The sequence below is a fragment of the Mycobacterium sp. 852002-51971_SCH5477799-a genome, assembly GCF_001667145.1.
GTDB lineage: Bacteria > Actinomycetota > Actinomycetes > Mycobacteriales > Mycobacteriaceae > Mycobacterium.
In genome coordinates, this window is the sequence record NZ_LZIF01000086.1 from 172,262 (window position 1) to 229,932 (window position 57,671).

Annotated in this window: 45 protein-coding genes and 2 pseudogenes (2 of these 47 running past the window's edge); 25 read left to right on the plus strand and 22 right to left on the minus strand. The window is 66.5% G+C overall.

Going from position 1 to position 57,671, the window contains the following annotated elements; all coding sequences use genetic code 11:
• The 4 genes in view from A5753_RS12430 to A5753_RS12445 are tightly spaced (at most 8 nt apart) and all read right to left on the minus strand, a layout consistent with a single transcriptional unit that may run on beyond the window.
• Positions 1–1,421, minus strand: the 5' portion of a protein-coding gene (locus A5753_RS12430; RefSeq protein WP_067127856.1) for an acyl-CoA synthetase. 232 nt of this gene lie to the left of the window's left edge; the window shows 1,421 of its 1,653 coding nt (coding positions 1–1,421); its start codon is at positions 1,419–1,421; the stop codon falls past the left edge of the window.
• Between the two features lie 8 nt (positions 1,422–1,429).
• Positions 1,430–2,050, minus strand: a complete 621-nt coding sequence (locus tag A5753_RS12435; protein ID WP_067127859.1) for a PaaI family thioesterase — start codon at positions 2,048–2,050, stop codon at positions 1,430–1,432.
• Positions 2,047–2,676 (minus strand): cysteine hydrolase, encoded by a 630-nt coding sequence (locus A5753_RS12440; protein WP_067127863.1) that lies wholly within the window; start codon positions 2,674–2,676, stop codon positions 2,047–2,049. Before A5753_RS12440 ends, A5753_RS12435 begins: the two co-directional genes overlap by 4 nt.
• Positions 2,673–3,680: a Rieske 2Fe-2S domain-containing protein gene (locus tag A5753_RS12445; RefSeq protein WP_067127866.1), complete on the minus strand. Its 1,008-nt coding sequence runs from the start codon at positions 3,678–3,680 to the stop codon at positions 2,673–2,675. The genes A5753_RS12440 and A5753_RS12445 overlap by 4 nt, the downstream gene beginning before the upstream one ends.
• Positions 3,681–3,764: 84 nt before the next feature.
• Here A5753_RS12445 and A5753_RS12450 point away from each other — a divergent pair, with 84 nt between their 5' ends.
• The 5 genes and pseudogenes from A5753_RS12450 (at position 3,765) to A5753_RS12470 (ending at position 7,120) form a co-directional block, all read left to right on the plus strand.
• Positions 3,765–4,217: a nuclear transport factor 2 family protein gene (locus A5753_RS12450; RefSeq protein ID WP_067127869.1), complete on the plus strand. Its 453-nt coding sequence runs from the start codon at positions 3,765–3,767 to the stop codon at positions 4,215–4,217.
• A gap of 49 nt (positions 4,218–4,266) precedes the next feature.
• Positions 4,267–4,542, plus strand: a pseudogene (locus tag A5753_RS12455) (cyclohexanone monooxygenase); the annotation flags it as partial.
• 13 nt (positions 4,543–4,555) lie between these two features.
• Complete coding sequence (locus A5753_RS12460) at positions 4,556–5,701, plus strand: alpha/beta hydrolase (protein WP_156656077.1); 1,146 nt, start codon at positions 4,556–4,558, stop codon at positions 5,699–5,701.
• Positions 5,701–6,081 (plus strand): nuclear transport factor 2 family protein, encoded by a 381-nt coding sequence (locus A5753_RS12465; protein ID WP_067127878.1) that lies wholly within the window; start codon positions 5,701–5,703, stop codon positions 6,079–6,081. The genes A5753_RS12460 and A5753_RS12465 overlap by 1 nt, the downstream gene beginning before the upstream one ends.
• Positions 6,078–7,120: pseudogene (locus tag A5753_RS12470) on the plus strand (TIGR03857 family LLM class F420-dependent oxidoreductase). The gene A5753_RS12465 and the pseudogene A5753_RS12470 overlap by 4 nt, the downstream one beginning before the upstream one ends.
• Before the next feature lie 18 nt (positions 7,121–7,138).
• Here the strand turns inward: A5753_RS12470 and A5753_RS12475 are convergent.
• Complete coding sequence (locus A5753_RS12475; protein ID WP_067127880.1) at positions 7,139–8,635, minus strand: acyl-CoA carboxylase subunit beta; 1,497 nt, start codon at positions 8,633–8,635, stop codon at positions 7,139–7,141.
• A 159-nt stretch (positions 8,636–8,794) separates the two neighbouring features.
• Between A5753_RS12475 and A5753_RS12480 the strand changes: the two genes are divergently transcribed.
• Genes A5753_RS12480 through A5753_RS12495 form a run of 4 tightly spaced genes read left to right on the plus strand, consistent with a single transcriptional unit; the run spans position 8,795 to position 12,101 of the window.
• Positions 8,795–10,015 (plus strand): cytochrome P450, encoded by a 1,221-nt coding sequence (locus tag A5753_RS12480; protein ID WP_067127883.1) that lies wholly within the window; start codon positions 8,795–8,797, stop codon positions 10,013–10,015.
• A gap of 47 nt (positions 10,016–10,062) precedes the next feature.
• Entirely contained in the window at positions 10,063–10,884 is an 822-nt protein-coding gene (locus A5753_RS12485; RefSeq protein WP_067128061.1) for an SDR family NAD(P)-dependent oxidoreductase, read from the plus strand.
• Positions 10,885–10,923: 39 nt separating this feature from the next.
• A complete protein-coding gene (locus tag A5753_RS12490) occupies positions 10,924–11,364 on the plus strand; it encodes a VOC family protein (RefSeq protein ID WP_067127886.1) in 441 nt (146 codons plus the stop codon).
• Positions 11,361–12,101 (plus strand): SDR family NAD(P)-dependent oxidoreductase, encoded by a 741-nt coding sequence (locus A5753_RS12495; protein ID WP_067127890.1) that lies wholly within the window; start codon positions 11,361–11,363, stop codon positions 12,099–12,101. Before A5753_RS12490 ends, A5753_RS12495 begins: the two co-directional genes overlap by 4 nt.
• A 2-nt stretch (positions 12,102–12,103) precedes the next feature.
• Here A5753_RS12495 and A5753_RS12500 read toward each other — a convergent pair whose 3' ends face one another.
• Both A5753_RS12500 and A5753_RS12505 read right to left on the minus strand, forming a co-directional pair.
• The gene (locus A5753_RS12500; RefSeq protein ID WP_067127894.1) at positions 12,104–13,261 is read right to left on the minus strand and encodes a Zn-dependent alcohol dehydrogenase; all 1,158 of its coding nucleotides are present in this window, start codon (positions 13,259–13,261) and stop codon (positions 12,104–12,106) included.
• Positions 13,258–14,490: a cytochrome P450 gene (locus A5753_RS12505; protein WP_067127897.1), complete on the minus strand. Its 1,233-nt coding sequence runs from the start codon at positions 14,488–14,490 to the stop codon at positions 13,258–13,260. The genes A5753_RS12500 and A5753_RS12505 overlap by 4 nt, the downstream gene beginning before the upstream one ends.
• Positions 14,491–14,839: 349 nt before the next feature.
• Here A5753_RS12505 and A5753_RS12510 point away from each other — a divergent pair, with 349 nt between their 5' ends.
• The 3 genes from A5753_RS12510 (at position 14,840) to A5753_RS12520 (ending at position 18,397) form a co-directional block, all read left to right on the plus strand.
• Positions 14,840–15,799, plus strand: coding sequence for an alpha/beta hydrolase (locus A5753_RS12510; RefSeq protein ID WP_067127899.1), 960 nt, complete (start codon positions 14,840–14,842; stop codon positions 15,797–15,799).
• A gap of 191 nt (positions 15,800–15,990) precedes the next feature.
• Positions 15,991–17,142, plus strand: a complete 1,152-nt coding sequence (locus A5753_RS12515) for an acyl-CoA dehydrogenase family protein (RefSeq protein WP_067128064.1) — start codon at positions 15,991–15,993, stop codon at positions 17,140–17,142.
• Positions 17,143–17,152: 10 nt separating this feature from the next.
• Positions 17,153–18,397 (plus strand): acyl-CoA dehydrogenase family protein, encoded by a 1,245-nt coding sequence (locus A5753_RS12520; RefSeq protein WP_067127902.1) that lies wholly within the window; start codon positions 17,153–17,155, stop codon positions 18,395–18,397.
• Here the strand turns inward: A5753_RS12520 and A5753_RS12525 are convergent.
• From A5753_RS12525 to A5753_RS12565, 9 genes are all read right to left on the minus strand, one after another.
• Positions 18,394–20,361 carry a SpoIIE family protein phosphatase gene (locus A5753_RS12525; protein ID WP_067127905.1) on the minus strand — a complete coding sequence of 656 codons (1,968 nt, stop codon included), beginning with the start codon at positions 20,359–20,361 and terminating at the stop codon, positions 18,394–18,396. The two genes, A5753_RS12520 and A5753_RS12525, sit on opposite strands and share 4 nt — an antisense overlap.
• A 356-nt stretch (positions 20,362–20,717) precedes the next feature.
• The gene (locus tag A5753_RS12530; protein WP_067127908.1) at positions 20,718–21,923 is read right to left on the minus strand and encodes an amidohydrolase family protein; all 1,206 of its coding nucleotides are present in this window, start codon (positions 21,921–21,923) and stop codon (positions 20,718–20,720) included.
• Positions 21,924–22,021: 98 nt separating this feature from the next.
• Entirely contained in the window at positions 22,022–23,053 is a 1,032-nt protein-coding gene (locus tag A5753_RS12535; protein ID WP_067127911.1) for a hotdog fold thioesterase, read from the minus strand.
• A gap of 124 nt (positions 23,054–23,177) precedes the next feature.
• A complete protein-coding gene (locus tag A5753_RS12540; RefSeq protein WP_067127914.1) occupies positions 23,178–24,698 on the minus strand; it encodes an HNH endonuclease signature motif containing protein in 1,521 nt (506 codons plus the stop codon).
• Positions 24,699–24,737: 39 nt separating this feature from the next.
• The gene (locus A5753_RS12545; protein ID WP_067127917.1) at positions 24,738–26,234 is read right to left on the minus strand and encodes a class I adenylate-forming enzyme family protein; all 1,497 of its coding nucleotides are present in this window, start codon (positions 26,232–26,234) and stop codon (positions 24,738–24,740) included.
• Between the two features lie 70 nt (positions 26,235–26,304).
• On the minus strand, positions 26,305–27,240 hold the full coding sequence (locus A5753_RS12550) for an acyl-CoA dehydrogenase family protein (RefSeq protein ID WP_067127920.1): 936 nt from the start codon (positions 27,238–27,240) through the stop codon (positions 26,305–26,307).
• On the minus strand, positions 27,237–28,394 hold the full coding sequence (locus tag A5753_RS12555) for an acyl-CoA dehydrogenase family protein (protein WP_197694673.1): 1,158 nt from the start codon (positions 28,392–28,394) through the stop codon (positions 27,237–27,239). Before A5753_RS12555 ends, A5753_RS12550 begins: the two co-directional genes overlap by 4 nt.
• Complete coding sequence (locus A5753_RS12560) at positions 28,391–29,497, minus strand: acyl-CoA dehydrogenase family protein (protein ID WP_067127923.1); 1,107 nt, start codon at positions 29,495–29,497, stop codon at positions 28,391–28,393. Before A5753_RS12560 ends, A5753_RS12555 begins: the two co-directional genes overlap by 4 nt.
• Complete coding sequence (locus A5753_RS12565; RefSeq protein WP_067127926.1) at positions 29,494–30,564, minus strand: acyl-CoA dehydrogenase family protein; 1,071 nt, start codon at positions 30,562–30,564, stop codon at positions 29,494–29,496. Before A5753_RS12565 ends, A5753_RS12560 begins: the two co-directional genes overlap by 4 nt.
• 76 nt (positions 30,565–30,640) lie before the next feature.
• Here A5753_RS12565 and A5753_RS12570 point away from each other — a divergent pair, with 76 nt between their 5' ends.
• A complete protein-coding gene (locus A5753_RS12570) occupies positions 30,641–31,501 on the plus strand; it encodes an LLM class flavin-dependent oxidoreductase (RefSeq protein ID WP_067127930.1) in 861 nt (286 codons plus the stop codon).
• A gap of 2 nt (positions 31,502–31,503) precedes the next feature.
• Here A5753_RS12570 and A5753_RS12575 read toward each other — a convergent pair whose 3' ends face one another.
• Positions 31,504–32,220: an SDR family oxidoreductase gene (locus A5753_RS12575; protein WP_067127933.1), complete on the minus strand. Its 717-nt coding sequence runs from the start codon at positions 32,218–32,220 to the stop codon at positions 31,504–31,506.
• A gap of 18 nt (positions 32,221–32,238) precedes the next feature.
• On the minus strand, positions 32,239–33,060 hold the full coding sequence (locus tag A5753_RS12580) for a FadR/GntR family transcriptional regulator (RefSeq protein ID WP_067127936.1): 822 nt from the start codon (positions 33,058–33,060) through the stop codon (positions 32,239–32,241).
• A gap of 95 nt (positions 33,061–33,155) precedes the next feature.
• On the opposite strand from A5753_RS12580, the gene A5753_RS12585 reads away from it, so the two are divergent.
• Both A5753_RS12585 and A5753_RS12590 read left to right on the plus strand, forming a co-directional pair.
• Positions 33,156–35,549 carry a CoA transferase gene (locus A5753_RS12585; protein ID WP_067127939.1) on the plus strand — a complete coding sequence of 798 codons (2,394 nt, stop codon included), beginning with the start codon at positions 33,156–33,158 and terminating at the stop codon, positions 35,547–35,549.
• An 18-nt stretch (positions 35,550–35,567) separates the two neighbouring features.
• Positions 35,568–35,759 carry a ferredoxin gene (locus A5753_RS12590; RefSeq protein ID WP_067127944.1) on the plus strand — a complete coding sequence of 64 codons (192 nt, stop codon included), beginning with the start codon at positions 35,568–35,570 and terminating at the stop codon, positions 35,757–35,759.
• A gap of 69 nt (positions 35,760–35,828) precedes the next feature.
• Here the strand turns inward: A5753_RS12590 and A5753_RS12595 are convergent, their stop codons facing one another.
• The gene (locus A5753_RS12595) at positions 35,829–37,127 is read right to left on the minus strand and encodes a cytochrome P450 (RefSeq protein ID WP_369829311.1); all 1,299 of its coding nucleotides are present in this window, start codon (positions 37,125–37,127) and stop codon (positions 35,829–35,831) included.
• Positions 37,128–37,220: 93 nt separating this feature from the next.
• Between A5753_RS12595 and A5753_RS12600 the strand changes: the two genes are divergently transcribed.
• The 6 genes from A5753_RS12600 to A5753_RS12625 all read left to right on the plus strand — a co-directional run bounded on the left by A5753_RS12600 (position 37,221) and on the right by A5753_RS12625 (position 41,977).
• Positions 37,221–38,330 carry an aromatic ring-hydroxylating dioxygenase subunit alpha gene (locus A5753_RS12600; RefSeq protein WP_197694674.1) on the plus strand — a complete coding sequence of 370 codons (1,110 nt, stop codon included), beginning with the start codon at positions 37,221–37,223 and terminating at the stop codon, positions 38,328–38,330.
• An 18-nt stretch (positions 38,331–38,348) separates the two neighbouring features.
• The gene (locus A5753_RS12605) at positions 38,349–39,935 is read left to right on the plus strand and encodes an AMP-binding protein (protein WP_067127953.1); all 1,587 of its coding nucleotides are present in this window, start codon (positions 38,349–38,351) and stop codon (positions 39,933–39,935) included.
• Between the two features lie 91 nt (positions 39,936–40,026).
• On the plus strand, positions 40,027–40,452 hold the full coding sequence (locus tag A5753_RS12610) for a nuclear transport factor 2 family protein (protein ID WP_067127956.1): 426 nt from the start codon (positions 40,027–40,029) through the stop codon (positions 40,450–40,452).
• A gap of 13 nt (positions 40,453–40,465) precedes the next feature.
• Positions 40,466–40,996, plus strand: a complete 531-nt coding sequence (locus A5753_RS12615) for a MaoC family dehydratase N-terminal domain-containing protein (protein WP_067127958.1) — start codon at positions 40,466–40,468, stop codon at positions 40,994–40,996.
• A complete protein-coding gene (locus A5753_RS12620) occupies positions 40,993–41,454 on the plus strand; it encodes a MaoC/PaaZ C-terminal domain-containing protein (RefSeq protein ID WP_067127961.1) in 462 nt (153 codons plus the stop codon). Before A5753_RS12615 ends, A5753_RS12620 begins: the two co-directional genes overlap by 4 nt.
• Positions 41,447–41,977 carry a maleylpyruvate isomerase family mycothiol-dependent enzyme gene (locus A5753_RS12625; RefSeq protein ID WP_067127964.1) on the plus strand — a complete coding sequence of 177 codons (531 nt, stop codon included), beginning with the start codon at positions 41,447–41,449 and terminating at the stop codon, positions 41,975–41,977. Before A5753_RS12620 ends, A5753_RS12625 begins: the two co-directional genes overlap by 8 nt.
• On the opposite strand, the gene A5753_RS12630 is transcribed toward A5753_RS12625, so the two are convergent.
• Positions 41,972–43,438 carry an aldehyde dehydrogenase gene (locus A5753_RS12630; protein ID WP_067127966.1) on the minus strand — a complete coding sequence of 489 codons (1,467 nt, stop codon included), beginning with the start codon at positions 43,436–43,438 and terminating at the stop codon, positions 41,972–41,974. The genes A5753_RS12625 and A5753_RS12630 overlap by 6 nt on opposite strands.
• Positions 43,439–43,521: 83 nt before the next feature.
• Here A5753_RS12630 and A5753_RS12635 point away from each other — a divergent pair, with 83 nt between their 5' ends.
• The gene (locus tag A5753_RS12635) at positions 43,522–44,871 is read left to right on the plus strand and encodes a secreted hydrolase (protein WP_067127969.1); all 1,350 of its coding nucleotides are present in this window, start codon (positions 43,522–43,524) and stop codon (positions 44,869–44,871) included.
• Here the strand turns inward: A5753_RS12635 and A5753_RS12640 are convergent.
• Positions 44,854–46,005, minus strand: coding sequence for an aromatic ring-hydroxylating dioxygenase subunit alpha (locus A5753_RS12640; protein WP_067127971.1), 1,152 nt, complete (start codon positions 46,003–46,005; stop codon positions 44,854–44,856). The genes A5753_RS12635 and A5753_RS12640 overlap by 18 nt on opposite strands.
• Before the next feature lie 45 nt (positions 46,006–46,050).
• Positions 46,051–46,791, minus strand: a complete 741-nt coding sequence (locus A5753_RS12645; protein ID WP_231990066.1) for a transcriptional regulator — start codon at positions 46,789–46,791, stop codon at positions 46,051–46,053.
• A 270-nt stretch (positions 46,792–47,061) separates the two neighbouring features.
• On the opposite strand from A5753_RS12645, the gene A5753_RS12650 reads away from it, so the two are divergent.
• The 3 genes from A5753_RS12650 to A5753_RS12660 all read left to right on the plus strand — a co-directional run.
• Positions 47,062–47,784: a DUF1906 domain-containing protein gene (locus A5753_RS12650; protein WP_067127974.1), complete on the plus strand. Its 723-nt coding sequence runs from the start codon at positions 47,062–47,064 to the stop codon at positions 47,782–47,784.
• Between the two features lie 531 nt (positions 47,785–48,315).
• Positions 48,316–57,573, plus strand: coding sequence for a type I polyketide synthase (locus tag A5753_RS12655; RefSeq protein WP_067127977.1), 9,258 nt, complete (start codon positions 48,316–48,318; stop codon positions 57,571–57,573).
• Positions 57,574–57,601: 28 nt separating this feature from the next.
• Positions 57,602–57,671 carry the 5' portion of a holo-ACP synthase gene (locus tag A5753_RS12660; RefSeq protein ID WP_067127981.1) on the plus strand. 329 nt of this gene lie beyond the right edge of the window, so only the first 70 of its 399 coding nucleotides appear in the window; it begins with the start codon at positions 57,602–57,604; the stop codon falls past the right edge of the window.

Genomic DNA, 57,671 nt, shown 5'->3' on the forward strand with positions numbered 1-57,671 from the left:
GCCACCGCGGGATGCGAGGCGATGGCCGTTTCGACCTCCTCGACGAAGATCTTCTCGCCGCCGGAGTTGATGGTGACCGAGTCCCGGCCCAGCAATTCGATGGAGCCGTCGGTGCCGTGGCGCGCGCGGTCACCGGGGACGGCGTACCGCACGCCGTCGATCACCGGAAATGTCTTGGCCGTCTTGGCCGCATCGCCCTTGTAGCCGAGTGGGACGTAGCCCCGCTGCGCCAGCCAGCCCATCCCGTCGTGGCCCGGTTTTAGGATTGCGGTCAGGTCCTCTGCCGCGACGAAGGTGTCCGGCCCGGCGTTGAACCTGCCGGTCGCCACCGCTCCGGAGGTCGACATGTGGTGCATCTGCGCCCCGGTTTCCGAGGATCCGACGCCGTCGACGACAACGGCGTTCGGCAGCGTTTCGATCAAGCGTTGCTTGACGTACGGGGTCAGCAGCGCACCGCCGTTGGCGACGACCGCCAGCGACGATACGTCGGCGATCCCCTTCTCGATCGCGGCGACCAAGGGGCGCGCCATCGCATCGCCCACCACGGTGACCACCATGACTTTTTCTCGCTCGATGGTGCGCACCACGTCGTCGGCGTCCAGGTGATCGACCACCGTGGGAAAGACGACGGACTGTCCCGTCGTGATCGCGGTCATCACACTCCACTGGGCGGCGCCGTGGATCAGCGGGGGCAGGATCATCAGCTTGGTGCCCGGACCCGACGCGGCGCGTTCGACGATCTCTTCGACGGAACTGGACGGCTCGCCGGTCATCAGATTCCGGCCGCCGAAGGACGTCATGAAAATGTCGTGCTGGCGCCACAACACGCCCTTCGGCATCCCCGTCGTGCCGCCGGTGTACAAGACGTACAGGTCGTCGGCGGAGTGCCGCACCGGCGGCGGCTCCGGAGACATCGACGCCAGGGCGGCCTCGTAATCGACTGCGCCCTCGAGTAATTCGTTGCCCGAGTCGTCGGCGATCTGGATCAGCACGCGCAGCTGTGGCAGATCCGGCAGGATTTCGGCCACCCGCGGTGCGAACGCCGCGTGGTAGAGCAGCGCGGTCGCCCCGGAGTCCGCGAGCAGGTATTGCAGCTCGCTCTTCACGTAGCGGAAGTTGACATTGAACGGGGCAACTCGCGCCTCAAAGCTGCCCAGCAACGCCTCGACGAATTCGTTCCCGTTGTAGGCGTAAAGGCCCAGCAGGTCTTGGCCCACCTCGTGGCCGCTCAGCGCGGAGCGCTCGGTGTGGCAGCCCAACCCCTGCGAATGCAGATACGCGGCCAGCCGGGTAGAGCGTTCGATCGCCTGCGCATAGGTGTAGCGCCGATCGCCCTGGATGATCAGCTCCCGATCGGGGATCGCGGCGGCGACGGCCTTCGCGACCGCCGGCACCGTGAATGTTGTTGTGGTGTCGGACATCGTGCCTCTCACGGCTGGTGGGGGAGCAGGCGGACCATCAGGCCGTTGGCTTCGCTGAGCAAGGTTCCATCGGCGGCTATCATAGTAGCGTCAATGAAAACCTTCCTGCCGTCGACTCGCGTGATGCGACCCTGGGCCGTCAGTGGCTGGTCGATGGGGGTGATGCTGCGGAAGTCGACGTGCAGGTAGGCGGTGCGCGTCGGCCGGATGTCCGCGGTAGTCACGACCATGCCGAACAGCCAGTCGTAGAACAGCGGGATCATGCCGCCGTGCACGGCCCGGTTCCCGCCGATATGGGCGGTGCTGAAATGACCGGCCATCCGCACGCCATCGGGACCGGACTCGGTCACCATCCAGGGCGGCATCAGGGGATGGGCCAAACCGGGCAGGCTCAGCACCCGGCCGGCCACCGCCTCGGTCTCGTGGACCTGGTGGCCGTCCAGCAGCGCGCAGGCGTTCTCCAGGTGCGCGGTTGCGGCGGCCCACAGCGCCGGGTCGGGCTTCGTGGACACCGTCAGGTCCTGCAGACGGCGCAGCGCGGCGACGAACGGGCCCAGTTCCGCGGGTGCGTCCTCGACGGGTCTGACGTCGGGGAATCCGCCTCGAACTTCCGGCGCGGTTTCGGTCATCGCGTTCCTTCGTCCCAGGCCCGGAGCAGATCGTCGGTGCTGGTGATCGTGGCCAGCAGCGACAGGGTGTTGGCGATCATCGCTGCACCATAGTCGGCGGGTACGCCGGCCACCGCGTCGCGGGGGACGACCACCCGGTAGGCGGCGTTGACGGCGTCCATGACGAGGTTGGGAATCGCGATGTTCAGCGAAACGCCGACCACGACAATGGTCGACACCCCGAGATTGCGCAGCACCGCATCCAGGTCGGTGCCGCCCATCGGGCCCACGCCGTGCCACCGGTGCAACACCAAATCCGAAGGCTCCGGCCCTAATTCGGGCAACAACTCCGCGCCGGGCGTGCCGGGCGTGATGTCCACCCGGTTACCGCCGCCCATCGCGAAGATTTTCGCGTTGTGGTTAGAGCCGAGCCCGTCGGGCCGCCGCTGCACCAGGCAGTGCACGACGCGCACCCCGGCCGCCCGGGCCGCGGGCAGCAGCCGCGCGATGTTGGGCAGCGCCTCGCGGCGGGCCTCCTCGGCGAGCATTGCCAGTCCGGCGTCGGGGCCCATCACCGCGCCCTGGCACTCCTGGGTGACGATCGCGGTGTGCCCCGGTGCGGCGAGTCCGGTCGTTCGGTCCGTCATGCGGGGGCGCCCACCGGCGCGACGTCATAGAACTGGGTCGCCCATTTCCTCAGTGCCATATAACCTTTCGCATCGACCTTCGACAGCGCGGGGTGTTCGACGTACTTCTGGTAGCGCCAGATCTGCAGATCGTCGAACACGGTGGACAGGAACTGCTTCTCGATGACCTCGCGCAGTTTGCCGTCGGGAACGTCCGCGGTGTCCCCGGGTGGCCGCGGCCACCAGATCGAGTAGAACAGGTCCGAGCATTCGTCGTCGACCGGCGTACAAGTGAAGATCAGCCGATGATTCTGCGCGCCCTCGAAGACGCTGATCGCTCCGCCGAGGCCGAACAGGTGGCTGTGGAACTGCAAGACCAGGTCTTCGGGGTTGTCGCTCTGCGCGTCGGGCCAGCCCGCGATGAACTGCCATTCCTGGTCGACGATCTTCCAATCCAGCACCCTGGGCGTCACGGTCGCGTGGTGCACGTACTCGAAATGCGCGCTGTCGGGGGCGTTCTCGGCGACGATCTGCGGATGCACCGGTTCGCGCTCCGCGCGCCGCGAGAACTCCGGGTACGCGCGGTAATACGCCGCAGGGTCCGTCTCGAACTGCGGGAACTTGTGAAAGATGTCCGGCATCTCCCATTGCGGCTCCTCGCCGTCCGGGTGGTGCCAGACGAAGACGCAGTCGTACTGCTCCCGCACGGGATACACCCGCAGCCGCAGTCCGCGGTTGGGCCGGTCCGGCTGATAGGGGATGTATCGGTTGGTGCCGTCGGGACCCCAGCGCCAGCCGTGGAACGGGCACTCGACGCAGTCGTCGATCACCTTGCCGCCGTGACCGATGTGCGCGCCGAGGTGCTTGCAGTGTGCTTCCAAGACGTGCAACTCACCCTGCTCGTCCCGGTAGGCCACCAGATCCTCGCCGAAGTAATGCAGCGGCCGGACCTCGCCGTCGGGAAACTCCGGAGACCAGCCGACCATGAACCAGCCGGTGACTTTCCAGGTGAATGGGACTTTCACGGCCAACGCCTCTCGTGATCGTTGATACTAAATCCATTACAGTATAGATTTCAGCAGTCCGGCCGGCACGCGGCAAGGAGTGAAATGACGACAGCGGCTGACGAGCTGGAAGCCATCCGGCAACTGAAGGCGCGCTACTGCCGCTTCCTGGACACCAAAGACCTCGAGTCCTGGCGCGACGTGTTCACCACCGACGTCGTGGTCACCCTCGACATGGCGGTGTCCACCGCCCGTGCCGACCCGCAGACCGCGCCACCGATCGAAGGCGTCGAGAACTTCGCGCCGATGGTGATGGGCGGGCTCGAGGGAGTGACCACCAAACATCACTGTCACACCCCCGAGATCGCGCTCACCTCCGCCACCACCGCGACCGGCATCTGGGCGATGGAGGACCTGCTGATCTTCGGTGACGGCCGCGAGTTGTACGGCGCCGGCCACTACCACGAGACCTACGAGAAGCGCGACGGTGTATGGCGGATCAAGACCCTGCACCTGACCCGAACCATCTTGAAGATGACCGGTGGTGACGATGGCTGAAGCCGATACCTCGTTCGACGTGCTCGCCATCGGGGCCGGATTCTCCGGGCTGGAATGGATCGGTGACTGCATCGCGTATGTGCGCGCCAACGACATCCGCACCATCGAGGCGATGAGCACCGCTCAGCAGGAGTGGATCGACCACGCCACCGCGCTGGTTGCGCCGACGGTGTTGGTTCACCCGTCCTGCAACTCCTGGTACAACGGTGGCAACGTGCCCGGCAAGAAACGGATGTACATGGGTTATACCGGCGGCATACCCGAATACCGGCGCCGCTGCGACGAAATCGCGGCCGGCGGATACACCGGCTTCAAACTGGCTTAGCAAGGTGGGCGACGTGGGGACGGCGATGAGCGGACTGGGCCTGGCTCAAAATGTGGTCCGCGAGCTGGGGATGCTGATGCCCCGCACCGTGGCCGGCCTGCGACAGTCGACCGGCTGGACCCCGTTATCGCCACGCGGTGCGCGTCAGTTCGGCGAGGCGATGCTCGACGAACTGGTGCTGAGCGCGTTTTCGCTGCTGGGCGGGAGTCCCGAGGAGATGCGGTCACTGGATGTGTGCACCGCGGCGGCCGACGAGCTCTCGTCGCTGGGCATTGGCCGGGCGCACGCCGACCCAAAACCGTTGCGGCCAACCTCGATACACAAACGCAGCATCGCTGGTCTGGCGTTCGAACGGATGGCCTTCGAGCACGACCCGACGTTGCCGGCCACGCTGGAGGCCGACGGTCTGGGCGGTCCGGCACGAGCGGTGGTGCGCCTGTGCCGGCACCACGACGGACCCCGCCCATGGCTGGTCTGGGTGCACGGGGCCGGCCAGGGTGGCGACGAAGACCTGCTGTTGACCCGGATTGGACGCATACATCACAAGCTGGGCTTCAACGTCGCGCTGCCGGTGCAGCCCGGCCACGGCTGCCGGCGACGCCAATGGCCGGCCTATCCCGACATGGACCCGCTGGGCAATGTGGCGGGCATGATGCGCGTGGTGTCCGAGGTACGCGCGGTCGTGCGCTGGGTGCAGCCGCAAGCCACCGCCGTTGTGGTGGCGGGGATTTCGATGGGCACTCCGGTGGCTGCGCTGGTTTCCCACCTGGAGAAGCAGATCGACGCGGTCGCCCTCTACACGCCGATCCTGGGGCTCAACGCAATGATCGCGCGGCACCTGCAGCGGTGGGGCGCATCACGCGAGGGATTCCGCGAGTTGCTGGAATCCCCCGTGGTGGCCCAACTGACCTCGGTGATCGATCCCTTGGCGGTCACCCCATCCCCGCCGCCGGATCGTCGGCTGATCGTCGGGGCGTGGCACGACCGGATGGCGATGCGCGAGCCCGTCGATGCGTTGCAAGAACGCTGGGGCGGCCAACTGTACTGGTACGACGGCAGCCACGTCGGGCACATCTTCTCGCGGCGCGTGCAGCGCATCACCGACCAATTCTTGCGCGACGTGGCCGCGCGCCAGGCAGACCACGCGGTGCTCGACTGATGGCGCCCAGCTGGACCGCCCGAACTGTGGTCGAGCTCTACAACCTGGTCGTGTGGAACGAACGCAATATCGACCTGGCCGATGAATTGTTGGCCGACAGCGTAATTCGGCACGAGGTCGGCGGCGCGCGCACGATGACCCACGCCGAAGCGGTGCAGCGGGTAGTGGACATGTGGCAGCTGGCCGATTCGTTGCGCTTCGACCTCAACGTCGTCATCGAGGGCGAGGACGGCGAGCACGTCGCCATCGTCTACGACTCGACGATCACCACCAAGGACGGCACCGAAACCAACATCGCCAGCATCGAAGTGTTCCGCGTCGTCGAAGGCAAGATAACCGAGGTTTGGAACTGCGGCTACCAGCAAGGGGTTTGGAATTGAGTGACCGTGCGCTTGATGAATTGGGCTACTACCTGCTGGCCGGGGCCGGTGGTGAGGGCCCGGCAACGCTGATGGACGAGGCGCGTCGCGGCGAGCAACTGGGCTTCGGCACCGCCTTCATCTCCGAGCGGTGGAACGTCAAAGAGGCGTCGTCTCTGGTCGGGGCGGCATGCGCGGTTACCAACCGGATGCAAATCGCCACCGCGGCAACCAATCACAACACCCGCCATCCCCTGATCACCGGATCCTGGGCGACCACGATGCATCGCCTGTCGGGCGGCCGGTTCACCCTGGGTGTTGGCCGCGGCATCGCCGCGATCTACGGGGCGTTCGGCATCCCGGCGGTGACGACGGCGCAAATGGAGGACTGGGCTCAGGTCATGCGTCGGCTGTGGCACGGCGAGCTGATCTTCAATCACGACGGCCCGATGGGCAAGTACCCCGTCCTGTTCCTCGATCCCGACTTCAGCGAGGACATCCGGCTGGCGCTGGTGGCCTTCGGGCCCAACACGCTCGCGCTCGGCGGACGCGTGTTCGACGACGTCATACTGCACACCTATTTCACCCCGGAGACTCTGCAACGCAGTGTCAAAATCGTGAAGTCGGCAGCGGAGAATGCGGGCCGCGACCCCGACAGCGTGCGGGTGTGGTCGTGCTTCGCCACCGTCGGTGACCACCTGCCCGAAGAACTCCGGCTCAAGAAAACCGTGGCTCGTCTGGCCACCTACCTGCAGGGCTACGGCGATCTGTTGGTCGAGACGAACAACTGGGATCCCGCTGTGCTGCAACGATTCCGGGAAGATTCGGTGGTCACCTCGATCGCCGCGGGATCGATCACAAGGCCACCGCCGAGCAGATCGAGCACATCGCGACGCTGATTCCCGACGAATGGCTGGAGGCGTCGGCCACCGGGTCAGCGCAGCAGTGCGTAGACCGCGTCCGCAAGGAATTCGATTACGGTGCCGATGCGGTGATCATGCACGGTGCCACACCCGACGAGCTCGAGCCGATCGTCGCGGCCTACCGCGCTGCGGATTGACCAGACGCCGCGCGCATCTCACGGCATGATGACGGTCCGGGTCACCGGCTCGGCGGGGGATTGCCTGGCGGACAGGCCGCGCTTCAGCGAGGCGAGCAGGGCATCCCGTGTCTCGCGGGGATCGATGAGTTCGTCGAACCCCATGTGTTCGGCGGACCGATAGGACGCCTGCAACTCGGCCTCTCGCAACTTTGCGGTGACGTCCTCACCGGCGTGCGTCGCCCGGCCCAGAGCGGCCGCGCTCATGGCGCCCATCGTCGCGCCGGGGTAGGCGAAGGTCGCGGACTGGCTGTCGAAACCCAGCAGGGACATGACCATGGAACCGAACCCGTATGCCTTGCGCAGCGTCACGTGCAGCTTCACCGTCGTGGCGGCCGTCTGCGCGGCGAACATCCGCGCCCCGGCGCGCAATACACCGCTGCGCTCGGAGCGGCTGCCGGGCAGCATGCCGGGATTGTCGGCGAGGAAGACGAGGGGCAGGTGAAACGAATCGGCCACCAGGATGAAGTGCGCCGCCTTGTCCGCGGCCGCGGCGTCGATGGAGCCGGCGAGCACCTGAGGTTGATTGGCCACCACCGCGACCGGGTGGCCACCAAGATGGGCCAGCGCGCAGATGATCGCCTTGCCGTACTGCGGCTGGACTTCGAACCAGTCGGGCCGGTCGAAGATCACGTCGAGCACCGCGCGCATGTCGTAGACGCGGCGGTTGTCGCGGGAGACGATGTCGAGCAGCTCCGGCGTCGCTCGCGGCTCGCTGTCCTGGTCCTGCGGCAACGATGTCGGGTACGACCACGCGCTCGGCGGAAAGTAGGACAGGTAGCGCCGGACATCGTCGAGCACTGCTTCGTCGTCCTCGGCGACGTTGTGGATCACGCCGCTGGGCAAAGCGACATCGGGCCCACCGAGGTCCTCCTTCGAAATGTCTTCTCCGGTGGACTCTTTGACGACGGGTGGTCCGGCGGTGAAGATCGCGCCCTGCCTGCTCATGATCCGGAAGTCGCAGACTGGGGCGACCAGCGCGCCGTGTCCGGCCGACGGCCCGAGTACGACGCCAACGGTCGGGACGCGGCCCGAGCACTGCGCCTGGGCCAGGAGGTCGGTGGGGGTGCGGCCGTAGTGCCCGCCGCCGGGGCGGAAGCCCGCGCCCTCGAGCAGCATCACCAGCGGGATCTTGTCGCGCAGCGCCAGTTCGGCGATCCGGTACCGCTTGGAGTTGCCGCCGGGTCCGATGCTGCCCGCCATGGTGGTGAAGTCCTCGGCGCCCAGCATCACCGGTGAGCCGTTGATCTCACCGGACCCGACGATCAGGCCGTCGGCCGCGATCTCACCGCCGACCAGCGTGCCCAGCTCACGAAACGTGCCCGGATCGAGGAGGTACTCGATGCGCGCGCGAGCGTCGAGCTTGCCCTTGTTGTGGTGCTTGTCGAGTCGCTCGGGCCCACCCATCGCCCGCGCGTGCTGACGGCGACGCTCGAGGTCCTCGAGCGTTTCTCCCCAATCCTGGGCTTTCGGCATGCCTATGTCCTACCTCATGGAAGATTCATCGCGCGACCAGATTTGTAGGGTCACATACTGGATTGCTTACTGTAAAGTTACCCGCATGCCCGAAGCCGCGCGCCTAAAGGTCGACGGGGCGTCCCGAATCGAGGAGTCTCAGCAGTGAGCGCAACGACGATGGACGAGGCCGCGAAGCTGTTGGCGGACCCGTTGGCGTACACCGACGAGCGGCGGCTGCATGCGGCGCTGACGCACCTGCGGGTCAACGCTCCGGTGTCCTGGGTGGATGTTCCGAACTACCGGCCGTTCTGGGCGATCACCAAACACGCCGACATCATGGACATCGAACGCGAAAACATGCTCTTCACCAACTGGCCGCGGCCCGTGCTGACCACCGCGGCGGGTGATGAGATGCAGGCCGCCGCCGGGGTACGCACGCTGATCCATCTGGACGACCCCCAACACCGGGTGGTGCGCGCGATCGGCTCCGATTGGTTCCGCCCAAAGGCGATGCGGGCGTTGAAGCTTCGCGTCGACGAACTGGCCAAGAGCTATGTCGACAAGATGATGGCGGCGGGCCCCGAATGTGACTTCGTTCAGGAAGTCGCCGTCAACTACCCGCTCTACGTGATCATGTCGCTGCTCGGGCTGCCGGAAGCCGATTTTCCGCGGATGCTGAAGCTGACCCAAGAGTTGTTCGGCAGCGACGACTCAGAATTCAAACGCGGCACCACGAACGAGGACCAGCTGCCGGCGTTGTTGGACATGTTCGGTTACTTCAACGGTGTGACGGCGTCTCGCCGCGAACATCCGACCGCGGACCTCGCGTCGGCGATCGCGAACGCCCGCGTCGACGGCGAACCCCTCTCGGACATCGACACCGTTTCCTACTACCTGATCGTGGCCACCGCCGGGCACGACACCACCAGCGCGACCATCTCCGGCGGGCTGCAAGCGCTGATCGAGAATCCCGACCAGCACCATCGCCTGCGCGACAACCTGGACCTGATGCCGCTGGCCACCGAGGAGATGATCCGCTGGGTGACCCCGGTCAAGGAATTCATGCGGACCGCCGCCAAGGACACCACCGTGCGTGGAGTGCCCATCGCCGCCGGGGATGCGGTGCTGCTGTCCTATGTCTCGGCCAACCGCGACGAGGACGTCTTCAGCGATCCGTTCCGCTTCGACGTCGGTCGCGACCCCAACAAGCACCTGGCCTTCGGCTACGGTGTGCACTTCTGCATGGGCGCCGCGCTGGCCCGCATGGAGGTCAGCAGCTTCTTCGCCGAGCTGCTGCCGCGGCTGAAATCCATTGAACTCAACGGTGACCCGGAACTGGTCGCCACCACCTTCGTCGGCGGACTCAAACATCTGCCGGTTCGGTACTCGCTGGCTTGAGTGCGGCCGCGCCGGCTGTCGCTACACTCCCCGTGGAGGTCGAGGCAATGGCGCATAGGACGATTGTCATCACCGGTGCCAGCGACGGCATCGGCGCCGCGGCGGCCCGCCGGCTCGGCCACGGCGGCGACAATGTGGTACTGGTCGGACGCTCGGAGAACAAGACCGCGGCCGTGGCCACCGAGCTCGACGCCGACTATTTCGTCGCCGACTTCTCCGACCTGTCTCAGGTGCGGGCCCTTGCGGACAAACTCCGGGCCCAGTATCCGCGCATCGACGTCTTGGGCAACAACGCCGGGGGTGTGTTCTCGAAGCCGCAGCGGACTGCCGACGGCCATGAGATCACTCTTCAGGTCAACTACCTCGCGCCGTTCCTGCTCACCACGCAGCTGCTGGACATTCTGGTCGGTTCCCGCGCCATCATCGTCAACACGTCCAGTTCGTCTCAGCGGCTATTGCGCAGAGTCAAACTCACCGATTTCGACGCCACGGACCGGTGCCGGCCCAGCACCGCCTACGCGTTGGCCAAATTGGCAAACATCCTGTTCACCAAGGAATTACATCGGCGCTTCTCCGCCGACGGTCTTTCGGCTGCGGTGGTCCACCCGGGTTTCGTCAACACCAATATCGGTCAATCGTCCGGCTCTCGGTTCCTGACCACCATGCAACGGACGCCGGTCAGCAGGATGATCCAATCCGCGGATCACGGCGCTGATCAGCTGGTCTGGCTGGCGACGAGCGTGCCCGGAGTCGACTGGGCGCCCGGCGAATATTACGTGAAAGGCAAAGTCGCCAAAGCCAATCGGGCGGCCGCCAATCCCGTCCTCGCGCGCGAATTGTGGGAACACACCATGGCCAAGGTCGTTTAGGAGCTGCCAACTTAAGGCTCGGTACTCGAGAGGACGCCCATGCTAGGAATCCATCACGCCGCGATCTGCACCGCTGACGTCGAACGTTCGATGACGTTCTGGCGCGACGGCCTGGGCTTTACCGAATTGTTCGGCCACACCTTCACCGGAGACTGGCCAGAACTGTTCGGCGCACCGACAAACCAGCTGCAGTCGGTGTTCCTCGGTGATCCACAGACGCCAGATACCGGGATCGTCGAATTGGTTGCTTTCGAGAGCGCCGCTGAAGCGCTACCCGTAGCTGCGGTCCCCCGGCACGGCTTCTTCTTGCTTTCCCTGCAGCGTGATGTGGACGAAACCCTATGCACGCTAGCCGAATTGGGCTTCACCGATGGTGTTCACCGGATCACCGTTGCGACCCCGGCGGGCAAGACCGTGCCGATGGCCGTCATCACCGCACCCGATGGTGTAGTGGTCGAGCTGATCGGGCCCGCGCGATGAGCGCCTCGAGCGCCGTGGTGACCGGTGGCGCCTCCGGCATCGGACGGGAGGTCGCCCGCCGGCTACGTGACGCCGGACACGACGTCGTCGTGTGGGATCTGTCCGGTGGTGACATCGTCTGCGACGTCAGCGATCCCGACGCGGTGTCGGCGGCAATGGAACGAACCGTGCGCGAACACGGCACGCCCACCCGGATAGTCACCTGCGCCGCGATCGGCGCCTCGGGTCTGCTGCTGGAACAACCTCTCGACGAGTGGCGACGGGTGTTATCGACAAACCTGACCGGCACCTGGCTCACCATTCGCGTTGCGGCGCAAGCCATGATCGACGCAGGGGTTGGCGGCTCCATCGTGGCGGTCTCCAGCATCAGCGCCACCGTCGCCGACCGAGACATGGGCGCCTACTGCGTCTCCAAAGCGGGGGTCAACATGCTGGTGAAGGTCGCCGCCGAGGAATGGGGCGGCCACGGCATCCGGGTTAACGCAGTGGGTCCCGGTGTCACTCGCACACCGATGCTGCCGAACCCGGAGGCCCTGCCCGGCTGGGTGGAAGGACTTTCCGAGAGGACGGCACTGGGTGGGCTGGGTGAGGCTTCCGATGTGGCAGCCGCTATCGTCGGTGTCCTCGAATTGCCCTGGGTGACAGGACAAATCGTGCATGCAGACGGCGGCTTGGCGTTGCACAGCCCGATCGACGCGTATGGCCAGTTGCACCGGGTGCGCAACCGCGGGAAGTAAGCTCAGGCGATCCCGAAATCGATAATGCCCCGGACGATGCTGCCGTTGAGCAGATCGTCGTAGGCGTCGTTGACCTCGTCGAGGCGATAACGCTTCGTGATCATCTCGTCGAGCTGGAGCTGGCCGGTCTCGTAGAGCCGGGCCAGCCGGGAGATGTCCGCCTTGGGGTTGCACGAGCCGAATATGGTGCCCGCCAACGTCTTGTTCATCAGGATGAAGTCCTGCAGGTCGATCTTGACCGACCGGGTCAACTGCGAGGTCATGCCGGTGAGCACGCAGGTGCCGCCCTTGCGGGTGAGTTGCACGGCGTCGCGGACGTCCTGTGGGGTGATCAGCGACGGTGAGACCACCACCGCGTCTGCCATCACCCCGTAGGTCAGGCCGCGCACCAGATCCAGCGCCTCGGCGATCGTGGCCGCGCTGTGCGTCGCGCCGAACCGCAACGCCGACTTCTGTTTGAACTCCACCGGGTCGACGGCCACGATCTGCGCGGCGCCGTTGATCCGGGCACCCTGGATCGCGCCGGTGCCGATCCCGCCGACGCCGATCACCACGACGGTATCGCCGGCGCGCATGTTCGACCGGTTGGCGACCGAACCGTAACCGGTTGGGATGGCGCAGGACAGCAGCGCGCTCGACGTCAACGGCAGGTGTTGCTCGATCTTCACCAATGAATTAACCGACACCACAGTGTGTTCGGCGAAGGCCCCGATCTTGGCAATGTGACCCAGTTTGCGGCCGTCGGCGGTGTGGTGGCGGAAGGTGCCATCGGTCGGCATCCCCGGGACCATGGCGCCCATCCCGACGTCGCAAAGGTACTCGATTCCACTGGCGCACCAGCGACATTGGCCGCACACGGCGACGAACGACATCACCACATGGTCTCCGGGGGCGAAGTCGGTGACACCGGGCCCGATCTTCCGCACGACGCCGGAGCCCTCGTGGCCGCCGATCGTTGGAAACATGGTCGGCAGCCCCATCGATCGCATCACCTCATTGGGCGCTGACATGTCGCCTTTGAGGATGTGGTCGTCGGAGTGGCACAGGCCGGCCGCTGCCATCTGAACCAGGACCTCGCCGGTCTTGGGGGGATCGAGCTCGAATTCCTCGACAGACCACGGTCCGCCGACGTCGTGCAGAATCGCTGCGCGGCTTTTCATGCGGCGGGGGTGAACGTGACCGGAAGCTTGTTCGGCGACCGGAAGGTGAGCCCGACGATCTTGGATTCCACTCCGGTTCCGTCATCGGGCACGAATACCAGATTGTCGACGCGGTCCAACAGGCTGTTCAAGATGACCCGCGTTTCAAGCCGGGCCAGGTGCATGCCGAGGCACATGTGGATACCGCCGGCGAAGGCGATGTGGGATTGGCGAGGCCGGCAGATGTCGAACGTGTTGGGATCGGTCCACCGGCTCTCGTCGCGATTGGCCGATCCCATACACATGTCGATCTGCGCCTCGGCCGGAATGGTCTTGCCGCCGATTTCGACCTCCTCAGTCGTGGTGCGCATGACCATGGTCAGTGGCGTTTCGAACCGTAGACCCTCCTCGATCGCCATAGGGATCAATGAGCGATCTCGAGTGACCATCGCCAATTGTTCGGGATGAGTCAGCAGCAGGTACAGCAAATTGCCCGACGAGCGATAGGTGGTCTCGAGGCCGGCCGGCAGCAGCAGCCGCAAGAAGGCGATGATGGCCTCGTCCGTGAGCTTCTCGCCGTCGATCTCGGCGGCCACCAGGTCGCCGATGATGTCATCGGTGAGCTTGCGCCGGCGTTGCTCGACTTGTTTGAGGAAGTAATCGTAGAGCTCGGTGGCGGCATTCAATCCCGCCACGATGTCCGTTGGGATCGAGATCAGGTCGAGGGACAACCGCCGGAAGAACTCCAGGTCCTCCGCGGGCAGACCGAGCAGCGTCGAGATGATGCGCGTGGGAAATTCGAAAGTCAGCGCTTTCACCAGATCGGCATGCCCGTCGTGCTTGATTTCATCGACCAGCTGATCGCAGACCGGTCCGATGACCGACGGCTCCCAGCGTTCCAGCGCGGTCGCCCGGAAAGCCTTGGCCACCAGGTTGCGGTGGTCGTGGTGTTCCCTGCCGCCCATCGCCAGGATGGTGTGTCCCATCACCAACCCGATCGTCTTGTCGTAGGCGGCGGAGGTGAAGATCCGGTCGTCGCGAAAGGCTTGGGATACACCGTCGTAATCGAACAGCACCCACTCGTCGCTGGGTCGCAGCTCTTCCGGCAACTGCGTGTTGTCGTTCAGGGAACCGTGCCACACCGGGTCGGTGTGCCGCATGTGTTGAAAGAACGGGTAGGGACTGGTCTCGCCGGTGTGATCGAGTGTAGGGACAAGGGGCTGCCCGTTCGGGCCAGTGCTGAGCGTCATCAGCGCTCCTCCTGAAACAACCGATAAGGCCGTTCACGCGGACCGGATTGCGAGTGCCCGCGAAATCCACGGCGGGTGTAACCGATGTGAAAATAGCTATCATAGTATAGATAGCAACGAAGCCCAACGCTCTGCAACGGTGGGACCGACGGCGACCGATGTCCGCCGTTGGGAAGTTTCGCCGGAGATGGCCTGTCCTACCGCGACGCCGGCTCGTCGGGCTCGTTTCGCGGCGCCGAGCACCTGGTGGGTCAGCGCTTAAAAGCGCAGGTCTACCTTGAAGGTGGTCTCCGCTTAGCTTCCGGGACCGCCGATGAGCCCGCACGACGAGCCCGGAAAATGAGTTGATATGACACAGACGAACATGACCCGGCCGCATGGCCTCAACCGCATCGATCCGGTGCTACGCGATGCAGCCGTGGAGCTGGGCGCCTTCGAATTCCGCGCCGAGACACTGCCCGCGGAGCGGGAACACGCCAACCTGCTGGCCGCGCAGCGCGCCGCGGCGGCCGATACCACTGGCGTCTCCGTCAATTCGCGATCGATCGCCGGTCCGGACGGTCATCAGCTGGGCCTGCGTTTGTATCGCGGCCGCACCGAATCGTCCGCGCCGCTGGTGCTGTACGCCCATGGCGGCGGATTCGTCACCGGAAGCTTGGAAACCGACCATGCGCACTGCGTGGAGCTGGCCCGTGACGGCAATTGCCTAGTGATTTCGGTCGACTACCGGCTGGCCCCCGAAAATCCGTGCCCGGCGGCACTCGACGATGTCGAGGCGGCCTTTCGTTACGCCGTCGAAAACAGCGCGGAGCTCGACGCCGACGCCAGCCGCGTCGCGGTGATGGGACGCGACGCCGGTGCTGCTCTGGTCGCGGGTCTGACCCAGCGCATGTTCGACCAGGAAGGTCCGGCGATCCTGATGCAGATCCTGCACCAGCCGATGCTCGATTCCGATGCAACGCCGTCGCGCCGCGAATTTCAGCGCACCCCCGGCCTGACCGGCCCGGCCGTGAGCCGGGCGTGGAACCACTATCTGGGCCACGCCAGCGCCAACGGTCAGCACGTCCCCGCGCACCGGGCCAATCTCGAAGGCCTGCCGCCGACGTTCGTCAGCTGCTCCGAGATCGACCCATGCCGCGACGAGGCCATCGACTACGCCAACCGGCTGTTACATGCGTACGTTCACACCGAACTGCACGTGATCGCCGCGACCTTCAACGGCTTCGACTCGATGGTCCCGGATTGGGTTGTTTCCCAGGAGAATCGGGCGCTGCACGCGCAGGCGGTGCGCCGCGTGTTCGCCATGTAGCGCGGCCGTCTCGACATACCTGCTGGTCTCCGCTTTTTACCGATCGAACTCCGGTATCTCTTACCGTAGTGCGCGTTGCTAACATCGGAATCGCCAGCCAACCGAGGACCGATCGGGCGGATGATCAAACACTCAAACCGTTTCCGTTGCAGCTGCAGCGATCGAATGTCAAGAAGGACCCCCTCGGCATCATGACCACCCTCGACTCTCCCGAAAAGATCCTCTTCACCTCAACCACCCAAGCTTTCCTGGAAAAGGAAGCGCCGCTGCGCCGGGTTCGGGAGCTGCACGCCGCGGGTACGTCGTTCGACCCCGCATGGTGGCGGCGCGCCGCGGAACTTGGCTGGACGGGTCTGCTCGTGCCGGAGGAGCGGGGCGGCGGAAGCGTCTCGGACAACGGCTTCGCCGATCTGGCGATGGTCGCCGAGCAACTCGGCAAGACGGTGGCCCCCGGCCCGCTATATCCGGTCAGCACCGTGCTCGCCGGGCTTGTCGAGTGCACAAACTCCGACGAGCACGCCGACACCATCGAGGCGCTCATATCGGGTGAATCGGTCGCGTCGTGGGCGGTCTGCGAGCCGGGCGAGGGCTGGGCGCCGCTGAACCCATCGGTCACGGCCACCGAAACCGACTCCGGTTACCGCATTGACGGGGTCAAGGATCGCGTCGAGGAGGGCGCCCACAGTGCGGCGCTGCTGGTGGTGGCGCGTTGCGGCACCAGCCCCGCCGAGATTCGTCAGTTTCTTGTTCCCGCAGACGCGCCGGGGGTTCGCATCGAGCCCCAGGAGTCGGTCGATCTGGTCAAGCAATACGCCCGGGTGCACTTCGACGGTGTCGGGGTGCCACGTTCGGCGGCCGTCGGTACCGCCGACGAAACCGTCGCACTCGTCGACCGACAAAGCCAGATCGCCCAGGTGCTGCAATGCGCGGAGGTGGTCGGTGCCCTGCAGACGGTGTTCGATCTCACGGTGCGGTGGGCGCTGGACCGACACACTTTTGGCCGCCCACTGGCGTCGTATCAGGCCCTCAAACACAAGTTCGCCGACATGAAGCTCTGGCTGGAAGCCTGTCGCGCCACCACCTCGGCGGCGGTCGCCGACGTGGCCGCCCGTGCGCCGGAAGCGAATCTGTCGGCCAGCATCGCCAAGTCCTACGTGGGCGAGATGGCGGGTCAGATCGTGCAGGCGTGTGTGCAGATGCACGGCGGCATCGGCGTCACGTGGGAACACGACCTGCACCTGTACCTCCGCCGGATCACGCTGTACCGCAGCATGTTTGGGACGCCAGAGGAGCACAATCTGCGTGTATACGAGTTCGAGAAGGCGGGTCGTTCGGCGAAATGATGAGCATCCGATGACGCCAACCGAGTCCGTCGCGGAATTCGCCGCCCGGGCCAGGAAATGGCTGGCGGACAACATGCCCCCCATCGACAGTGAGGCCCCACCCGCCGCGCCGCGCGACGAGGAACGATCGTGGCGCAGGGCCAGGGAATTGCAAAAGCGGTTGTACGACGGCGGATTGGCCGGCATCTGCTTTCCCCGCGAGTACGGCGGCCTTGGGCTGGACTACGAATACCAGAAGGCATTCGACGTCGAATCCCTCAATTACGAGATGCCGTTGATTCTCAACACCCCGACGTTCACGATCTGCTGCGCCACGCTGCTCGACACCGGCAGCGAAGACCAGAAGAAGCAGCACATCGCCGCGGCGCTGCGCGGCGAGGAAGTGCTGGTGCAGTTGCTGAGTGAGCCCAGCGGCGGATCGGACCTCGCGGGCGTGCTCACCCGGGCCGAGCGCCGCGGTGACCGTTGGATCATCAACGGCGCCAAGACATGGAGCACGAGTGCTTTCGCCGCCGATTACGGCCTGTGCCTGGCCCGCACCGACTGGGAGGTGCCCAAGCACGAGGGCCTGACGATGTTCCTGGTCCCCATCGCGCATCCGGGAATCACATTGCGGCACATCACGATGCTGAGCGGTTCGAAAGAATTCTGCGAGGAGTTTCTCGACGGCGTCGACGTCGGAGATGACGCCGTGGTCGGGGAGGTCAACGGTGGATGGGCGGTGGCGTCCCGCCAGCTCTACCACGAACGCCGAGCGGTCGGGCAGGGGTCCGAGTTCGCCAGCGGCAGCGGCAGCGAGGGCGGCAACGCGATTCCGGTTGACTACGTGGCGCTTGCGGAGAAGACCGGGCAAGCCGACAACGAACGCGTGCACGAGATGGCCGGTCGCGCCCTGGTGCACCGCGCCGTGGCCGAGCAACTGATCGGGCACGTGTCTCGCTGCGTCAGAGACGGTGTCTTGCCGCCGGCCGCCGGAACGCTCATCAGGCTGTTCCACTCCGAGACCACGACCACCGACGTCGACACGGCGCTGGCAATCGCGGGAAGTGCCGCAGTGGTGGGGGAGCAGGGCGCCGGACTCGAAACGGGCCTGCGGTATCTGTCCCGGCAGACCGTCGCCATCGGCGGCGGCACAACGGAGATGGCGCGCAACGTCATCGGCGAGCGGGTGCTGGGTTTCCCCCGGGAGTACGCCGCCGACCGCGGGGTGCCGTTCAACCAGGTGCGCCACGGCGAGCGAGCCGACCGACCCTAACCCTCGGCGACGAGGTTCTCGGCGAGGCCGCTGACCACCGGGAGCTGCACGAGCGACAAGACGTGGTGCGCCGGGCTTCCCGGCGGGGCCACCAGCACGTACTCACCGCCCTGTCGGCGCGCTCGCTCGCGAGCAGCTGCCAGCGCGCTGACACCCGCCGATCCGAGGTGGGTGACGCCGGTGAGATCGATTGTCAACGGCGCGACGCCGGAGCGGCTTTCGACTGCGATCTGACGGTCCAGGGTGGACGCGGTGGTGGAGTCGACATCGCCGGTGACCACGATGCGCCCCGGTTCGCTGACCTCGGAGGCGAATTCCGCGTTGCCCGACCGCCGACCGGTCGCCCGGGCGACCGCTGAATTCGTGACGAAATTCGCCGGCCGTGAGAGTCGGTGCGTCACTGTGGCGGTCGTGCCATCGGCTCCACGACTGACGTGCGCCTCCGACACCAGGGCCTCGGCCATGGCCAGGCCGCGGCCACGGCCCGTCTCGCCCTCGCGGTGATCCTTCCACCGCCCATGGTCGGTCACCGAAGCGTGCAGGTTGCCATCCCCGGACAGCGTTGCCTCGACGACGACGCCGTCGGGAACCTCTGTGCCATAACCGTGCTCGACCGCGTTCTCGACGAATTCCGAAATCGCGTGCACCACATCCGAGATGTCGTCGGTATCGGCGCCGATCTCCGACAGCCACTGCCTCAGGCGGGACCGCACGGTACGCGCGGTGCGGATGGTCGCGTCCAGCGTCAGGTGCAGCGGTGCGGGCGGTGTGCGGCGTTGCGCCGCGAGAAGAGTCACGTCGTCGCTGTAGCCCGTCGAACGCAGCAGCAATTCCAATGTCTCCGAGCAGATTCGGTCGATCGGCCGTACCGATGACTCGATGACGAAGCCGCGCTGTCCGCCGACGATATCCGCGGTCAGCTCGGCGAATTCGGCGGTGCTGGCGACCAACGGCCGCCCCGGCCTTTCGATCAGGCCGTCGGTGTACAGCAGGATCGAGTCACCCACGTCAAGGAATTCGGTGCGCACCGGAAAGCCGGTGTCGCTACCGAGGGGGCCCGCGCCGGAGGGCTCGAGATAGCGGGCGGTTGCGTCCGCCGTCACGAGTAACGGCGGCGGGTGTCCAGCGGTGCAGTAGCGGAATTCGCCGGTGCCGAAGTCGAGTGAGCCGACGCAGATCGTGGCGGTGTTCGAGCCCGGGACGTGCTTGCGGAATCGGTCGACCGCCTCGAGCGCCTCGGCGATCGGGTATCCCGCGACGACCTGCATCCGCAGCGCGGTCCGCAGCTGCGACATCGCCGCCGCCGCTTCGACGCCGTGGCCGACGACGTCCCCGACGACAAGCGCCAGCCGGTCGCCGAGGGGTATCGCATCGAACCAGTCGCCGCCGGCCGCGGTGTCCTCGGCGGCAACGAGATACTGCGCCGTCACGTCCGCGCCGGGAATGATGGGCACCGACGGCGCCAGTAGCGCCTGCTGCATGACGGTGGCGGAATCGCGGACGTTGCGATACCGCTCGGAGATCTCCTCAAGGCGTGCTTCGGCGGCGATCCGGGCCTGCACCCGACTCGTTACGTCCACGAAGGCCAGCTGTACGCCCTCTATCGAGCCGTCCGCCGCGCGTCGCGGTGTGACGATGAAGTCGAAGAAGTGCTCCTGCGCGCGGCCTGCGCCTTCAAAGTCGGCCTGCACCCGCCATTCCGTGCCCGACTGTGGTTCGCCCGTGTGATACACCCGGTCGAACATTTGAAATATCCGTTGGCTCTCCAGCTCGGGATAAACCTCGCGCGCGAGTAGTCCAATTGGGTCTATTGGCGGGCTGAGTGCGCGGTAAGCCGCATTGACCGCGACAAATCGGTGGTCGGGCCCCTCGAGTCCAACCAGCAGCGCGGGAACATTCTCGAAGACGCGGCGGACGTCGTCTGCCGCACCAACGGTTCTGTCCCAGTCGTTTTCGGCCACCATCTGGCCGTTCCTCCTAGCGGCCTGCAGGCGGCCCGCGAAGCCGGGGCCGCGTCGAAACCGGGTCAAAGGGCTGACCTGTTTGCAATTGTTCAGATTAGCAATCGTTGTTGCATGTGCGTTGCATCGGTTTGATGCCGGTCGCGTTGGCTTCGGCAGAATTGGGCGACGAGTGAATGACGGCTGCGACAATCACCACCCGCTGAACCACGGAGCCGCCCGGTCGGGGGCGAATGGGGACGGGGGCCTCGCTGCCACGGCCGATCTCGTGGCGCGAGGCAGCCACCGATCTAATTACTCCGAATTACCCTTGAAATATCCGCAGCCGCAACGCCTTTCGGATCGCGCGGCGGCATCGGTCAGGCTGAGACCCGTTTCTTGGCCGGCGCCGACACCTTCATGAGCTTCATCAGGTTGCCGCCCATGATCTTGGCGATGTCGGATTCGGAGAAGTCGCTGAGTTCGTCGACGAAGGAGATGGGGTCTTTGAGGCCTTCCGGGTGCGGCCAGTCGGAGCCGAACATCACCCGGTCGGTACCGACCATGTTGACGATCTCGGTGAACCGGTCCTCCCAGAACGGAGTGATGTACACGCACCGCTTGAACGCCTCGATCGGGTCCTCGCTGAACGACTGTGGCATCTTCTTGTAGACGCCCTTGAGGCCCTTGAAGAGGTCCGGCACCCAGTCGGCGCCGTTTTCAATCGACAGGATTCGCAGCTCCGGGTTGCGCGACAGCGCTCCGTGGCACACCAGCGCACCCATCGCGTCCAGGATCGGGCGGTGGCCCATCGCGAAGCTGCGGAACGCGGTTGGCTTGAACGGCAGGAACTCGTCACCGGGCTCCCACACGTTCGCGAATTCGGAGTAGCCACTGTCCGAAGCGTGCATCGACACCGGGATCTCGGCCTCGATGCAGGCCTGCCAGAACGGGTCGAACTCCTCGAGCCCGAACGATCGGCTGCCGCGGAAGCCGGGCACCGGTGCGGGGCGGACCAGCACGGTGCGCGCGCCGCGCTCGAGGCACCACTGGAGTTCTTCCAGCGCGCGGTCGACGATTGGCAGGGTGATCACCGGGGTGGCGAAGATGCGGTCCTTGTAGTTGAACGTCCACTGCTCGTGCATCCACTCGTTGAGCGCGTGGATGACGTCGTGCGTCATCTCCGGGTCGTCCTTCATCCGCTCCTCGACCAGGCTGGCCAGGGTGGGGAACATCAGCGCGTAGTCGATGCCGAGTTCGTCCATCACTTCGAGGCGCGCGCCCGGCTCACGGAAGGCGGGGATGGCCTTCATCGGCTCGCCGAGGATCTCGCGGTAAGTCTTGCCCTGCGCGCCGTTGCGGAAATAGTCCTCCTGGGCGCCCGGCTTGGCGACCTTTTCGAAGGTCGGGTTGGGGATGTATTCGCTGATATGGCCGCGCACAACGATTTTGGTGCGACCGCGGACCTGCACATAGTCGATGACGTTTTTGCGCTTGTCCGGAAGGTACTTGGTGAGCGCTTCCTGCGGCTCGTACATGTGGTTGTCGGCGTCGAACACGGGGAAGGAAAGTTCGCGCGAGGGCATGGCGATCTCCTCGTAAATGTCTTGGATTCTCTATCGCTGGTAATGACGTTACCACTTCTGCGCAATTAGGTATACCGAGTCGGCGGTCTCCCGGAAGCTCAGGCGTCCGGCCAGCTTGGGAGCTTTGGTGTGGTCCCCTCGATGACAGCGAAGTTGACGGTCGCCGTCGCCAGTAGATCGTCGTCGCCGTCGCCATAAATGTCGACTTGCATGACCATCGCCCGCCGGCCGGAACGCAACATCCGGGGCACAGCGAACGCCACGCCCTGCCGTACCGGCCGCAGATAGCGAATGAACAGATCCGCGGTGGTCATCGTGGTACCCGGTTGCAGATAATCCAGCCCGAATTGACCGCCCGCCACATCCACGAGCGTGGCGATCAGCCCGCCCTGCAGCGCGCCGGACGTGTTGACGACCGCAGGACTCACCGGCATGGTCATGGCGAATTCGCCGTTGCGGGTGCTGGGGCGCATGCCGATTTGGCTGAACAGCTCGGCCAACGAGGGCGTCGCCGATTGTTCGTCGGTGTCGCGGATGCCCAGGGCGCGGCTGCAGAAGTCGTAGAGTTGCCCGACATCGACCGGTGTCCCGTTCAATTCCGAACCGAGCCAATGCAATCGCTGTGCACCCATCATCGTCTGCATGACGATGGCGGCCGCCGCGCCGACGTCCAAACCCGGGTTGAAGACCCCCTCGGCGATGCCCTGCCCGACGATGTCGCGAATCAGGCCGTGCAGTGGCGAGAGAACCCGGGCGTATTCGCGTGGCCGGGTCTCGGCCAGGTGCTGGTTGTAGAGAGTCAACGCGCGATTGAGGCTGTCCTGGGTGCTCGATTCCGGTTGCTGGCTGAGTCGGTCGATCAGCAATTTGAGCGCCGAGGTGCTGTCCAGGCCGGTGGTTTCAGCGCGCCAGGTCTGCACAGATTGGGCGATTGTTCGATCGAAGAGGGCCAGCAGCAGTTCGTCCTTGCTGCTGAAGTGTTGGTAAAAGGCTCGCAGCGACGTCTTGGAGCGCGCGACCACTTCTTGCACGGTGAAGTCGGTGCGTCCCGTTTCACCCAGTATCGCGACGGCTGTTTTGATGAAGCGGTCGCCGCGGGTGATCTCCACCTGGTCTTTGGTGTCGGCCATGAGCGGATGGTCCCCTTCCATAGCGCGCAGGTGGCGCTATGAGAATGAGGTTACCGCGCTTGGCGGCCGCGCGAGCCGGCGCTTAGCCCTTCGCGCAGAAGTAGGGGCTGCCCAATGATCTGCGTCAGAATGGCGGCGGATCATCGTCGCCGTCGCCCGGTGGGGCGGGGCCGGGCGAAGCAGCCTGATATGCGGATTGGCGGGCCTGAAGCGCGGCGCGGTTATGCCGGCGTTCGCCGGCAATGTACTTCGCGCGGTTCTCGGCGCGGGTGCGCCGCCGCTGCGGCATCATCGCGGCACGATCGGTGAGCCGGTCGGGCTGGCGAGGCCGGGGTGTCTCACCGGTTGGCGTGCACAAGGACGGAAACAGGAGCGCACTGCCCGGGGTGGTCACGTAAGTGTGCCCCGAGGGGGAGCGCCAGATCACCGTGCCGTCGGGCAGCTGCTGATCGTGCCAACCCCAGAAGGTCTTGATCAAATGATGTTGTCGGCAAAGACATTTGAGATTGGAGGCGTGCGTCGCGCCGCCTTGAGAGTGCGGGATCGTGTGGTCGAGGTCCGCTTCGGCCGCGGGACGGTCGCACCCGGGGAAGCGGCACGTCAAATCGCGGCAGCGCACGAAATCGGCCAGCGCCCGCGATGGGACGTACCCGCGCTCCGGCGGTGCGTCGCCGGGATGCTTTACAGGCAAGAGCGTTGCTGAGCCGACAAGCTCAGCCATCAACTCCGGCGGGATAAGCACGTCGGTGCCGATCATCGAACCGGAGTCTGGTTTGGCGCCGTCAGCGGTGCACTGGTTGGCGACCACATGGATAACAACGGGGCTCGGCACCGGTGTTGCGCCGGCCGGGCACGTTGGTCGCCCGCAGCGGCACTGCAGCCTTTCGGCTCCCGCCGCCAAGGCCCCCATGGCGTCGGCGCGACGCTGCTTCAGGGTGCGCGGATCAGCCTCGCATACGGTGGCAGCCAACGCATTCAACCGTGCGTCCACTGCGTGAGCATCGGTGGCGACCAGCCTTCCGTATACCTCCGCCAACCCGTCGCCGCCGTCCCAGATCGAGAATTCGCGATCCGCTTGTTGTTCGCGGCGACGGCGGACCGCGTCGCGATCGGCCCGGGCCACGATCCGGTCCACCGCCGCTGCCAGGCGTCCGCGCGTCATCGTCGGCCATCGTTGCACTCGCAGCGCGAGCGCGGCGTCGACCGTGGCAAGCACGTCGGGATCGTCGATCAAGTCGGTGCGGAACACGATGGTCTGGAAGGTCGAATAGCTGATGTCACCGGAAACCAACGCGGAGCCCACTTTTGGTAGCCGATTTCGCATGGCGCGCGAATAGTTCAGTAAACTCGACGCCAGCGCCTGGCTTATTCTCAGTGCCGCCGCGATCTCTGCGGAGATGGAATCCCAGGTGTCGGTCGCCCAGGTCTCGCGCTCCCCGTATTGGCGCAGCCGCAACATGTCGAGTTCGCCGATTGCCGCCAGGCGCTCACCGGCCGCCTGGTTCTCCGCACGGGAGGACGAACAGATCCGTTCCAGCAAGGCAGCTGACTCAGGCGTAACGGCCGGAGACAGCCGTTCGACCATGGCGTCAAACCGGGCGATCACCTCCGGCTTCGATCGGCCGCCGGCAATTGCTTCGAACATGCATTCGACTATAAGACGCCGGTCCGACAAGTCGTCGCTTCAACCGCCCCGGGCCGCGATCATCGCCGAGCGATTGACCTTGGTCGCCGCGGTGCGGGGGATGGCGTCGACGAACTCGACGGTCTTTGGGGCTTTGTAGGGGGCCAGCCGGCTCTTCGCGTACTCGATCACCTGCTGTTCGGTGAGCTGCGCGCCCTCCGCGATTTGAATCACCGCGTGCACTCGGCGCCCCCACTGCCGGTCAGCGAGTCCGATGACCACCACGTCGGCGATCCCGGAGTGACCCGCGAGCGCGGATTCGACCTCCGCCGGAAAGACGTTGGCGCCGCCGGTGACGATCATGTCGACGCGGCGGTCGACGATATAGAGGAAGCCGTCCTCGTCGAGGTGGCCGATATCGCCGGCGGAGCGGAAGCCGTCCTCGGTCGACGGCAGCGGTGCCGCGCCCCCCAGGTAGCGGGATCCCGCACTCATCGGCGCCCGCAAGTACACGTCGCCGTCCTCGCCGGGACCCAGCGGTCGTTTGTCCGCGCCTAGGATCCGGATGTCGGTGTCCCGGAAGCCGCGGCCGACGCTGCCCGGGTGGGTGAGCCACTCGTCGCCGCGCAACGCGGTGAGTCCGAGGTTCTCGGTCATGCCATACGCCGAGACGATCTGCTCTGGGCTCAGGAGTTCGAACCAGGTGTGCATCAACGACGGCGGCATCACCGCGGCGCCTTGCAGGATGAAGACCACGCTGGACAGGTCTCGCTGCCGGACGTCCGGCCGGGCCGCGATGCGGGCCAGCATGGTGGGCGTGGCGGTGAAGTTCGTGACCCGAAACCGTTCGATCACATCCAACACCAGTGCGGCGTCGAACTTTTCGAGTATGACAAGGTGGTCGCCGGCGAGTAGGAAGAAGAAGGTGGCAAAGCCGTTGGTGTGATACATGGGAGCGGGCACCATGATGGTCTGCGGCTGCGCCACCGGCGTCCAGTTCGACAGAAACGGCTCGCCGTGCTGAGGCGTCCACAGCGAAGGCGCCAAGCTGAGAATCACTTTGGGTACGCCGGTCGAACCGCTGCTGCAGATGCCGTTGACGTGCGGGGAAACGGCGGTGGGCAGCGGGCTCGCGGACTCGCCGGCAGCGCGAGTTTCCAAGTCCCACCGAGATTTTTCGTCGACCACGACCGCGGGGTCGATCACCTCGCGCACCCGGCCTCGCTCCCACTCTGGAAGATCCCAGTGCATCGGGACGGGGACCGCGCCGACCTTCCAGCACCCCAGCGTCGCCAGCACCAGATGCAGCGAGTTCGGAATGGCCAGTGCCACCAGGGAACCCGTTTGCGCGCCCAGCCCGGCCAGCGCCCGGCCCCACTGGTTGGCGCGGGCATCGAGTTCACCGAAAGTCAGCGCCTCCGCGGTGCCATCGAGCGCGACAATGGTGACGCCGAAATCGTCGCGGCGTTGTTGCGCGAGCTCGCGCAGTTTGGTCGCGAATGGTATTCCCTCGTCGAACGGATTGGGCGTCACCTCGGCCGCGGGGGCGGGGCTCATTTGCGCCGCTCCTCATCGCTTCGTCCCCGGCAAGCGGGAGGTGCCCCCACTGCATCGTCACCGGCGCGGGTCACGCCGATACCGGCCCGCTGAACAATGTCTCGAATGACCCGTCCGACACGCAGGGGATCAGGCGCAAGGCGAGATCCTCTGTGCCCAGGGGCAACCGCATCAGCGGTTGGGTGTGCCGGTCGAGCACGCTGACGTCTGACTCGTCGCAGAAGCCCAGGGCTCCGAGCAGTTGGTGGGACGAGCGCATCACCTGTCGTGCCGTGTCGGCGGCCTTGAGCCGAAGGATCAGGGCGTCGGCCGAATGGATTTGCGCCGGAAGTGATTCCGGGCGGCAAATGGTGAATTTCGCGAGTTCGTGCAGTCCGCGGACTGCGACGGCCGCATCCGCGACGGCGAACCTGACGGCCTGAAAGTCCGCGAGCGGCTTGCCGAACTGAATCCGGGCGCGCACATGATCGGTGACAATGCGCAACGATTGCTGCACCGCTCCCAGAATCCGCCATGATCCCAGCACGAGATGAAGGTTAACGTCGGCGACGGGCACGGTGCCCTCGGGTGCGCTCAAGGTGGCCGGGACCAGGAAGGGCCCCAGCTTGGCGCCGGTCCGCGAGGCCGGCTGTGGCCGGTACCGATTGCCGTCCAGGTCCGCCGCTACCCAGTCACCGGCGAGGTCGCCGTGGTCGATGCGCGGGGCTTCCGGATTGACCAGGGCCAGGCGCGCGCCATCGATCGCCAGCAGCTCCTCCACCAAGGGGTAGGGGAGCGCGGTCGCGCCGGCGGCCTGACAAAGCACCGCCGCGGCCAGCAGGTCATCCGGGGCCGAGCGCACGTCGAGGTCGAACGCGCCGACATCGTGCAGCGCCGCGCGCGCCGCATCCCGGATGGCGTCGTCGGTCTCGGCGCGCAGCGCGGCAGGCGGTCCGCCCAATCGGCTGAGCCGCTTGCCGGCGACGGCGGCGAAGTCGCTGACATCTTGTGGTAGATCGGTTTTCACCTGTGTTCTCCCAATACGTCTCGTGCCACCAGCATGCGCTGCACCTCGATGGTGCCCGATGCCACGGTGGCCGCTTGCGCGTAACGCCAGTGGTCTTCGATCGCCCCGTGCAGTGCCGCGGAGCTTCCGCTGTCCAGCGCCGTCGGGCCCAACACGTCGAACAGCAGCTCGGCGACGAGTTGGTCGCAGGTAGTCGTGATGATGCGGGCGGCGCTGGCCGCCGCGCCCGCCGACGGGTTGTCCTGCAGTGAAACGGCGCGATAGGCAAGCAATCGGGCGACCCGTAGGTCGACGAGTGCGCGCACCCATCGGGTGCGGATCGTCTCGGGCAGCTGGTCCCAGTCGTCCCCGAGCTGAGCCCGCATCCGTTCGAGCAGCGATTCGCAGCGCGCGTAGCGCGCGATGCCGACTCGCTCGAAAGCCAGAGCTTCGCGCATCACCCGCCAGCCGTCGCCGACCTCACCGAGCACGTCGCCGGGAAACGCCTGCACGTCGTCCAGGAACATCTCGTTGAGGTGGTGCGGTCCCAGCATCGACGGGATCGGCCGGACGGTGAATCCGGCCCGGTCCATCGGAATCAGAAACAGGGTGAGCCGCTTGTGTTTTGGCGCCTCCGGGTCGGTGCACGCCGCCAACACGCACCACGATGCCATCAGCGCGTACGACGTCCACACCTTTTGGCCGGTGATGCGCCACCCGTCCCCGTCGGCAACGGCGCGGGTGCGCAACGACACCAGGTCAGTGCCGGCCTCCGGCTCGGAGAAACCTTGGCACCAGATCACGTCGCCGGAGGCGATGGCCGCCAGGTGCTTGGCCTTCTGTTCGGCCGTCCCGTACCGCATCAGTGCGGGCCCGACCCAGTTGATGCCCATGTACTGCGGACCGCGCGGCTCGTGCTGGGCCCACATCTCCTCGCGCAGCACCGTCTGCTGCCAGACCGAACCTCCGCCGCCGCCATGCTCTTTCGGCCACGCCAGCGCCAGCAGCCCCTCGGTCGCCAGCAATTTGCAGAACGTCTCGGTGGTGGCGAGGTCTTGCGGGTTCTCGGTGCAGGCACCCAGAAAGTCGGCCGGGATGTGGTTGGCAACCAGCTCGCGCAGATGGCTGCGCAGTTGCCCGGCATCGTCGCCGAGGTCGTAATCCATTGTCGTCATCCCTTCGGCAACCCGAGCAGCCGCTCGGCGATGATGTTGCGCTGAACCTCGGACGTCCCGCCGTAAATCGTCGCGGCCAACGCGTCCTGACGTTCGAACAGTAGATCCGGATCGGTGGCCGAATCGGGGCCCCCGGCGGCCGCACTCAGTTCCCAAACACGCTGCAAGGTAAGCGATCCGAGCAACTTCATGGTGTCGGCTTCCGGGCTGGGCCGCCCCGCGAGTTCGTTGCCCAACGCACGATACCCGGTGGCCCGCAACGCTTCAGCGTCCGCCAGCAGCGAACCGAGTTCGGCATACACGTCGTGGCTCGTGTCCGCGGCGCCGGCGTCGCGCACCGAGGCGAGACCGCGTTTGATCTCGACCCAGTTCATGATCCAGATCATCTGGCGTTCATGGTGCAGCGACGACAAGGCGACATTCCAACCGCCGTTGAGCGGTCCGAGCAGATTTTCGGCGGGCACCTCGACGTCGTCGAGGAAGACCTCGCAGAATGTTTCGTCGGAGATCGACGCCATGCGGATGGGCTCGACCCGGACCCCCGGCGAATGTAGGTCGAGAATGAAGCACGAGATGCCGCGGTGTTTCGGGGCTTCGGGATCCGTGCGGGCATACAATGTGCACCACCGCGACTCGTGTGCCTGGGTGGTCCAGATCTTGTGGCCGTTGACCCGGAACACGTCGCCATCGCGCTCCGCGCGGGTCCGCAGACCGGCGAAATCCGACCCGGCTTCAGGCTCGGACATGCCCAGCGCCCACCACTCGTCACCGCGCAGCAGCGGAACGAGCAGACGCTCGATCTGGGCGGGCGTGCCGAACTGGCGAATGCCGGGCGCGGCGACTCCGGGGCCCTGAACGTTGGGCAGCTTGGGTGCGGACCGCAGCGCCGCCTCGATCCGGACTTCCATGGCGTCGCGCAAGCTCAGCGATCGACCGCCGTGCTCGCGGGGCCAGGTCGGCTGCAGCCATCCGGCCTCGAACGAGGCGCGTTGATACTCGCGCCGCAACCCGAGATCCCAGCGGTACCGCCGATAGTTCGCGTAGTAGTCGTCGGGCAGGAACTCCGCCAGCCACGCGCCGAATTCCGACACGACCGGGCTCACGCGGCACCCCTGCAAAATCGTCGCCCCACCTCGTAATAGAGGGAGCGGCTGTCGCCCAGCATGGCGGCGCCCTGCCAGGCCCGCCGGACATAGAGGTGCGCGTCGTGTTCCCAGGTCTGCCCGAGGGCACCGTGTACCTGCACGGCGGTGCGTGCACATCCGACCGCTGCGTCGTTGGCCGCCGCCTTGGCCAGCGCCGCGGCGGTCCACACATCGGCGCGCGGCGCGACCGGATCGCCGAGAAGGGCGGCCGCCGCATAGGTCAGGCTGCGGGCGCGTTCGACGCTGACGTAGTTGTCGGCCAGCGCGTGTTTGATGCCCTGGAACCCGCCGATCGGCTGGCCGAACTGGCGCCGTGATTTCGCGTACTCGACCGAGCGGTGCAACGCGGCACTCGCCACGCCGAGCAGATCGGCGGCCGAGGCCACCCAGGGCGCCGTAAAAGCCGATTCGAGATCAACGGGTGCAACTGCGATGGGCTCGGCGTCGATCTCGACGCCGGCCAACGGTTGAGCGGGATCGGTGGATTCGGCCGCCGGCACCATGGTGACCCCGTCGCCGCAGCGGGCGACGGCCGCCACGGTCTCACCGTCGTCGCAGCGAGCCAGCGTGACGACCAGCTCCGCCCGCGACAGGTTGGGGACGGCGACGGCGGTGCCGCGCAGCCGTCCCTGGGACAGGGTCATCGGAGCGCCGGGCAGTCGCGATCCCTGGGCGTGAACGGCCAGGGTGGCTACGACACCGCCGGCGATATCGGTCAGCACCGCGTCAAGCCCAGTGTTGCGCAGGACGCCCGCGGCCAGACCGACGCTGCCCAGCAACGGAATTGGCGCGATGGCCGCACCGCATTCCTCGAGAACCACGGTTAGCTCGACCGGTCCGTAGTCGCCGGCGTCTGGGGCGGCGAGTTCGGTCCAGCCGAGATCGACGACGGTCTTCCACAGGGCGCGCCAGCGCTCGGGGTCGGTGATCGCTTGACGCGCGGCGTCGGGCGGGGACTCCGTCCGTAATATGTCGCGTACGGTGTCACGCAGCGACAGCTGCTCCGAGTTCAGTCCGACATCCATAAGACCTCTAACATAGTAAAGATAATAAACTAGCCGTGCCGTCGCAATCGCACGGATGTGGACGCATAGGTGGCGCATGGCCGAGTGGTATCTGTTCCTGCCGCAGGTGAGGTTGTCGGCGGCCGACATCGCCGATCGGGCGCGTCACGCCGAGGCCAGCGGCTTCGACGGGATCGCCTTCATCGATCACCTCGAGGCCCCCGGGCTGCCCGACGAAAGCATCTGGGAGGCAATGGGCATTGCCACCTGGGTGGCGGCCAGGACCGAGCGGCTGCGGATCGGTCATCTGGTGCTCTGTGACGCGTTTCGGCACCCGGCCGTGCTTGCCAAACAGGCCGTCACCTTGTCAGAGGCGTCGGAGGGCAGGTTCGAGCTCGGCCTGGGATCGGGATCGTGGCCCACGGAATTCGCGAGATTCGATGTCGGCCAACAGGATCCGCGGGCCAGGGTCGAGCAACTCGGCCGCCACCTGGAACTGATCAGACAGTACTGGGGCGACGGCGACCAACAATCCGGCCTGGCTGCACAAGCCCCGCGCCGGTCGTACCCGATACCGCTGGTTCTGGGTGGGAGCGGACCCAGGATGATGGAACTCGTTCGCAGATACGCGGATTGGTGGAATCTGCCAGCCAACCAGCTCGATCGGCTGTCGAGGCTCGCCCCGGCCGCGGGAACGGCCCGGATGTCAATCCAGCAGATGGTGGGCTTCGTGCGGTCGGGCAGCGACCCCGACACCGTGCGTGAGGTGAGCGCCCGGCGATTCGGCAACCTCGGGTCCGGGCTGGTCTGCGGTGACGCCGACGAGCTGATCGGGCACTTCAGCGGCTTGGCCGACCAGCGGGTCGAGCGGTTCTACGTATGGTTCGCCGACTTCGCCGCGCCGGACTCCCTGCACGAGTTCGGCGAATCGGTGATCAAAGACTTCCCCGCGCCGTAACCTCAGCCGCGTTGCGCGCGGCGCCGGGCTTCGGTGGGGACGACCGGCGGTCGCGCGAAGGGGCCGCGCTCCACGGCGGACAGCCGGATCTCGGGCAGATCGACCGACGAGTCGACGGTGTCCAACCAGGCGACCGCCTCGGCGACGTCCGACACCCCGATGGCGTACATCTCGAAGGGAACGTCCTGCAGCATCTCGGTGGCCACCGGTCCCGGCGTGACGATGTGCACGCTGATGCCGTCGCGGTCGACTTCGAGGGCCAAGGCTCGGGCGAACGCATTCATCCCGGCTTTCGAGGCGGAGTACGCGGTGCGAGCCGGCATGGGCTCGTGTGCCGCCGACGACGAAATGAACACCAGTCGTGAGCCGGCTGTCATTTTCGGCAGCACCGCTGAGGTCACGACGAAGCACGAATCCAGGTTGGCCGACATGATGGCGTGCCACTGCTCGAAGGTCTGCTTGCGCGCGTAGGTCCCGCCGAGCGCACCGGCCGCATGCACAACGAGGTCGATTGTCTCCAATGCGCTTATCGCGGCGGCGAATCCGCCGGGGTCGGAAGCGTCGGCCGCGATGTGGCGGGCACCGATCTCCTCGGCGGCCGCACGCAGCGGAACCTCGCGGCGCGCCGCGAGCACCACGTCGTAACCGCGCTCAACCAGCTTGCGGGCGCAGCCTTTTCCGATCCCGCCGCTTCCGCCGGTGACTAATGCGGTTCGCATGACCGTTGCAGGCCGTCGTCAGGAGTGCCGAATGTCCCGCGGCCGCGACAACGCCTGCGGGGACAGCGCATAGATGCGTTGATCGTGCTGACCGGACAAGACGTAGGTCTGCGTGTCGGCCAGGTGGCGACCCGCGATGCGGCGGGCCCGGTCGACGTTGCCCTCGGCGATCGTCTCGGTCAGCTTGACGTGCGTGTTGAGCACCGCGCGGCGCTGGGCGAGCGACGGGTAGGTGCCACGCGACGCACTCTCGTCGGCCCACTGCCGTTCGTGGCTGCTCCACAGCGTCTCCAGGCTTCCCACGACCGCGATGATCGTGTGATTGCCGCAACCGCGGACGATGAGATCATGGAATTCGCGTCCGATTTCGGTGAAGAGCCTTCCGTCGTCCAGGTTTTCGGCCATGGACTCGTTGATCCGGGTGAGCTCGGGAACCAGGGTGTCCGCTCGGTCCGGCCGGCGGGCTGCCAGGGCGGCGCAGGCGGGCTCGAGTTCCTGCAATGCCATGCCTAGGTCGGCGACCTCGACGGACTCGCTCTGCAGCAACAACCCGAGCATGTAGGCGGCGCTGGTCTTCGCCGGGGCGTGGACGACGGCACCGCCGCGGTTGCCGCGCCGCACCGAGACCAGGCCTTCGGTCTCCAGGATCCGCAGGGCTTCGCGCAGCGAGACCAGGCTCACGTTGAACTGTTCGACGAGCACCTCTTGGCGCGGCAACAGATCACCGTCCGCGAGCTCGCCGTCGATGATCTGACGGCGCAACTCGTCGGCTACGATTTCGGCGATCCGCGGCGCCGACAGCCGGCGCCGGGCGTCGGGGCCAATTCCCAAGGCGGTCATCCGATCCTCGAAACGAAATGCAACTCGCTGGCTTAGCTATTTTAGCAGTAATGATATAAATAGCTTCTCTGGTCGCTCGTCGATCGGAAGGGCGGGTGCAATTGAGCGAGCGGTCCGAAAGCCGGCCGACACCGCTACACGATTTGCGTGTCGTCGAGATCAGTGACCGGATAGCGGGCAGCTATTGCGGCAAGCTGCTGCGCGACGTCGGCGCGCAGGTGCACAAAATCGAACCGCCGCAAGGGGATTGGTTACGGCGATACTCCGCCAGCGGGTCCCCGATCCCCGAGGACCGCAGCGCACCGTTCTTCAGTTACCTCAGCGCGGGCAAACGCAGCATGACCTTCGCACCCGGGTCCCAGCGCTACCGAGACGAATTGGCCGGCGCCGACGTCGTCGTCGTGACCGCCGGGCGGGCGCGCGCCGCGGCGCTCGGCGTCGACCCGCAACAACTGCTGGTGCTCTCGCCGCGGGCGATCATCGTCTCCATCTCCGACTTCGGCTGGACCGGCCCCTATGCGGACCGGGCGGCCACCGAGTTCACCCTGCAGGCGTGGGCGGGCTCGCCCGGCTTCCGCGGCGACCCCGCCGGGCCGCCGATCTCCATCGGTGGTGATCTCGGCGAGTACATGGGTGGCGTATTCGCCGCCTTCGGCGTACTGGCACTGCGTCGCCGTGTCGAGCGCGGCGGTCCCGGCGAACACCTGGACCTGTCCATGCTGGAAGCCATCACCACGATGCAGAGCAGCGAATGGCTGCATTCACAGCTGCTGCGCGTCCCGCCGATCCGGCGCACCACCGAGGTGCCGTCTATCGAACCCGCCAAGGACGGGTACGTCGGAATCACCATGGTCACCGGTCAGCAGTGGCTCGATTTCGCCGCGATGGTGGAGTGCCCGCAGCTGGAGGAGATCGAACAGCTGCGGTTCCAGATCGGCCGGTGGCAATACCGGGACCTCATCCGCGAACAGATCCACCCGTGGCTGGCCGAACGGACCGTCGCCGAAGTCGTCGAGCTCGGGCAGCTGTTCCGGTTGCCGATCGCCGCGCTGGGCAACGGCTCCACCATCCGGGAGCTGGCTTACGTGCGTGAGCGCAGGGCCTTCACCCGCAACCCCGCCGGGTTCGACCAGCCCCGGCCGCCCTGGCTGATGTCGGTGTGTGCGCCCGCGCCCGTGGGTGACACGCCCGCCCTCGGTGAGGCCGACGGCGAAACCCCTTGGCGCCGTGTGGAGCCCGAGGTAGAACCGGCGCCGGACGGGCTACCGCTGGCCGGTGTGCGCATCGTCGACCTGACCGCGTTCTGGGCCGGCCCCGCCGCGACCCACCTGCTGGCCGCCTTCGGCGCCGACGTCGTCAAGATCGAGTCGATCCAGCGTCCCGACGGCATCCGGTACTCGGGCGGGATGCGCACCGACGTGGACGACTGGTGGGAGTACGGCTGGGTGTTCCACGCGATGAACACCAACAAGCGTTCGGTGACACTGGATTTGGGATCCGAACGGGGTCGCGCCCTGTTCACCGAGTTGGTCGCCGGCGCCGACGTCGTGATCGAGAACTTCTCGCCGCGGGTGATGGAGCAATTCGGGCTCACCGACGATGTGCTGCGCAAGGTCAACCCGAAACTGGTGTTCGTCCGGATGCCCGCATTCGGCGTCGAGGGGCCGTGGCGGGAGCGGGTCGGGTTCGCCCCCACCATGGAGCAGATCGCCGGCCTGGCCTGGGTGACCGGCGTGCCGGAGGCGCCGCCGGTGACACCGCGCGGGGCCTGCGACCCGCTGGCCGGCGTGCACGCCGCGTTCGCCGTGCTGGCCGCCCTGAGCTTCGCCGAACGCACCGGGACGGGTCAGCTGGTTGAGCTGCCGATGCTCGAAACCGTGCTCAACGCCACCGCGATCCAGGCGATCGAGTCCGAAGTCTTCGGGGTGACCCTGAGCCGTCGCGGCAACCGCGGTCACAGCGCGGTCATCCAAAACATCTACCGCTGCGCCGGATCGGACGACTGGATCGCGATCACCGTTCGCGACGACGCGCAGTGGCGCGCGTTGGTGGAATTGATGGGGCGACCGACGTGGTGTGACGACGAGGAGCTGTCCACCGTCGCCGGGAGTTTGGAACGAGCCGACGAAATCGATCGCAGGCTGGCGGATTGGTTCGTCGGGCAACCACTTGGCCCGACGGTGGAGCGGTTGGCCGACGCGGGAATTCCCGCCGCGCCGGTGGTGTCGCCATCGCTGGTCACCGACAACCCGCAACTGCGCGAACGCGGCTTTTTCGAGGCACTGCATCACGCTTGTACCGGCCTCGGCCTGTACCCCTGCCCGCCGTTCGCCCGGCTCGCCGGACAGGACAAGTGGCTGCTGCGGCCGCCACCGAAGCTTGGCGAGCACAATGAGGAGATCCTGCGCGAGCGGTGCGGGCTGACCGACGAAGAACTGACACGCCTCGCGACCGGCGGGGTGACCGGGACCCGACCCAAGGGCCTCTAGAGAAGTGGAGGGCAATCGATGCGCGTGACGGTCGACGAGAACCTGTGTGAAGCCAATGGCTTCTGCGAATCGCTTGCGCCGGAGGTGTTCGAGCTGGGCGACGCCGATGTGGTGCAGATCGCGGACGGCCCCGTGCCCCCGCGGCTGGAAATCGACGTGCGCGCGGCGGTGGACCAATGTCCAAAGGCCGCGTTGCGGTTGCAGGACTGAGCGGCACCGCCCGGCACGGGCGCCACTTGCGAATGGGAGCCACGTACAGGTCCGGTTCGTGGCCCGGTCTCAGCGCCGCTCGGTCAGCTTGATGGCCATCTCGTCGTAGATCGACATGTTGGTGGCTAGGTTCGGATGGGACACCTTCGCCGGACCGATCTCGATGTTGTCGCAGCGCAGAAACAGTTCGTCGAGGACCGCGCGCAGTTCCGCCCGGGCCAGCATCGCGCCCAGGCAGTGGTGCGGCCCGCCGCCGCCGAACGCCACGTGGGGGTTGGGCTGTCGGCCGATGTCGAAGGTGAACGGGGACTCGAAAACCTCCTCGTCGCGGTTGGCCGAACGCAGGGTCGACACCACGCGTTCGCCCTTGGCGATGTGCTGACCGTCCATCTCGACGTCGACCTTTGCGGTGCGCGTCCAGTACGCCACCGGCGACGCCCAGCGCAACACCTCCTCGACCGCGCCGGCGCGCAGGTCTTCCCGCTCGCGATACCGTTCCACCTGCTCTGGATTGGCGACGAACGCCTGCAACCCAATGGCCAGGGCGTTCTTCGTGGTGTCGCTGCCGGCGAACGCCAGCACGAAGAAGAAGAACTCGAGTTCGTTCTCGGGCAGGCGGAACTGCTCGCCGTCGTCACCGGTGATCACCGCGGACGCGAGCGTGCTCCAGATGTCATCGGTGGGATTGCGCCGCTTTGCGGCGGTGAGCTCCATCGCGTATTCGAAGACCGAGCCAAAGAGCTCGAGTTCCACCTGGCCGCTCGGACCCGCCTCGGGCGCAAGCGCCTTGAGGATGCGGTCGAAGATGTCGAATATTCGTGGCCGGTCTTCCTCTGGGATGCCGATGATGTCGCCGATGACCGACATCGGTAACGCGTCGGCGACGTCGGAGATCCAGTCCCCACCACCGTGCGCGAGCAGGCCGTCGATCATGTGGGCCGCACGCGCCCGGATGCCGTTCTCCAGCTTGGCGATCGCGCGCGGGTTGAAGGCGTTGGAGATCAGTTTGCGGCGCTTGTTCAGGTCCGGCGGGTCCAACGTGATGATGGTCGGGAACGACGAGAACATGGCGACGGGCTGAATGAGTGGGCCGTCGGCGGCGGTGAACGACTCGGTGTCGCGATGCAGGCGGACCGCGTGACGGTGTTTGGTGGCCACCCAGAATTGACGCTGGACCGTGTCGGCGACACCCGGTGTCAGGTCGTGCCGGAAAAGCGGCCTCGTGCGCCGCAGCTCGGCGAACAGCTCGTCGGGAAAACCATTACGCCACAAGGCGAAATCGGATAGGTCCACTGCAGCGGCCGTCATGCGAACCCCCATCGGCTCAGGCGTCACGCGACGACCGGCCGGTGTCGCGTTGACGTTCAATGTCTAAAATAGTAAAAATAGACTTTAGTCGTCGAAACGCGGTGAGGTAAGAGCGGCCCAGATGCGCCCGGCCGCGTGGGAAACGGAGTTCTCGTGACGAATACGATTCCAGAATCAGACCCTTCAGAGCGGGAGTTCGGGCAGGCCGGCATCGCGCTGTCGACCTACCGTTTCCCGACGGGCTGGTTCATCGTCGCCTTCGGAACCGATCTGGCTCCCGGCCAGGTCAAGCGCGCGCACTACTTCGGTGAGGAGTTGGTGCTGTTCCGCACCGAGTCGGGCCAGGTCCACGTGATGGAGGCCTATTGCCAGCACCTCGGCGCCAACCTCGGGGTGGGCGGCACGGTGGAAGGCGAGAACATCGTCTGTCCGTGGCACGGCTGGCAGTGGCGCGGCGACGGTACCAATGCGCTGATTCCCTACAGCAAGATCGGCTGCAAGAACAACGTCCGCATCCGGACCTACCCGAGCATAGAGTGGTACGGCTTCATCCTGGCTTGGCACGAGCGGCACGGTCGGGCGCCCTACTGGCAGCCGCCGGTGCTGCCGGAATTGGAAACCAACGAGTACTACCCGCTGCACCCGCACACCCAGATGCTCAACCGGGTGAAGGTGCATCCGCAGATGATCATCGAGAATGCGGCTGACCCCTATCACGTTCAGTACGTGCACAAGGCCGCCAATCCGGCCACCACGGCGTCGTTCGAGGTGGCCGGTTATCACCTGCACGCCACCGTCAACGCCCATTTCGGCGGGGGACGGGCGCAGACATGGCTGACCCCGAACGGTCCAGTCGACGCCAAGATCATCTACGACAACTACTCGCTGGGCTTGGGCGTGGTGCGCTTTCCCAGCGAACTGGTGGCCACCGTGCAGGTCACCGGCCAGACGCCGGTGGACGAGGATTACACCGACTACTTCTACACCCAGGCTTCGGTACGTGAACCCGGCGACGACGGTGACGTGCCGACCGGACGGGCCGCCCGCTTCCTGGCGCTGCAGCAAGAGGTCATCAAACAGGACTTCTTCACTTGGGAGAACATGAAATACCTGGAGAAGCCGAATCTCGCTCCCGAAGAAGCGCACGACTACGCGGCCCTGCGCCGCTGGGCGCATCGTTTCTACCCGGGCGAGGAGCCCTCACCCTCCGACTTCGGTTACAGCGCCGGCGGCGAGCCCGACCCCGCGGCCGCCAAAGCTTGATCACGGCCGAACAGCTCGATGTGCGCTGACCGCAGCGGGCCCGCGCAGCCCTCCGATTTCGGCGTCGACAGTTTCACCGTGCCGGCCGTGCTCGATCGCCGCGCGCAGCAGTACCCCGATCGGGTGATGATGTCGATCGCCGGTGTCGACGTGACCTTCGAGCAGATGCGCCAGCGGTCCTGCGCGGCGGCAAAGATGTTGACCGATTTGGGTGTCGGGCGGGGCGACCGCGTCGCGTTGTTCACCGGCACGTGTCCGGAGTGGGTGTATTTCTGGCTGGGCGCCGCACGGATCGGGGCGGTGAGCGCGGCGGTCAATGCCGCGAACAAGGGCGACTTTTTGCTGCACGCCCTTCGGCTGTCACGGGCCAAGGTGATCGTGACCGACGCCGAACGGCAACCCCGGGCCGCCGAAGTCGCCGACGCGGTAGAAAGCCTGACAAGCATTGTGGTGCAGGGTGATTCGCTGACGGCGGCGCTGGGCCAGAACGCGGATGATGTGGCGACCGACAGCCCAGCAGGTCCGGGCGACCTCGGCTGCTTGTTTTACACTTCAGGCACCACTGGCCCGTCCAAGGCAGTCGCCACCACATGGCACTACCTGTTTTCGGTGGCAGCAACCGTCGCGTCGGCCTGGGAATTTCGCGAACGCGAGGTGCTGTGGACGGCGATGCCGCTGTTTCACCTCAGCGCGGCCCCAAGCATCCTGGCGCCCATGCTGGTAGGCGCGACGACGGTGCTGGCCGGGGCTTTTCACCCCGCGGAGGTGTGGGCTGACATACGCGCCCGCGGTGCCATCGGATTCGCCGGCGCCGGGGCGATGGTCTCGATGCTGCAGAATCTTCCTGCGGATTCCGACGACGCACGACTACCGCTGCGGTTCATTTCCGCCGCGCCCATCGATGCGGATTCCTACCGCGACATCGAAAAGCGTTACGGCTGTCGCATCGTCACGATGTACGGGCTCACCGAGGCGTTCCCCGTCGCGGTCAAGGCGCTGGCCGACGCCGGGGTTCCCGGAACGTCGGGACGGCCGAATCCCGACTTCGAGGTGCGGATCCTGGACGAACAAGGAAACCCGCTGCCCGCCGACACCGTGGGTGAGATCGCCTGTCGGCCCAGGCATCCGCACGTGATGAGCGAGGGATACGTCGGCGCGGATTCGCGGATAAAGCCGCATCCGGAGTGGTTTCGCACCGGCGATCTCGGGCGGCTCGATTGCGATCAGAATTTGACCTATGTGGACCGGATCAAGGATGCGTTGCGCCGCCGCGGTGAAAACATTTCGTCGGTTGAAGTGGAGCGCATCGTCATGTGCCATCCCGCGGTTGCGGAGGCCGCCGCGGTCGGCGTGCCCAGCGAGCTGGGAGAGGACGATGTTCTGGTGGTCGTCACGTTGCGGTCCGGCGCCACACTCGATTTCGTGGAGTTGCTCGACTTCTGCGCATCGCGCATGCCGTATTTCTGCGTGCCGCGATTCGTGGAGACCGTCAGCGAACTCCCGAAAAATGTGATCGGTCGGATACGCAAGGACTTATTGCGCGAACGGGGCATCAATCCGAAAACGTGGGATCGTGAAAGGAGCGGGTATGTCGTTAGCCGTTAGGTTCCGATAGTGTCACCTAAGAGTCGATGAGTTGTCTTAGTGTTCCGTCAGCCCGTTGTAGGCAGTCATTTCCGAGAGAGGCTGGAAAACGATGACCATGACTTATCAGGAACAGCAAATGCTCCAAGCCGCCACCGGACGCGCTGCCATCCTGGATCTGGATGCCCGGCACAATCGGGCCTATTCCGACGGTGACCGTGGCCGCTGGGTCTCCACCTTCCGCCACTCCGGCGCCAGCTACACCCGTGACGGCGAGCTGTTCAACGACCTGCGTTCGGCCTTCGACGGCGGCGATGGCCAGCGACTGGTCACGCTCGATCACGAAATCCGCGTCGACGGCGTCAACGCGACTCAGCATTGTGTCGCCGTGCTTTTCGCAGCTGTGTATGGCGACACGGTGCTGCGGGCCACCGGGATATTCCGTGACACGCTGATCTATGAGCGGGGCGGCTGGTATTTCGCTTCCCGCATGCTGCAGTGGGATTCGGTCCCGAGTCGGCACCCGCTCGTCATGTGAGCGGCGCCGATACATGGATCGGGATTTCGGTGAGCGGCTGGCCTTCGGCACGTACGACGATGCGCTGCGGATGGTCGGTGCGAAAGGCGAGCCCCGCACCGCAGCCACCGCGGTCAGCGCCGCACGCATACAGCTGTTCGCCGCGATGGTCCGCGACGCCAATCGCTCGTACTGGGATTCCGAATTCGCCCGCCTGCACTGGGGAGGCCTGCTGGCGCCGCCGGCCCTGTTGATGGGCTGGCTGATCGCGCCGCCATGGCAACCGGGGGGCAGGGGGGCGGCTTCGTTGATCGCCCTGCGCGTGCCCCTGCCCGGCACCACATTCATCAACGCGGCAAACGAGGTTGAGTTCCCACAACCCATCACCGAGGGCGACGTGCTGACCGTCGTCGACGAGCTGGTCTCGGTGTCACCGGAAAAGCGGACACGGCTGGGCTTCGGCCATTTCGTCGAGACGCTGGAGACCTATCGCCGCCAGGATGGGACGGTGGTGGCCACCTGTCGGAATACGTTGTTCCGGTTCACCCCTGGAGCGTCCACGTGAGCGACGAAGGCCTGCGCTGGCACCAGATCACCGTTCCCGTCGACCTGCCCGAGGTGATCGACCACATCAGCTACCAGCGGGTGGTGGAGAACGCCGGAGCGACGTGGGATTATTTCCCCGGCCATTTTGATCCGGAATACGCTGCTGCTCAAGGCAACCCGACGATCTACGTCAACACGATGCACCTGGCCGGCTTTGCTGACCGCGTCGCGACGGACTGGGCTGGCCCGCGCTCGCGTGTGGTGCGGCGGTCCATGCGGCTCACCGGGTCGGTGTATGCCGGTGACACGATGATCGGCCGGGGCCGCGCCGTGGCGAAGCGCCGGGATACCTCGGTGGAGCCGCCGCGCTGCCTGGTCAACGTCGAAATCCAGGTGACCAATCAGCATGGCGCGCTGTGCTGTCCGGTCGAGCTGACCTTGCACGTGCCCGACTCCCCGCGCGACGGCGATGGATGACGTCGGCCAATTGCACCTGGCCGTGTGCCGTCGCTTCGGTGCGGCGGTCGCAGCGGCCAACGGCAAGTGGGACCGTCCATCGCCGTGCGATGCGTGGGACGCGCGGGGAGTGCTCGAGCACGTCATCGGGTTCCATGACGTGCTGCTATTGCGTCCCTTGGGATTGAAGCCCGATCGGCCACGCGACGATCCTCGGGCGCGCTGGCAACTCACCTACGACTCGCTGGCGGAGGTTCTCGGATCTGGCGGAGCGACACAGCTCGATGAGTACCGGTTGATGCCGAACCTGACCCGTGACGTCCTGGTGCACACCTGGGACCTCGCCCGCGCGGTGGGTGCCGACGACGGCCTGGACCCCGCGTGGTGTGAACTGTTCTGCGCCGCCCTCCCGGAGGATCCGCAGGCGTTGGCCGCAGCGGGGATGTTCGGTGCGCCAGTCGTGATCGACGACCAAAATGATGCGCAAGCAAGGCTTTTGGCGCGGCTTGGCCGCGACCCGTGGTGGCAAGCGGAAACCCTATAGCGGCGGCAGCTGGCCTTTGCAAATCAGCGTCTGCAGCTCGACATACTCATGTAGGCCCTCCGGCCCGAACTCGCGCCCGATGCCGGACTGCTTGAAGCCGCCGAACGGCGCGCCGATGTCCAGGGTGTACATGTTGATGCCATAGGTTCCGGTGCGCACGGCGGCAGCGACGTCCAGGCCGTGCTGGATGTCGGCGGTCCACACCGAACCGGCCAGGCCGTAATCGGTCTCGTTGGCGATGCGGACCGCGTCGTCCTCGTCACGGTAGCGAAGCACGGTCAGCACCGGACCGAAAATCTCCTCCCGGGCGATGCGCATGTCGTTGGTGGCGTCGGTGAACAGCGTCGGCTGCACGTACCAGCCGCGCTCGGACGGGCTCTGTTCGCCGCCGAGCACAACGCGGGCACCTTCGCTGCGCCCCGACTTGATGTAGTCCTGGACGCGGCGCTGTTGGCGTTGGGCCACAAGCGGTCCGATGTCCGTCGACTCGTCGGCCGGGTCGCCGACATTGAGCGTGGACATCATGTCGGCCAGCGCGTCGACGACCTCGTCATGTTTGCGGTCGCTCACCAGGATCCGGGTCTGTGCGACGCAGGCCTGACCGTTGTTCATCAGCCCGGCGGACTTCAGGCCGGCCACCGTCTTACCGATGTCGGCGTCGTCGAGAATGATCGCCGCGGACTTGCCCCCCAGCTCCAGGCTCACCCGCTTGAGATGCTCACCGCACAGGGCGGCGATCCGGCGGCCGACTGCACTGGACCCGGTGAATGCGATCTTGTCCACCCCGGGATGACGCACCAGCGCCTCACCAATGTCGGGGCCTCCGGGCAGGACCGACACCACGCCTTCGGGCAGCCCGATCTGCTCGATCATCTCAGCCAGCCACAAAGCGTCCAAAGGGGTTTCGGGCGCGGGCTTGATGATGACCGTGCAGCCCGCGATCAGCGCCGGGATGAGCTTGGGCATGATCAAGAACTGCGGCACGTTCCACGGCACGATCGCGCCGACCACGCCGACAGGGGCCCTCCGCAGATGTACCTCGCCGAGCACACCTTGCCGGCGTTCCTCCCACGGGAAATCCCGGGCGGCAGCCAGCGAGAGGTGGATCAGCGCTACGGCGGCCGCCCCCTGGCCCATCCGGCTGAAGCTGCGCGGCGACCCCATCTCATCGGTGATGAGGTCGGCCATCTCGTCGGCATGGCCGGCATAGATCCCGGCGAGCTGTTCGACCTTGGCCATCCGGGCGGCATGGCTCATCCGTGGCCACGGACCGTGATCGAACGCGTTCCGTGCGGCGGTGACGGCGGCATCGACGTCCTCGGGTCCCGCGACTTGAACATGCCCGACCGGCTCTTCGGAGTGCGGCGAGATCACGGCGAGCTGCTGGGGATTGGCGGGTTTGCGCCACTGGCCCCCAATGAACAGCTCGTTATAGGAACGATGGCCGGAAGTCTTTGTCATCGGGGCACTTCCTCAGGGGATCGGACCGTGGCCGCAATTTCGCTATTCACGCTAACATAGCGAAAAAAGCAGCGAGGCCCTATATGACCAGCGATTGGCGCAGTTACCCGTTTCAGTTGGTGCCCGGCGACGGCCAGTTGGAATTCCCCGCCGCCGAAGGCGAACACCCCGACCAGGAGTCGGACACCTGGTTCATCGCCGGGCAGCTCGACGCCGCCGAGACCGATCGATCGTTCGCCTTTCTGACCATCTTCAACAAGAACCGGCCCGGCGGAACGGTCGTCGCGGACTTCTACACGATGGCGCTGTTCGACCTCGACACCGGTGATTACGGCACCTTCACCGATTACGACATGCCGCCGGCCAACATGGAGCCCGGCGCCCAGCGCAAGTTGACGATGGCGGAGGGCCATCTCGACATCAACTACCACAGCACCGCGGGAACGGCGTCGTGGGCGACCAGCCGCAACGGCGATGGCGAACTGCTGCCCTACACGTACCGGGTCAGCCTGGTCGGAACGGATCAGTCCGGGCGGCGCATGCGACTGGATCTGGCCGTAACCCCAACGCGTGCACCAACACCGGTAGGTGCATCAACCTATAACGGAAAGATCGTCTGCTTCGGTCAAAGCGACACCTACTCCTATTTCCAGACCGGCATGGCGATGACGGGAACCCTGCGCTGGGGAGACGTGGTCCAGCAGGTCTCCGGTGCCAGCGGGCACGTCGATCGGCAGTGGTTCCCGAAGTACGCCGGTGGCGGTGGATCCGGCGGAGACCCGCGGGCCAGGTCGCACGAATGGCGCACGATCAACTTCGACAACGGCGTCGACCTGAGCATCTGGCGCCAGTTCGACCGCACAGATGGCAATGCGCTGCAACCGTTCACCGGTGTCACGACAAGCGACCCGGACCCCGCGATCGCGCCGCAATGTGCCGAAGACGTCGAGGTCACGGTCAGCAGCTACGTGCGGTGGCCGGAGGCCATGCGACCCCTGGTGCGGCCCCTCGCCCCGGCGCGATACATGCCCGACCGGCACCGGATCACTTGTCCCACACTGCAACTGGACCTCATCGGGGAGCCGCTGGTGGCGGCCCCGGCGCACGGGCTGCCGATCGAGTACATGGAGGGCCCCTACCGCTACCACGGCACCATGTGGGGAAAACCGGTGACGGGCTTCGCGTTCAATGAACGCTCGTTGGCGTTATACCGGGATTGGGAACTCGTCGAGGTGCTGTCCACGACTGTCGCGAGCCTGGCACCGCCGGAGCCCGAATTGCAGGCCATGGTGGATCAGGTCGTGCCGCTGATTGCGGCCGGCCGGCGCAAGGACGCCGTCGAGCTGCTGTCCAACGCGGCGCCTGCCGAAAATAACGCGCTGGCAAAGCTTCTCGACGATCTGATCGGGGTCCTGTCAGCCGACGTCGGCTGACGCCGACAGCGCCCGGGCCCACGTGATGTGTCGATGCTGCAAACCGGGCTCGTTGCGGCCGAACACCAGGCGGTCGCGGACTCCGGACTCGAGGTTGGCCTGCAGCCCCTCGACCAGTCGGTAGTCTTCGTCGCGCACGGTGGCGTGCGCGTATTCGAAGACGGCTTGGGCGCCGGCGGCGGCTGACTCATCGGTGAGGTCCTGCGGTGTTGCGTTCTGGTGGACGGTGATTGACCTACCGGGCCGATCCCCGGGATAGACGCGGAACAGTTCGCCGTTGGCGATGGTCACCGATAGCACGATGTTGGGGAAAAGCGCATAGATCACCACCATGTTGTGGAACGGATTCCATTGGTCCTCGGGCACATCGTCGAGCTCCAGGATGGTGTTGAGCGGGAAGATCAGCCGGTGATGCGGCCCGTAGGAGTCGAACACCGTGCAGTTGCTGCGTGCGATGGTGGCGAACGTCTGCTGATGGACGGTGGCGAAATGGTAGTTCTCGGCGAAGGTGTCGATCGCCAGTTTCCAGTTGATACGGGAGTCCAACACCTTTTCGCCCAGCGGTGACCAGCGCCCGATGCCCCATGAGTCGAGTTCCTCGGCAAGCGGGCCCAAGTGTCCCGCCACGTCCAACGTGGATCCGGGATCCAATGCCACCCAGAGGAATCCAGCGAATTCGGTGGCCGGGATCTCGGTCAGACCATCGGACTTGACGGTCACCTCTGGGAATCCCTCGTGTCCGGGAACCGCCACCAGGCGACCGGTGTTGTCGTATGTCCAGGCGTGGTACGGGCAGGTGAATCGCTTTGCGGTGCCACAACCCGTCACCACCTGCGACTGGCGGTGTAGGCACACGTTGTTGAACGCCTTCACCGTTCCGTCTGATGTTCTGGTCAGCAGGATCGACCGCCCCATCACCGTCTTGGTGCAATAGGCACCCGGGGCGGGCAGTTCCGAGACGTAGCCGACCAACTGCGGACTGGCCAGCAGCATGGCCCGATCCCGGTGGTGGCGCACGCTACCGGTGTAGTCACGCGCGTCGACCGTGTGCTGTGTCGGAGCGAGATCAGTCGTCTTGTCCCGCGCCAACTTCAACGCACGCCGCGTCAGGTCGATGAGCTGTTCGCGTTCCATCTGGACTCCGGTTGCAGTCAAGCGCTCTCGGTAACTCTACTAACTTTATAGTGACAATAAAATAAGGCCAAACGCCGTGCCGGCGCGGTAGTGGGCGCCGAGGTAGGGAAGCGCCTGCGGGTATCGCTGCGCAATCGCTCGCACACGCTGATCGCCGTCGAGAGTGTGCAAGTAGTCGCCGGTGGCTTGGTCCGCCGGAAAAAACGACTCGATGATGAGGCTCTCCACCGAAATGTCGAGCGGGCTGCCGAAGGTCGCGACGGTGCTGACGAACCGGAGCTCGGTTCCGTCCAGGGTGATCAATCGAAACGGCACATACAGCTCGCCAGTCCGCTCGCCGCGCTGGACTCCCCGAGGCGCCGGATAAGTCAAGAGCTCGTCGTAGAGCCGGCGGATGTCGGGTGCCGCGGTGGCCTGCGCCTGGCGGCGAACCCGCCCCATGATCGCCGAGTGCACCTCGGCGCGGTTGAGCAACCGCTGCGCCAAGCCCCGCGGATGCAGGCACAACCTCATGACGTTGATCGGCGGGCGCAGCAGTTCGGGGTCAACCCCGTCGGCGAGCACGACGCAACCCACATTTCCGGCTATCAGGTTCCAGCACGCATCGGTGACGATGGCCGGATACGGGGCATGGCCGGCCAAGACCGAGTCGACGGCCGCCTTCACGGGCCTCATCCGCTCGGCGTCCAGGGTGTGCTCGCCGAACACGGGCGCATAGCCGCCGTCGAGCAGCAGGCGGTTGCGCGCGGCGAGCGGCAGATCCAGCGACTCGCCGATGCGCAGCAACAGGGCGCGGCTGGGCCCTGCCGGTCTCGACGAAACTGAGGTGGCGAGGCGAGACACCGACCTGATGCGCAAGTTCCATCTGGCTCAATCGCCGACGAGTGCGCCACTCGCGCACCGCTATCCCCGCGGACACCTTCTCGAAGCTAACGCTGCTTTACGAACCTGAACTGGGCGTGGCGGGCGCCCTTCAGAGCCGATGCGGCACCGTGATACACATGTGACCTGCGTGACCAATGTGTCATTTGGGGTTTCTGTCGTACCCTTTGGCTTGTGTCATCCGTTTCGCGACGCGCCGTGCTCAAATTTGCGGCCGCGACCCCGGCCCTGCTTGGCTTGGGCGTCGCAGGCGCGTCGCTGAGCGCCCCGGCGGCATCGGCGTCGCTCGGCACCCTGCTGGACTATGCGGCCGGGGTCATTCCGGCCAGCCAGATCCGGGCCGCGGGCGCGGTGGGGTCGATTCGGTACGTGTCGGACCGTCGCCCCGGCGGCAACTGGATGCTCGGAAAGCCGATCCAGGTCAGCGAAGCGCGCGACCTCAACAGCAACGGGTTGAAAATCGTGTCCTGCTATCAGTACGGCAAGGCCAGCACCGCGGACTGGCTGGGCGGTGCCAACGCCGGCCTGCAGCACGCACAGCGCGGGATGCAGCTGCACGCCGCGGCCGGTGGGCCCGCCAGCGCGCCGATCTATGCCTCGATTGACGATGACCCGTCCTACGAGCAGTACAAAAGCCAGGTGGCGCCCTATCTGCGTTCGTGGGAATCGGTGATCGACCATCAGCGCACAGGCGTGTACGCCAATTCGAAGACCATCGACTGGGCGCTGCATGACGGGTTGGGCTCTTACTTCTGGCAGCACAATTGGGGCTCGCCCAAGGGATATGCCCACCCGGCGGCCAATCTGCACCAGGTTGAAATCGACAAACGCAGCGTCGGAGGGGTCGGCGTGGACATCAACGAGATCCTCAAGCCCCAATTCGGCCAGTGGGCCTAGCGCCCGATGCCGTCGCTCGGCGCGGCCGAGACTCCCGTTCTTAAAAATTCCAGCAAACACTCGTTCGCTCGTTTCACCGACGCGCACCGGCGGCCGATCGGGGTCGGCCAGCGCCGACGGCGCCGCGACGCCACTTTGCGACCAAAAATTTTTATGTAACGATTCGATAACAAGACAGCTTTGATCTGCGCAGTTATAGCTACTCGACCGTAACCACCTGCATGCAGCGGGTTTGTTAATCGGCTCCTCGGCGCCGGTGAAAGCGCGTGTTACCCAGGACACGGTTACCGATGCGTAGAACTCACCAGTAACCGATCAGCGCGCAAAACGAGGGTCGATCCTTATGACACTCTTAGTACAGCCGATGGAGTCCGTCGCGCCGCTCAGCGCCACCCGAGCGGTCCGCCGACAACACACCGGCCCGGCCGTTTCCCGGCTGTGATTCGACGCGGAATCGACAGGACCCCGCCCTGCGGTGGTGAACCGCCAGACGAACGAGACCTAAAGACGCATATAGGGGAGACAGAAAAGGTGACGATCCACGAGCACGATCGGGTGTCCGCTGACCGCGACGGGCGAGGCCCGCAGGGGAGCAAGAACCCACAAGCCGGGGACACCCTCGCTCTTGTCGACCGCTTGACGGCCGGCGAGGCCTACGCCGTGGCATTCGGTGGTCAGGGCAGCGCCTGGCTGGAGACCCTCGAAGAACTGGTGTCGTCGGCGGGAATCGAGTCCGAGCTGGCAACGCTGGTCGGTGAGGTGAACCTGCTCCTCGAGCCGGTGGCCAAAGAGCTGGTCGTCGTGCGGCCGATCGGGTTCGAGCCGTTGTCGTGGGTGCGTGCGCTGGCGGCCGAGGATCCGGTTCCGTCGGACAAGCACCTGACGTCAGCCGCGGTGTCGATCCCGGGCGTGCTGCTCACCCAGATCGCGGCCGTGCGTGCGCTGGCACGACAAGGCATGGACCTGAAGGCGACGCCGCCGGTGGCCGTCGCGGGACATTCCCAAGGTGTGCTCGCGGTCGAGGCGCTGAAGGCCGGTGGTGGCCGCGATGTCGAGCTGCTGGCAATGGCCCAGTTGATCGGTGCGGCCGGAACGCTGGTGGCCCGTCGGCGCGGCATCTCGGTGCTTGGCGACCGCCCGCCGATGGTGTCGGTCACCAACGCCGACCCCGAACGCATCGGCCGGCTGCTCGAGGAGTTCGCGCACGACGTGCGCACCGTGCTGCCGCCCGTCTTGTCCATCCGCAACGGCCGCCGCTCGGTCGTCATCACCGGCACGCCGGAACAACTGTCCCGCTTCGAGCTCTACTGCCAGCAGATCTCGGAGAAGGAAGAAGCCGACCGCAAGAACAAGCTCCGCGGTGGCGATGTCTTCGCGCCGGTCTTCGATCCGGTGCAGGTCGAGGTGGGCTTTCACACACCCCGGCTGGCCGACGGCATCGACATCGTCGGCGACTGGGCCGAGAAGGTCGGCCTGGACGTCGAGCTGGCCCGGCAGCTGACCGAGTCGATCCTGGTGCGTCCCGTCGATTGGGTGGAGGAGATCACCCGGGTCAACGACGCGGGGGCGCGCTGGATTCTCGACCTGGGGCCCGGCGACATCCTGACCCGGCTGACCGCGCCGGTGATCCGCGGTCTGGGCGTGGGGATCGTGCCCGCGGCGACCCGCGGCGGGCAACGCAACCTGTTCACCGTCGGCGCCGTCCCCGAGGTGGCGCGGGCCTGGTCGAGCTACGCTCCGACGCTGGTTCGCCTGCCCGACGGCAGGGTCAAGCTCTCGACGAAATTCACCCGGCTGACCGGCCGCTCGCCGATCCTGTTGGCCGGCATGACCCCGACCACCGTCGACGCCAAAATCGTGGCCGCCGCGGCCAACGCCGGGCACTGGGCCGAGCTGGCCGGCGGCGGGCAGGTCACCGAGGAGATCTTCGCCGACCGCGTCGAGCAGATGTCCGGGCTGCTCGAAGACGGTCGTACCTACCAGTTCAACGCGCTGTTTCTGGACCCGTACCTATGGAAGCTGCAGGTCGGCGGCAAGCGGCTGGTGCAGAAGGCCCGCCAGTCGGGCGCGGCCATCGACGGTCTGGTGATCAGCGCCGGCATCCCCGACCTCGAGGACGCCGTCGACCTGATCGAGGAGCTGGGCGAGGTCGGCATCAGCCACGTCGTCTTCAAGCCGGGCACCGTCGAGCAAATCCGCTCGGTCATCCGCATCGCGACCGAGGTGTCCACCAAGCCGGTGATCGCGCACATCGAGGGCGGGCGCGCCGGGGGCCACCACTCCTGGGAAGACCTCGACGACCTGCTGCTGGCGACCTACTCCGAGTTGCGGTCGCGCTCCAACATCACCGTCTGCGTCGGCGGTGGCATCGGCGCGCCGGAGCGGGCGGCCGAATACCTGTCCGGCCGCTGGGCGCAGGCGTACGGCTTCCCGCCGATGCCGATCGACGGCATCCTGGTCGGCACCGCGGCGATGGCGACCAAGGAGGCCACCACGTCGCCGTCGGTCAAGCGGATGCTGGTCGAAACGCAGGGCACCGATCAGTGGATCGGCGCCGGAAGAGCGTCCGGCGGAATGGCTTCCAGCCGTAGTCAGCTCGGTGCGGACATTCATGAGATCGACAACAGCGCGTCGCGATGCGGCCGGCTTCTCGACGAGGTCGCCGGAGACGCGGAAGCGGTCGCGGAGCGCCGCGACGAAATCATCGCGGCGATGGCCAACACCGCCAAGCCGTACTTCGGCGATGCCGGTGAGATGACCTACCTGCAGTGGCTGCAGCGCTACGTCGAATTGTCGATCGGGGACGGCGATTCCACCGCGGACACCGCGTCGCCGGGCAGCCCGTGGCTGGCCGACACCTGGCGCGACCGTTTCGAGCAGATGCTGCAGCGCGCCGAGGCACGTCTGCACGCACAGGATTTCGGTCCCATCGAGACGCTGTTCGACGGCTCCACCGACGACGGCGCGCGGCTGCTGGAAAATCCTTCCGAGGCCATCGCCACCCTGCTGGCGCACTACCCCGACGCCGAACGCGTGCAGCTGCACCCGGCCGACGTCCCGTTCTTCGTCACCCTGTGCAAGCTGCTGGGCAAGCCGGTCAACTTCGTGCCGGTGATCGACAAGGATGTGCGGCGCTGGTGGCGCAGCGATTCGCTGTGGCAGGCGCACGACGCCCGCTACGACGCCGATCAGGTGTGCATCATTCCGGGTACCGCGGCCGTGGCCGGCATCACCCGGATGGACGAGCCCGTCGGTGAACTGCTGGACCGCTTCGAGCAGGCGGCCATCGACGAGGCGCTCGCCGCCGGGGCGGAACCCACGGCGGTCACCTCACGCCGCACCGGCCGCGCCGACGTCACCGGGCCGCTGGCCGTCGTGCTGGACGCCCCCGATGTGCAGTGGGCCGGCCGCACCGCGACCAACCCGGTCCATCGGATCGCCGATCCCTCCGACTGGCTGGTGCATGACGGACCCGAGAGCCGCCGCGCCACGCATTCGTCCACCGGTGCGCAGCTTCAGGTCGACGGCGACCGCGTCGTGCTCAGCGTTCCCGTATCGGGTACGTGGATCGACATCCCATTCACGTTGCCGCCCAACACTGTTGACGGCGCCACGCCGGTGGTCTCCACCGAGGACGCCGCCACGGCCATGCGGGCGGTGCTGGCCATCGCCGCAGGCGTCGACGGGCCGGAGTTCTTGCCTGCGGTCACCGACGGAACAGCCACGGTCACGGTCGACTGGGACCCCGAGCGGGTCGCCGACCACACCGGTGTCACGGCCACCTTCGGAGAACCTTTGGCGCCCAGCCTCACCACCGTGCCCGACGCACTCGTCGGACCGTGCTGGCCAGCCGTCTTCTCGGCGATCGGCTCGGCCATCACCGACGCCGGCGTTCCGGTCGTCGAGGGCCTGCTGAGCCTGGTGCATCTCGACCACGCCGCCCACATGATCGGCAAGCTGCCGAAGGGCCAGGCGCAATTGACAATCACCGCAACGGCTTCGGTGGCCATCGACACGGACATGGGGCGCGTCGTGCCGGTCTCGGTCACCATCGCCGACACCGACGGTCAGGTGATCGCCACCCTGGAGGAGCGGTTCGCGATCCTGGGACGCACCGGCGCCGCCGAACTGACGGACCCGACGCGCGCCGGTGGTGCGGTCTCGCAGAACGCGACCGACACCCCGCGTCGGCGCCGCCGCGACGTTGCCATCACCGCTCCGGTCGACATGCGTCCGTTCGCGGTGGTCTCCGGTGACCACAATCCCATCCACACCGACCGGGCCGCCGCACTGTTGGCCGGCCTGGAATCGCCCATCGTGCACGGCATGTGGCTGTCGGCCGCGGCCCAGCACGCGGTGACCGCCACCGATGGTCAGGCGCGCCCGCCGGCGCGGCTGATCGGCTGGACAGCGCGCTTCTTGGGCATGGTGCGTCCCGGCGACGAGGTCGCTTTCCGCGTCGACCGGGTCGGAATCGACCAGGGCGCAGAGGTTTTGGAGGTTGCCGCCCGGATCGGATCGGATCTGGTGATGTCGGCGACGGCACGCCTGGCGGCCCCGCATACGGTCTACGCGTTCCCCGGACAGGGAATTCAGCACAAGGGCATGGGCATGGACGTCCGGGCCCGATCGAAGGCCGCCCGCAAGGTGTGGGACAAAGCCGACAAGTTCACCCGTGACACGCTGGGCTTCTCGGTTCTGCACGTGGTGCGCGACAACCCGACCAGCATCATCGCCAGCGGTGTGCACTACAACCACCCTGAGGGCGTGCTGTACCTGACGCAGTTCACCCAGGTCGCGATGGCCACCGTGGCCGCGGCGCAGGTCGCCGAGATGCGCGAGCAAGGCGCCTTCGTGGAAGACGCGATCGCCTGCGGCCACTCCGTCGGCGAGTACACCGCACTGGCGTGCGTGACCGGCATCTACGAGCTGGAAGCCTTGCTGGAGACGGTGTTTCACCGCGGGTCGAAGATGCACGACATCGTGCCGCGCGACGAGCTGGGCCGGTCCAACTATCGGCTGGCGGCCATTCGGCCCTCGCAGATCGACCTGCCCGATGACGAGGTCCCCGAATTTGTCGCCGATATTTCGGCGAATACCGGTGAGTTCCTTGAGATCGTCAACTTCAACCTGCGCGGGTCACAGTATGCGATCGCGGGCACCGTGCGCGGGCTGGAGGAGCTCGAGGCAGAGGTGGAGCAGCGCCGCAAGATCACCGGCGGCAAGCGCTCGTTCATTTTGGTGCCGGGTATCGACGTGCCGTTCCACTCGCGGGTGTTGCGTGTCGGTGTGGCAGAGTTCCGGCGATCACTCGACCGAGTCATGCCGCGCGACAAGGATCCTGACGTCATCATCGGGCGCTACATCCCCAACCTGGTGCCGCGTCCGTTCACCCTGGACCTCGACTTCATCCAGGAGATCCGCGACCTGGTGCCGGCCGAGCCGCTCGACCCGATCCTTGCCGACTACGACACCTGGATTGCCGAGCGCCGGATCGAGATGGCACGCATCGTCCTGATCGAGCTGCTGGCATGGCAATTCGCCAGCCCGGTGCGCTGGATCGAAACCCAGGACCTGCTGTTCACCGAAGAGGCCGCCGGCGGTCTCGGTGTGGAGCGGTTCGTCGAGATCGGTGTGAAGTCCGCGCCGACCGTCGCGGGCTTGGCCACCAACACCCTGAAGCTGCCCGAATACGCCCACAGCACAGTCGAAGTGCTCAACGCCGAACGCGACGCGGCGGTGCTGTTCGCCACCGACACCGACCCCGAGCCGGAGCCCGAGGACGAGCCGGAGGTGCCCGCCGAGAGTGCGTCGGCGCCGGAAGCGGCCGCACCGGCCCACGCTGCCGCGCCCTCGGGTGCGGCCCGGCCGGACGACATCGGATTCGATGCCGCCGACGCCACACTCGCGCTGATCGCGCTGTCGGCCAAGATGCGCATCGATCAGATCGAGGAGCTGGATTCCATCGAATCCATCACCGACGGCGCGTCGTCGCGGCGCAACCAGCTGCTGGTGGACCTGGGTTCGGAGCTGAACCTGGGCGCCATCGACGGCGCCGCCGAAGCCGACCTGGCCGGGCTGCGCGCGCAGGTGACCAAGTTAGCGCGCACCTACAAGCCTTACGGCCCAGTGCTTTCCGACGCAATCAACGACCAGCTGCGCACGGTGCTGGGGCCCTCGGGCAAGCGGCCCGGTGCCATCGCCGAGCGGGTCAAGAAGACTTGGGAACTGGGCGAGGGTTGGGCCAAGCACGTCACGGTCGAGGTCGCGCTGGGGACCCGCGAGGGGACCAGTGTCCGGGGCGGCGCCATGGGGCACCTGCACGAAGGTGCGCTGGCCGACGCCGCGTCCGTCGATAAGGCGATCGATGCCGCGGTGGCTTCGGTTGCCGCGCGCCGTGGCATCGCGGTCGCGCTGCCCTCCTCGGGCGGTGGCGGCGGTGCGACCATCGACGCCACCGCACTGGGTGAATTCACCGACCAGATCACCGGCCGTGACGGCGTGCTGGCCTCGGCGGCCCGCCTGGTGCTCAACCAGCTGGGCCTGGACGACCCGGTCAGCGCTTCGCCGGCGGCCACCGACGCCGAACTCATCGACCTGGTCACCACCGAACTCGGCGCTGACTGGCCACGCCTGGTATCGCCGGTGTTCGAATCGAAGAAGGCCGTGCTGTTCGACGACCGGTGGGCCAGCGCGCGCGAAGACCTGGTCAAGCTCTGGCTCAGCGACGAGGGCGACATCGACGCCCGCTGGGTGGACCTGTCCGAAAGGTTCGAGGGCGCAGGCCATGTGGTGGCCACGCAGGCCACCTGGTGGCAGGGCAAGGCCCTGGCCGCCGGCCGTCAGATCCACGCATCGTTGTACGGCCGCATCGCGGCCGGCGCCGAGAACCCGGATCCGGGCTCTTACAGCAGCGAAGTCGCCGTGGTGACTGGCGCATCCAAGGGCTCCATTGCCGCGGCGGTCATCGGGCGACTGCTCGATGGCGGCGCCACCGTCATCGCCACGACGTCCAAGCTCGACGACGAGCGGTTGGCGTTCTACCGCGGGCTCTACCGCGACCACGCCCGGTTCGGCGCGGCCCTGTGGGTGGTCGCGGCCAACATGGCGTCCTACTCCGACATCGACGCGCTGGTCGAATGGGTCGGCACCGAGCAGACCGAAAGCCTTGGGCCGCAGTCGATTCACATCAAGGACGCGCAGACCCCGACGCTGCTGTTCCCGTTTGCTGCACCGCGGGTCGCGGGCGACCTGTCCGAGGCCGGCTCTCGCTCCGAGATGGAGATGAAGGTGCTGCTGTGGGCGGTGCAGCGGTTGATCGGCGGGCTGTCGAAGATCGGCGCCGAGCGCGACATCGCGTCGCGGCTGCACGTCGTGCTACCGGGTTCACCGAACCGCGGAATGTTCGGTGGTGACGGCGCTTACGGCGAAGCCAAGTCGGCGCTGGACGCCCTGGTGAGCCGTTGGCACGCCGAGTCCTCGTGGGCGGCCCGGGTCAGCCTGGCGCACGCGCTGATCGGTTGGACCCGCGGCACCGGGCTGATGGGCCACAACGACGCCATCGTCGACGCGGTCGAGGAGGCCGGCGTCACCACGTACTCGACCGACGAGATGGCCGCAATGTTGCTGTCGCTCTGCGACATCGAGTCCAAGGTCGCCGCGGCCGCTGCGCCGATCAAGGCGGACCTGACCGGCGGGCTGGGCGAGGCCAACCTCGACATGGCCGAGCTGGCCGCCAAGGCCCGCGAGCAGGCCACCTCGGCATCGGACGACGAGGCCGAAGCCTCCGGCGCCCAGGGCACCATCGCCGCGCTGCCTTCTCCGCCGCGCGGCTCCGCGCCGGCACCACCGCCGGAATGGGCGGACCTCGACGTCGACCCGGCCGACCTGGTGGTCATCGTCGGTGGCGCGGAACTGGGCCCCTACGGCTCGTCGCGGACCCGCTTCGAGATGGAGGTCGACAACGAATTGTCGGCGGCGGGCGTCCTCGAGCTGGCCTGGACCACCGGCCTGATCCGCTGGGAGGACGATCCCCAACCCGGTTGGTACGACACGCAATCCGGTGACCTGGTCGATGAGTCCGAGCTAGTCGAGCGCTACCACGACACCGTGGTCGAGCGCTGCGGCATTCGCGAATTCGTCGACGACGGCGCGATCGACCCCGACCACGCTGCGCCGCTGCTGGTGTCGGTGTTCCTGGACAAGGACTTCGCCTTCGTGGTGTCCTCGGAGTCCGACGCGCGCGCCTTCGTCGAGTTCGACCCGGAACACACGATCATCCGGCCGGTGCCCGACTCCAGCGACTGGCAGGTCATCCGCAAGGCCGGCACCGAGATTCGGGTGCCGCGCAAGACCAAGCTGTCGCGAACCGTCGGCGCGCAGATCCCGACCGGGTTCGACCCGACCGTGTTCGGCATCAGCCAGGACATGGCCAGCTCGACCGACCGGGTGGCGTTGTGGAACATCGTCGCGACCGTCGACGCGTTCCTGTCGTCGGGGTTCACCCCGACCGAGTTGATGAGGTGGGTGCACCCCGGCCTGGTCGCCAGCACGCAGGGCACCGGCATGGGCGGCATGACCTCGATGCAGACGATGTATCACGGCAACCTGTTGGGCCGTAGCAAGCCGAACGACATCCTGCAGGAAGTTCTGCCGAACGTCGTTGCCGCGCATGTGATTCAGAGTTACGTCGGCAGCTATGGCGCGATGATCCACCCGGTGGGCGCGTGCGCGACCGCGGCGGTGTCGGTCGAGGAGGGTGTCGACAAGATCCGTCTCGGCAAGGCGGAGCTGGTGGTCGCCGGCGGATTCGACGACCTGACGCTCGAAGCCATCATCGGCTTCGGTGACATGGCGGCCACCGCCGACACCGGCATGATGCGGGGCCGGGGCATCCACGACTCGAAGTTCTCCCGGCCCAACGATCGACGCCGGCTGGGATTCCTCGAGGCGCAGGGCGGCGGCACCATCCTGCTGGCGCGCGGCGACCTGGCGCTCAAGATGGGTCTTCCGGTACTGGCCGTGGTGGCCTACGCGCAGTCGTTCGCCGACGGCGTGCACACCTCGATCCCGGCGCCGGGCCTGGGCGCGCTGGGCGCCGGTCGCGGCGGCAGGGATTCGGCGCTGGCGCGGTCACTGGCGAGGCTCGGGGTGGGCGCCGACGACGTCGCGGTGGTCTCCAAGCACGACACATCGACGCTGGCCAACGATCCCAACGAGACCGAACTGCACGAGCGGCTCGCCGACTCGCTGGGCCGTTCCGAGGGTGCCCCGCTGTTCGTGGTGTCGCAGAAGAGCCTCACCGGGCACGCGAAGGGCGGCGCGGCGGTCTTCCAGATGATGGGGTTGTGCCAGATGCTGCGCGACGGGGTGATCCCGCCCAACCGCAGCCTGGATTGCGTCGACGACGAACTGGCCGGCTCGGCCCACTTCGTGTGGGTGCGCGAGACGCTGCGCCTCGGGGACAAGTTCCCGCTCAAGGCCGGGTTGGTGACCAGCCTTGGGTTCGGCCATGTTTCGGGGCTGGTCGCGCTGGTGCACCCGCAGGCGTTCGTCGCCGCGCTCGACCCCGAGCAGCGTGCGGACTACCGGCGGCGCGCGGACGCCCGCGTGCTGGCCGGTCAGCGGCGGCTCGCGTCGGCGATCGCCGGCGGCGCGCCGATGTACGAGCGGCCGGTGAACCGCCGCTTTGACAACGACGTGCCGGAGAAGCGTCAAGAAGCCGCGATGCTGCTGAACCCGGACTCGCGCCTGGGTGAAGGCGAGGCTTACCAGGTCTCTGCCGGATGACGTCGGCGATCCGTTAGCCTGGCGACCCATGGGAATTGTCGGTGTGGGGATCGACCTCGTCTCCATTCCTGATTTCGCCGAGCAGGTCGACCAACCGG

Excerpts from the sequence above, each read along its gene's own strand:
- A5753_RS12605 (WP_067127953.1), top strand. The coding sequence starts at position 38,349 with ATGTGCGCTGACCGCAGCGGGCCCGCGCAGCCCTCCGATTTCGGCGTC.
- A5753_RS12610 (WP_067127956.1), top strand. The coding sequence starts at position 40,027 with ATGACCATGACTTATCAGGAACAGCAAATGCTCCAAGCCGCCACCGGA.
- A5753_RS12625 (WP_067127964.1), top strand. The coding sequence starts at position 41,447 with ATGGATGACGTCGGCCAATTGCACCTGGCCGTGTGCCGTCGCTTCGGT.
- A5753_RS12555 (WP_197694673.1), bottom strand. The coding sequence starts at position 28,394 with ATGACGACAATGGATTACGACCTCGGCGACGATGCCGGGCAACTGCGC.
- A5753_RS12450 (WP_067127869.1), top strand. The coding sequence starts at position 3,765 with ATGACGACAGCGGCTGACGAGCTGGAAGCCATCCGGCAACTGAAGGCG.
- A5753_RS12615 (WP_067127958.1), top strand. The coding sequence starts at position 40,466 with ATGGATCGGGATTTCGGTGAGCGGCTGGCCTTCGGCACGTACGACGAT.
- A5753_RS12490 (WP_067127886.1), top strand. The coding sequence starts at position 10,924 with ATGCTAGGAATCCATCACGCCGCGATCTGCACCGCTGACGTCGAACGT.
- A5753_RS12545 (WP_067127917.1), bottom strand. The coding sequence starts at position 26,234 with ATGAGCCCCGCCCCCGCGGCCGAGGTGACGCCCAATCCGTTCGACGAG.
- A5753_RS12485 (WP_067128061.1), top strand. The coding sequence starts at position 10,063 with ATGGCGCATAGGACGATTGTCATCACCGGTGCCAGCGACGGCATCGGC.
- A5753_RS12540 (WP_067127914.1), bottom strand. The coding sequence starts at position 24,698 with ATGTTCGAAGCAATTGCCGGCGGCCGATCGAAGCCGGAGGTGATCGCC.
- A5753_RS12440 (WP_067127863.1), bottom strand. The coding sequence starts at position 2,676 with ATGACGGACCGAACGACCGGACTCGCCGCACCGGGGCACACCGCGATC.
- A5753_RS12530 (WP_067127908.1), bottom strand. The coding sequence starts at position 21,923 with ATGCCCTCGCGCGAACTTTCCTTCCCCGTGTTCGACGCCGACAACCAC.
- A5753_RS12640 (WP_067127971.1), bottom strand. The coding sequence starts at position 46,005 with ATGGAACGCGAACAGCTCATCGACCTGACGCGGCGTGCGTTGAAGTTG.
- A5753_RS12630 (WP_067127966.1), bottom strand. The coding sequence starts at position 43,438 with ATGACAAAGACTTCCGGCCATCGTTCCTATAACGAGCTGTTCATTGGG.
- A5753_RS12510 (WP_067127899.1), top strand. The coding sequence starts at position 14,840 with ATGACACAGACGAACATGACCCGGCCGCATGGCCTCAACCGCATCGAT.
- A5753_RS12505 (WP_067127897.1), bottom strand. The coding sequence starts at position 14,490 with ATGACGCTCAGCACTGGCCCGAACGGGCAGCCCCTTGTCCCTACACTC.
- A5753_RS12515 (WP_067128064.1), top strand. The coding sequence starts at position 15,991 with ATGACCACCCTCGACTCTCCCGAAAAGATCCTCTTCACCTCAACCACC.
- A5753_RS12635 (WP_067127969.1), top strand. The coding sequence starts at position 43,522 with ATGACCAGCGATTGGCGCAGTTACCCGTTTCAGTTGGTGCCCGGCGAC.
- A5753_RS12575 (WP_067127933.1), bottom strand. The coding sequence starts at position 32,220 with ATGCGAACCGCATTAGTCACCGGCGGAAGCGGCGGGATCGGAAAAGGC.
- A5753_RS12520 (WP_067127902.1), top strand. The coding sequence starts at position 17,153 with ATGACGCCAACCGAGTCCGTCGCGGAATTCGCCGCCCGGGCCAGGAAA.
- A5753_RS12570 (WP_067127930.1), top strand. The coding sequence starts at position 30,641 with ATGGCCGAGTGGTATCTGTTCCTGCCGCAGGTGAGGTTGTCGGCGGCC.
- A5753_RS12435 (WP_067127859.1), bottom strand. The coding sequence starts at position 2,050 with ATGACCGAAACCGCGCCGGAAGTTCGAGGCGGATTCCCCGACGTCAGA.
- A5753_RS12580 (WP_067127936.1), bottom strand. The coding sequence starts at position 33,060 with ATGACCGCCTTGGGAATTGGCCCCGACGCCCGGCGCCGGCTGTCGGCG.
- A5753_RS12465 (WP_067127878.1), top strand. The coding sequence starts at position 5,701 with ATGGCGCCCAGCTGGACCGCCCGAACTGTGGTCGAGCTCTACAACCTG.
- A5753_RS12495 (WP_067127890.1), top strand. The coding sequence starts at position 11,361 with ATGAGCGCCTCGAGCGCCGTGGTGACCGGTGGCGCCTCCGGCATCGGA.
- A5753_RS12565 (WP_067127926.1), bottom strand. The coding sequence starts at position 30,564 with ATGGATGTCGGACTGAACTCGGAGCAGCTGTCGCTGCGTGACACCGTA.
- A5753_RS12475 (WP_067127880.1), bottom strand. The coding sequence starts at position 8,635 with ATGCCGAAAGCCCAGGATTGGGGAGAAACGCTCGAGGACCTCGAGCGT.
- A5753_RS12525 (WP_067127905.1), bottom strand. The coding sequence starts at position 20,361 with ATGGTGGCCGAAAACGACTGGGACAGAACCGTTGGTGCGGCAGACGAC.
- A5753_RS12500 (WP_067127894.1), bottom strand. The coding sequence starts at position 13,261 with ATGAAAAGCCGCGCAGCGATTCTGCACGACGTCGGCGGACCGTGGTCT.
- A5753_RS12590 (WP_067127944.1), top strand. The coding sequence starts at position 35,568 with ATGCGCGTGACGGTCGACGAGAACCTGTGTGAAGCCAATGGCTTCTGC.
- A5753_RS12480 (WP_067127883.1), top strand. The coding sequence starts at position 8,795 with ATGGACGAGGCCGCGAAGCTGTTGGCGGACCCGTTGGCGTACACCGAC.
- A5753_RS12535 (WP_067127911.1), bottom strand. The coding sequence starts at position 23,053 with ATGGCCGACACCAAAGACCAGGTGGAGATCACCCGCGGCGACCGCTTC.